Source organism: Janthinobacterium sp. SUN211 (assembly GCF_030587315.1).
Lineage (GTDB): Bacteria > Pseudomonadota > Gammaproteobacteria > Burkholderiales > Burkholderiaceae_D > Janthinobacterium > Janthinobacterium kumbetense.
Window position 1 is genome coordinate 912,412 of sequence record NZ_JAPWIC010000001.1, and the last position, 57,671, is coordinate 970,082.

Annotated in this window: 46 protein-coding genes (2 of these 46 only partly in view); 11 read left to right on the top strand and 35 right to left on the bottom strand. The window is 64.6% G+C overall.

Going from position 1 to position 57,671, the window contains the following annotated elements:
- The 4 genes from O3301_RS04000 to O3301_RS04015 form a co-directional block, all read left to right on the top strand.
- Window positions 1–890: the 3' portion of a FecR domain-containing protein gene (locus O3301_RS04000; protein ID WP_305055607.1), read on the top strand. The gene continues 106 nt to the left of window position 1, outside the view; the window shows 890 of its 996 coding nt (coding positions 107–996); the start codon falls outside the window, past its left edge; its stop codon occupies window positions 888–890.
- 103 nt (window positions 891–993) lie between these two features.
- The gene (locus O3301_RS04005; RefSeq protein WP_305055608.1) at window positions 994–3,471 is read left to right on the top strand and encodes a TonB-dependent siderophore receptor; all 2,478 of its coding nucleotides are present in this window, start codon (window positions 994–996) and stop codon (window positions 3,469–3,471) included.
- The gene (locus tag O3301_RS04010; RefSeq protein ID WP_305055609.1) at window positions 3,471–4,685 is read left to right on the top strand and encodes a PepSY domain-containing protein; all 1,215 of its coding nucleotides are present in this window, start codon (window positions 3,471–3,473) and stop codon (window positions 4,683–4,685) included. The genes O3301_RS04005 and O3301_RS04010 overlap by 1 nt, the downstream gene beginning before the upstream one ends.
- Before the next feature lie 92 nt (window positions 4,686–4,777).
- Window positions 4,778–5,629 carry an aldo/keto reductase gene (locus O3301_RS04015; protein ID WP_305055610.1) on the top strand — a complete coding sequence of 284 codons (852 nt, stop codon included), beginning with the start codon at window positions 4,778–4,780 and terminating at the stop codon, window positions 5,627–5,629.
- A gap of 28 nt (window positions 5,630–5,657) precedes the next feature.
- On the opposite strand, the gene O3301_RS04020 is transcribed toward O3301_RS04015, so the two are convergent.
- Window positions 5,658–6,203 (bottom strand): RNA 2'-phosphotransferase, encoded by a 546-nt coding sequence (locus O3301_RS04020; RefSeq protein ID WP_305055611.1) that lies wholly within the window; start codon window positions 6,201–6,203, stop codon window positions 5,658–5,660.
- Window positions 6,204–6,603: 400 nt separating this feature from the next.
- On the opposite strand from O3301_RS04020, the gene O3301_RS04025 reads away from it, so the two are divergent.
- Complete coding sequence (locus O3301_RS04025; protein ID WP_305055612.1) at window positions 6,604–8,922, top strand: NACHT domain-containing NTPase; 2,319 nt, start codon at window positions 6,604–6,606, stop codon at window positions 8,920–8,922.
- Window positions 8,923–9,018: 96 nt separating this feature from the next.
- Here O3301_RS04025 and O3301_RS04030 read toward each other — a convergent pair whose 3' ends face one another.
- A complete protein-coding gene (locus tag O3301_RS04030) occupies window positions 9,019–11,097 on the bottom strand; it encodes a TonB-dependent receptor (RefSeq protein ID WP_305055613.1) in 2,079 nt (692 codons plus the stop codon).
- Window positions 11,098–11,192: 95 nt separating this feature from the next.
- On the opposite strand from O3301_RS04030, the gene O3301_RS04035 reads away from it, so the two are divergent.
- Complete coding sequence (locus O3301_RS04035; protein ID WP_305055614.1) at window positions 11,193–12,416, top strand: response regulator; 1,224 nt, start codon at window positions 11,193–11,195, stop codon at window positions 12,414–12,416.
- Here the strand turns inward: O3301_RS04035 and O3301_RS04040 are convergent.
- Together O3301_RS04040 and O3301_RS04045 are read right to left on the bottom strand one after the other, a co-directional pair.
- A complete protein-coding gene (locus tag O3301_RS04040) occupies window positions 12,398–12,781 on the bottom strand; it encodes an immunity 22 family protein (RefSeq protein ID WP_305055615.1) in 384 nt (127 codons plus the stop codon). The two genes, O3301_RS04035 and O3301_RS04040, sit on opposite strands and share 19 nt — an antisense overlap.
- A 2-nt stretch (window positions 12,782–12,783) precedes the next feature.
- Window positions 12,784–15,477 (bottom strand): polysaccharide deacetylase family protein, encoded by a 2,694-nt coding sequence (locus tag O3301_RS04045; protein WP_305055616.1) that lies wholly within the window; start codon window positions 15,475–15,477, stop codon window positions 12,784–12,786.
- A 175-nt stretch (window positions 15,478–15,652) separates the two neighbouring features.
- Here O3301_RS04045 and O3301_RS04050 point away from each other — a divergent pair, with 175 nt between their 5' ends.
- Entirely contained in the window at window positions 15,653–15,775 is a 123-nt protein-coding gene (locus O3301_RS04050; RefSeq protein WP_255206395.1) for a hypothetical protein, read from the top strand.
- 19 nt (window positions 15,776–15,794) lie between these two features.
- Here the strand turns inward: O3301_RS04050 and O3301_RS04055 are convergent, their stop codons facing one another.
- The 8 genes from O3301_RS04055 to O3301_RS04090 are packed head-to-tail and all read right to left on the bottom strand — an operon-like array spanning window position 15,795 to window position 23,584.
- The gene (locus O3301_RS04055) at window positions 15,795–16,850 is read right to left on the bottom strand and encodes an ABC transporter substrate-binding protein (protein ID WP_305055617.1); all 1,056 of its coding nucleotides are present in this window, start codon (window positions 16,848–16,850) and stop codon (window positions 15,795–15,797) included.
- A 48-nt stretch (window positions 16,851–16,898) separates the two neighbouring features.
- On the bottom strand, window positions 16,899–17,957 hold the full coding sequence (locus O3301_RS04060) for an ABC transporter substrate-binding protein (RefSeq protein WP_305055618.1): 1,059 nt from the start codon (window positions 17,955–17,957) through the stop codon (window positions 16,899–16,901).
- Window positions 17,958–17,990: 33 nt separating this feature from the next.
- Complete coding sequence (locus O3301_RS04065; protein ID WP_305055619.1) at window positions 17,991–18,872, bottom strand: ABC transporter ATP-binding protein; 882 nt, start codon at window positions 18,870–18,872, stop codon at window positions 17,991–17,993.
- Window positions 18,869–20,134 (bottom strand): MFS transporter, encoded by a 1,266-nt coding sequence (locus O3301_RS04070; RefSeq protein ID WP_305055620.1) that lies wholly within the window; start codon window positions 20,132–20,134, stop codon window positions 18,869–18,871. Before O3301_RS04070 ends, O3301_RS04065 begins: the two co-directional genes overlap by 4 nt.
- Complete coding sequence (locus O3301_RS04075) at window positions 20,127–20,891, bottom strand: ABC transporter permease (RefSeq protein WP_305055621.1); 765 nt, start codon at window positions 20,889–20,891, stop codon at window positions 20,127–20,129. Before O3301_RS04075 ends, O3301_RS04070 begins: the two co-directional genes overlap by 8 nt.
- Window positions 20,888–21,742: an ABC transporter permease gene (locus O3301_RS04080; RefSeq protein ID WP_305055622.1), complete on the bottom strand. Its 855-nt coding sequence runs from the start codon at window positions 21,740–21,742 to the stop codon at window positions 20,888–20,890. Before O3301_RS04080 ends, O3301_RS04075 begins: the two co-directional genes overlap by 4 nt.
- Window positions 21,739–22,812, bottom strand: a complete 1,074-nt coding sequence (locus O3301_RS04085; RefSeq protein WP_305055623.1) for a PhnD/SsuA/transferrin family substrate-binding protein — start codon at window positions 22,810–22,812, stop codon at window positions 21,739–21,741. The genes O3301_RS04080 and O3301_RS04085 overlap by 4 nt, the downstream gene beginning before the upstream one ends.
- Before the next feature lie 22 nt (window positions 22,813–22,834).
- Window positions 22,835–23,584: a class II aldolase/adducin family protein gene (locus tag O3301_RS04090; RefSeq protein WP_099668503.1), complete on the bottom strand. Its 750-nt coding sequence runs from the start codon at window positions 23,582–23,584 to the stop codon at window positions 22,835–22,837.
- A gap of 225 nt (window positions 23,585–23,809) precedes the next feature.
- Here O3301_RS04090 and O3301_RS04095 point away from each other — a divergent pair, with 225 nt between their 5' ends.
- Window positions 23,810–24,862 (top strand): ABC transporter substrate-binding protein, encoded by a 1,053-nt coding sequence (locus O3301_RS04095; RefSeq protein ID WP_305055624.1) that lies wholly within the window; start codon window positions 23,810–23,812, stop codon window positions 24,860–24,862.
- Window positions 24,863–24,925: 63 nt separating this feature from the next.
- On the opposite strand, the gene O3301_RS04100 is transcribed toward O3301_RS04095, so the two are convergent.
- From O3301_RS04100 to O3301_RS04115, 4 genes are all read right to left on the bottom strand, one after another.
- Entirely contained in the window at window positions 24,926–27,298 is a 2,373-nt protein-coding gene (locus O3301_RS04100; protein WP_305055625.1) for a TonB-dependent receptor, read from the bottom strand.
- Window positions 27,299–27,518: 220 nt separating this feature from the next.
- Complete coding sequence (locus O3301_RS04105; RefSeq protein WP_305055626.1) at window positions 27,519–28,673, bottom strand: LLM class flavin-dependent oxidoreductase; 1,155 nt, start codon at window positions 28,671–28,673, stop codon at window positions 27,519–27,521.
- A gap of 34 nt (window positions 28,674–28,707) precedes the next feature.
- The gene (locus O3301_RS04110; RefSeq protein ID WP_305055627.1) at window positions 28,708–29,799 is read right to left on the bottom strand and encodes an LLM class flavin-dependent oxidoreductase; all 1,092 of its coding nucleotides are present in this window, start codon (window positions 29,797–29,799) and stop codon (window positions 28,708–28,710) included.
- Window positions 29,800–30,032: 233 nt separating this feature from the next.
- Window positions 30,033–31,238 carry a sigma-54-dependent Fis family transcriptional regulator gene (locus O3301_RS04115; RefSeq protein WP_305055628.1) on the bottom strand — a complete coding sequence of 402 codons (1,206 nt, stop codon included), beginning with the start codon at window positions 31,236–31,238 and terminating at the stop codon, window positions 30,033–30,035.
- Window positions 31,239–31,395: 157 nt separating this feature from the next.
- On the opposite strand from O3301_RS04115, the gene O3301_RS04120 reads away from it, so the two are divergent.
- On the top strand, window positions 31,396–32,733 hold the full coding sequence (locus tag O3301_RS04120; RefSeq protein ID WP_305055629.1) for an LLM class flavin-dependent oxidoreductase: 1,338 nt from the start codon (window positions 31,396–31,398) through the stop codon (window positions 32,731–32,733).
- 11 nt (window positions 32,734–32,744) lie between these two features.
- Here the strand turns inward: O3301_RS04120 and hmgA are convergent, their stop codons facing one another.
- The 12 genes from hmgA to O3301_RS04180 all read right to left on the bottom strand — a co-directional run bounded on the left by hmgA (window position 32,745) and on the right by O3301_RS04180 (window position 44,938).
- Complete coding sequence (gene hmgA / locus O3301_RS04125) at window positions 32,745–34,049, bottom strand: homogentisate 1,2-dioxygenase (protein ID WP_305055630.1); 1,305 nt, start codon at window positions 34,047–34,049, stop codon at window positions 32,745–32,747.
- A complete protein-coding gene (locus tag O3301_RS04130) occupies window positions 34,046–34,231 on the bottom strand; it encodes a DUF2783 domain-containing protein (RefSeq protein WP_092708909.1) in 186 nt (61 codons plus the stop codon). Before O3301_RS04130 ends, hmgA begins: the two co-directional genes overlap by 4 nt.
- Before the next feature lie 12 nt (window positions 34,232–34,243).
- On the bottom strand, window positions 34,244–35,923 hold the full coding sequence (locus tag O3301_RS04135; protein WP_305055631.1) for an FAD-dependent oxidoreductase: 1,680 nt from the start codon (window positions 35,921–35,923) through the stop codon (window positions 34,244–34,246).
- A gap of 16 nt (window positions 35,924–35,939) precedes the next feature.
- On the bottom strand, window positions 35,940–37,283 hold the full coding sequence (locus O3301_RS04140) for an MFS transporter (RefSeq protein ID WP_305055632.1): 1,344 nt from the start codon (window positions 37,281–37,283) through the stop codon (window positions 35,940–35,942).
- Window positions 37,284–37,458: 175 nt separating this feature from the next.
- Window positions 37,459–38,274 (bottom strand): helix-turn-helix transcriptional regulator, encoded by an 816-nt coding sequence (locus O3301_RS04145; protein WP_077405076.1) that lies wholly within the window; start codon window positions 38,272–38,274, stop codon window positions 37,459–37,461.
- A gap of 10 nt (window positions 38,275–38,284) precedes the next feature.
- Window positions 38,285–38,794, bottom strand: coding sequence for a peptide-methionine (S)-S-oxide reductase MsrA (gene msrA / locus O3301_RS04150; RefSeq protein ID WP_289907166.1), 510 nt, complete (start codon window positions 38,792–38,794; stop codon window positions 38,285–38,287).
- A gap of 66 nt (window positions 38,795–38,860) precedes the next feature.
- Complete coding sequence (locus tag O3301_RS04155; protein ID WP_305055633.1) at window positions 38,861–40,204, bottom strand: MBL fold metallo-hydrolase; 1,344 nt, start codon at window positions 40,202–40,204, stop codon at window positions 38,861–38,863.
- Between the two features lie 66 nt (window positions 40,205–40,270).
- On the bottom strand, window positions 40,271–41,245 hold the full coding sequence (hemB, locus tag O3301_RS04160; RefSeq protein WP_099667779.1) for a porphobilinogen synthase: 975 nt from the start codon (window positions 41,243–41,245) through the stop codon (window positions 40,271–40,273).
- A 112-nt stretch (window positions 41,246–41,357) separates the two neighbouring features.
- Window positions 41,358–42,260, bottom strand: a complete 903-nt coding sequence (locus O3301_RS04165; protein ID WP_305055634.1) for a DUF535 family protein — start codon at window positions 42,258–42,260, stop codon at window positions 41,358–41,360.
- Window positions 42,261–42,426: 166 nt separating this feature from the next.
- Window positions 42,427–43,779: a cell wall metabolism sensor histidine kinase WalK gene (locus tag O3301_RS04170; protein ID WP_305055635.1), complete on the bottom strand. Its 1,353-nt coding sequence runs from the start codon at window positions 43,777–43,779 to the stop codon at window positions 42,427–42,429.
- Entirely contained in the window at window positions 43,772–44,458 is a 687-nt protein-coding gene (locus O3301_RS04175; protein ID WP_034785794.1) for a winged helix-turn-helix domain-containing protein, read from the bottom strand. The genes O3301_RS04170 and O3301_RS04175 overlap by 8 nt, the downstream gene beginning before the upstream one ends.
- 90 nt (window positions 44,459–44,548) lie before the next feature.
- Window positions 44,549–44,938 (bottom strand): hypothetical protein, encoded by a 390-nt coding sequence (locus tag O3301_RS04180; RefSeq protein WP_305055636.1) that lies wholly within the window; start codon window positions 44,936–44,938, stop codon window positions 44,549–44,551.
- A gap of 245 nt (window positions 44,939–45,183) precedes the next feature.
- On the opposite strand from O3301_RS04180, the gene O3301_RS04185 reads away from it, so the two are divergent.
- Window positions 45,184–45,954 carry a YdiY family protein gene (locus tag O3301_RS04185; protein ID WP_289897710.1) on the top strand — a complete coding sequence of 257 codons (771 nt, stop codon included), beginning with the start codon at window positions 45,184–45,186 and terminating at the stop codon, window positions 45,952–45,954.
- A gap of 13 nt (window positions 45,955–45,967) precedes the next feature.
- Window positions 45,968–47,842, top strand: coding sequence for a triacylglycerol lipase (locus O3301_RS04190; RefSeq protein WP_305055637.1), 1,875 nt, complete (start codon window positions 45,968–45,970; stop codon window positions 47,840–47,842).
- Window positions 47,843–47,848: 6 nt separating this feature from the next.
- Here O3301_RS04190 and O3301_RS04195 read toward each other — a convergent pair whose 3' ends face one another.
- The 7 genes from O3301_RS04195 to O3301_RS04225 form a co-directional block, all read right to left on the bottom strand.
- On the bottom strand, window positions 47,849–48,664 hold the full coding sequence (locus tag O3301_RS04195; protein ID WP_305055638.1) for an aminoglycoside phosphotransferase family protein: 816 nt from the start codon (window positions 48,662–48,664) through the stop codon (window positions 47,849–47,851).
- A 61-nt stretch (window positions 48,665–48,725) separates the two neighbouring features.
- Window positions 48,726–49,721 carry an HD domain-containing phosphohydrolase gene (locus tag O3301_RS04200; protein WP_305055639.1) on the bottom strand — a complete coding sequence of 332 codons (996 nt, stop codon included), beginning with the start codon at window positions 49,719–49,721 and terminating at the stop codon, window positions 48,726–48,728.
- A gap of 13 nt (window positions 49,722–49,734) precedes the next feature.
- Window positions 49,735–53,442: a PAS domain S-box protein gene (locus tag O3301_RS04205; RefSeq protein ID WP_305055640.1), complete on the bottom strand. Its 3,708-nt coding sequence runs from the start codon at window positions 53,440–53,442 to the stop codon at window positions 49,735–49,737.
- Between the two features lie 359 nt (window positions 53,443–53,801).
- Window positions 53,802–54,458 carry a hypothetical protein gene (locus tag O3301_RS04210; protein WP_305055641.1) on the bottom strand — a complete coding sequence of 219 codons (657 nt, stop codon included), beginning with the start codon at window positions 54,456–54,458 and terminating at the stop codon, window positions 53,802–53,804.
- Complete coding sequence (locus O3301_RS04215) at window positions 54,455–54,823, bottom strand: hypothetical protein (RefSeq protein ID WP_099667770.1); 369 nt, start codon at window positions 54,821–54,823, stop codon at window positions 54,455–54,457. The genes O3301_RS04210 and O3301_RS04215 overlap by 4 nt, the downstream gene beginning before the upstream one ends.
- A 74-nt stretch (window positions 54,824–54,897) precedes the next feature.
- Window positions 54,898–57,396, bottom strand: a complete 2,499-nt coding sequence (locus O3301_RS04220) for a TonB-dependent receptor (protein WP_305055642.1) — start codon at window positions 57,394–57,396, stop codon at window positions 54,898–54,900.
- 93 nt (window positions 57,397–57,489) lie between these two features.
- On the bottom strand, window positions 57,490–57,671 hold the 3' portion of the coding sequence (locus O3301_RS04225) for a FecR domain-containing protein (RefSeq protein WP_305055643.1). The gene runs 799 nt beyond the window's last position; only the last 182 of its 981 coding nucleotides appear in the window; its start codon lies off the right edge, out of view — the gene reads right to left on this strand; it ends in the stop codon at window positions 57,490–57,492.

Below are 57,671 nucleotides of genomic sequence, written 5' to 3' on the forward strand. Positions count from 1 at the left end.
CGGATGCCGACGCCTGCGCCGCCTGGCGCGCCGCCCATCCCGAGCACGAACGGGCCTGGGCCCGGCTGCAGCGCTTCGCCCGGCAATTCGAGGCCCTGCCCCGCGAAGTGGCGCGCGGCGCGCTGGCGCCGGCCCAGCGCCATGCCGCAGGCCGCCGGCGCGCCTTGCAGCTGATGGGACTGATCGCGGCGGGCGGCGGCACGGCCCTGCTGGCGCACGAATCGGGCCTGTGGCAGCGCGCCGCCAGCGATTACCGCACGGCTGTGGGCGAGACGCGCGCCATCGTGCTGGCCGACGGCACCCAAGTGGTGCTGGACACGGCCAGCGCCATCGATGTGGCATACAGCGCCGGCGAACGGCGCATCGTGCTGCGCGCGGGGGCCATCCTCGTCACCAGCGCGCACGAAACGGCGCCTGTCTACCGCCCGCTGCTGGTGGCGACGCCGCAAGGCACGGCCACGGCGCTGGGCACGCGCTTTGGCGTGCGCCTCGATGCCGACGCCAGCAAGGTGGCCGTGTTCCAGGGCGCCGTCGCCCTGCAGCCGCGGCAGGACGGCGCCGCGCTGGTGCACCTGCAGGCGGGCCAGCAGGCCGGCTATACGCGCCGCGCAGTGCAAGACATCGGCAAGGTGGAAGACAGCGCCGCCGCCTGGGCTGACGGCCGCCTGGTGGCCGAACGCATGCCGCTGGGCGAATTGCTGGCCGAACTGGGACGCTACCGTCACGGCGTGCTGCGCTGCGACGCCTCCATCGCCGGCCTGCGCGTGACGGGCGTGTATTCGCTGCGCGACACGGACCGCTCGCTGGCCAACCTGGCCCTGAGCCTGCCCGTGCAGCTGCGCTACCGCACGCGCTACTGGGTCAGCGTGGGGCCGCGCCAGGCGTCCTGAAAAATATAGGCAAAATAAATGAAAAAACGTTGAGGGTTTTGGCTTTTCGTTCGGAATACGGGAAGAACCGATTTTTTCCTTCCACTTTCCAAGGATCTGCACCATGTCCCCTCGCCCGACCGCACCCAAGCTGCGTCCATTTCCCCTCGCCGTCGCCATCCAGGCCCTGTTCCTGGCTGGCGCCGCCATGGGCGCCGTGGCCGCCACGGCCCCTGCCGCCCACGCGCAAACGCTTGAGAATGCGCAAGCCAAGCGCCCCTACGCAATCCCCGCCGGACCGCTGGAGCGGGCCTTGACCGCGTTTGCCAGCGCGGCCGGCGTGGAACTGTCGGCCGACGCGGCCCTCTTGCAGGGCAAGCGCAGCGGCGGCCTGGCGGGCAGCTATACCGTGCGCCAGGGCTTCGACGAACTGCTGCGCGGCCAGGGCGTGCGCGTCGTGGCGGGCGCCAACGGCGCCTATGCGCTGCGGGCGGACGCCTCCGCAACGCCATTGCCGGCGCCGGCAAACGCACAGGCGGCGCAGGCCAGCGCCACCCTGCCCGCCATCACCATCAATGCCACGGCCGAACGCGAAACGGCGACGGGCCCCGTGCGCGGCTACGTGGCGCGGCGCGCCGCCTCGGCCACCAAGATGGATACGGCCTTGAATGAAAACCCGCAATCCGTGTCCGTCGTCACGGCCGATGAAATCAGCGACCGCAACGCCGAATCGCTCGACGAGACCCTGCGCTACACGGCGGGCGTGACGCCAAACCAGCGCCCGCTGGGCAGCGACGATTCCTCGCTGCTGCGCGGCTTCACCATCGAAACGAACGGCATCCTGCAAGATGGCTTGCGCAATTCGGGCCGCACGTTTGGCGCCTCCATCGAACCGTATGGCCTGGAACGCCTGGAAGTGCTGCGCGGCCCCGCGTCCGTGCTGTACGGGCAGATTCCGCCGGGCGGCATGGTCAACGCCGTCAGCAAGCGTCCCAGCGCGGACGCCGTGCGCGAAGTGGGCATCGAGTACGGCAGCTACCAGCGCCGCCAGCTGAAAGCGGACGTTGGCGGCACGCTCGACGCGCCGGGCGCCTGGACTTGGCGGGTCGTCATGCTGGGCCGCGAAGCGGACACGCGGCTGGATCGCGACCGCGACAACCGCCTGTACTTCGCCCCCTCCCTCACTTGGCAGGCAGGACCGGCCACGCGTTTGACCCTGCTGGCCCGCTACGAGCAGGACAACCAGCAATACGCGTTTCCCAACCAGCTGCTGGCGCCGGGCCCGCGCGGCCAGGTCGACCCCGGTGTCAACCTGATGGGCGACGACAACCGCTTCAAGCGCCGCAACACCATGCTGGGCTACGAGTTCGAGCATGCGTTCAACGATACGTGGTCGCTGCGCCAGAACCTGCGCTACACGCACCTGAAGAACGACCGCACGGACATGTTCCCGCTGGGCTTGAATGACGATGGCACGGTGAAGCGCTATTTCATGCCCGTCGATACGGCGTCGAAAAGCCTGTTCGCCGATACCCAGCTGCAGGCGCGCTTCGCCACGGGCAGCCTGGCGCACCAGGTGCTGCTGGGCGTCGATTACGCGAACATCCGCAACACGGACGAATACCGCCACCAGCAGGGATTTATCGAGCCGATCGACCTGTACCAGCCCGTGTATGGCAAGCAGCCCCTGGTCCCGGCCAAGTCGCCGACCCGCGCGGACGCACCGTCGCGCCAGCTGGGCCTGTATGCGCAGGATCAAATCAAATGGGACCGCTGGGTCGTGACGGCGGGCCTGCGCCGCGACAAGGCGACGCAATCGCGCGACGTCACCGACCTCCATGCCGGCAGCGTGAAAGCGGACTACCACCAGTCGCCGTCGGCCACCACGGGCCGCGTAGGCGCCGTCTACCTGTTCGATGGCGGCTGGGCGCCATATGTCAGCTACGCCACCTCGTTCTCGCCCGAACTGGGCGTCACGGCCAACGGCGACGCCCTGAAGCCGTCGCGCGGCAAGCAATTCGAGGCTGGCGTGCGCTATGAACCCGTGGGCCAGCGCGCCAGCTACACGGCCGCCGTCTTCGACCTGGTGCGCGACAACGTCACCACCTCCGACATCGGCAACCCGGGCAGCCTGCTGCAGACGGGGCAAGTGGGCTCGCGCGGCCTGGAACTGGAAGCGCGCACGGAGTTCGCCAGCCGTCTGAGCCTGATCGCGCAATACACCTACCTCGATACGGAGGTCAGGAAGAGCAATAACGGCGACCTGGGCTTGCAGCAGTCGGGCGCGCCGCGCCACAGCGCCTCGGCCTGGGCGCGCCAGGCGTTCGACCTGGGCACGGCCTTGCCCGCATATGCGGCGCTGGGCATGCGCTTCCTGGGCGCCATGCGCTCCAATTCGGACGGCGACAACCTGAACATCCGCAATGGCGGCCTGACGCAGTGGGATGCGGCGCTGGGCGTGTCGCGCGGGCCGTGGCAGTTTTCCCTCAACGTCAACAATGTGCTCGACAAGCAGACCCTGTATGACTGCGGCTACCTGCCGGGCCTGTGCTACCGCAATGCCGAACGCACGGCCAACGTCAGCGCGATGTACAGGTTCTGATGCCATCGCTGCACATGCGCCTCGCACTGGCGGCGCTGCACCGCTACGCCGGCCTGCTGATGGCCGGCTTCCTCATCGTGGCCGGCGTCACGGGCAGCGCGCTCGCATGGAAGGATGAGCTGGAAGCGGCCATGCTGCCCGCCGTCTTCCGCGCAGCGCCGCCCGCGCCGGGCGCGGCGCCCCTCGACGCCCTGCTGCTGCGCGAGTCCATCGCCGCGCGCTTTCCCCAGGCGAGCGTCACGTACGCGCCCCTGTCGGCGCCGCCCGGCCGCAGCATGGTGTTCTACCTGCGCCCGCCTGGCGACGCGCCGCTGGCCAGCGACGAAGTGTTTGTCGATCCCTACACGGGCGCCGTGCTGGGCCAGCGTCGCTGGGGCGAGATAAGCCAGGGCGCCATCAACCTGCTGCCCTTCATCGAGCGCCTGCATTACGCGCTGGCGCTGGGCGACACGGGCTTGTTCATCTTTGGCCTGGTCGCCATCGTGTGGACGGTCGATTGCTTCATCGGCGCCGCCCTGACCTTCCCCGCACGCCTGAAAAAACGCTCGCCGGGCAGCAAACCGTGGCTGCTGCGCTGGCGTCCGTCCTGGCTGCTGCGCCGCCACGGCGGCAGCTATAAACTGATATTCGACCTGCACCGCGCGGGCGGCCTGTGGCTGTGGGCCATGCTGCTCGTGTTTGCCTGGAGCGGCGTCGCCTTCAACCTGTACGGCGTATATGCGGCCGTGATGCAGCCGCTGTTCCCGCACCAGGGGGCCGAGGAAGCGGTGGCGCGGCACACGCCTTCGCCGGGCCCGCACCTGGACTGGCCGGCCGCGCGCACGCAGGGGCGCCTGTTGATGCACGCGCTGGCGCAGCGGCACGCGTTCGCCATCGTCGAGGAAAACGCGCTGTCCTACGAACGCGCGCTGGGCGTGTACAGCTACAACGTGCGCAGCAGCCGCGACGTGCGCGCCCGCAAGGGATTGACCACCGTCTTCTTCGACGCGGCCAGCGGCCGGCAACTGGCCGCGTGGCTGCCCACGGGCGCGGCCAGCGGCGACACCATCCGCAGCTGGATCAGCGCCCTGCACATGGCCTCGATGTGGGGCTGGCCCTTTAAGATGTTCATCTGCGCCATGGGCGTGCTGGTGGCGGGCTTGAGCGTATCGGGCGTGCTGATCTGGCGCCGCAAGCGCCAGGGGCAAGCCAAAGCCAAAGCCCTAATTCATTAGCACAGCTAATAAAATCATGCCGATTCCAACGGCTTATCAATAGGTGGCAGACGCCGTACAGTAGCTCCTGTTAATGACTGAAGGAGCTTGCGATGGACCGCGTCACCCTGAATAACGGCATCACCATGCCCGTCGCCGGCTACGGCGTCTTCCAGATTCCCGACCCCGCCGAATGCGAGCGCAGCGTCATCGACGCCATCGCCGCCGGCTACCGCTTGATCGACACGGCCGCTTCCTACCTGAACGAAGCGGCCGTCGGCCAGGGCATCGCCCGCAGCGGCGTCGCGCGCGAGGAGCTGTTCGTCACCAGCAAGCTGTGGGTGCAGGACACGGGCTACGAGCGCACGGCACAGGCCATCGAGCAGTCGCTGCAGCGTTTGCAGCTCGATTACCTGGACTTGTTCCTGATCCACCAGCCGTTCGGCGACGTCCACGGTTCCTGGCGCGCCATGCAGGATGCGTATCGCAGCGGCAAGCTGCGCGCCATCGGCGTGAGCAATTTTCATGCGGACCGCTTGATGGACCTCATCGCCTTCAACGACGTCACGCCCGCCGTCAACCAGATCGAGATCAACCCCTTCCACCAGCAGGCGGACGGCGTGGCCTTCATGCTCGAGCACGGCGTGCAGCCGCAGGCGTGGGCGCCATTCGCCGAAGGCCGCAACAACCTGTTCCACAATGAATTGCTGCTGGGCATCGCCGCCAGACACGGCAAGTCCGTCGGCCAGGTCGTCCTGCGCTGGCTGACGCACCGGGGCATCGCCGTGCTGGCCAAGACCGTGCGCCGCGAGCGCATGGCGGAAAACCTGGCAATTGACGATTTCGACCTGGACGAAGCGGACATGGCCGCCATCGCCCCCCTGGAAACGGGCAGCAGCAGCTTCTTTTCGCACCGCGACCCGGCCATCGTCCAGTGGATGGCGGCACGCAAGCTCGCTATCTGATTCCCCGGAGGGGCAGTCCGCGCCCTCGTCAGGGAAAACCGATGAAGGCCTGCGGCACGGCATCCGCCAGCCACACGCCATTGGCCGACACATAAAACACGTGGCCCTGCGCCTGCATGGCGGCTGCGTCCACCGTCAGCACGACGGGCTTGCCGTGGCGCGCACCCACGGCCACGGCCGTTTCGCGGCTGGACGACAGGTGCACGTGGTTGCGCGATCCCGGCAGCAAACCGCCGGCACGAATCGCCTCGACAAAGCGGCTGGCCGTGCCGTGGTACAGCATGGCCGGCGGCGTGGCGGGCGGCAGAGCGATATCGACGGCAGCCAGGGAATGGCCCTGGTTGGCGCGGATGCGCAAGCCGTCGGCACTGATGGCGTAGCGCGTCTTGCTGTCGCGCGCCACCACGTCGTCCAATTGTTCACGGGAAAGGCGGCGGCCATGCCGGGCCGATTGCGCCAGCAACTGGCCGATGTCGGCCCAGCCGTTGGTATCGAGCGCGAGGCCGATTTTTTCGGGGGCGTGGCGCAGGATGAGGGAAAGGAATTTGCTAGTTTGTATTAAATTATCTGTCATGCAATCTTTTTATTGTTGACGCCCATACTGGACACCGTTACAACAGTCTACCTATGTAAGAACCCATACGACAGTGTCTGGCATACGGAACGGGATTGATTTTAGTGTAAAAGCAGAGCTAAGTTATATTACTCAATCAATATCATAATCTAATCATATCTTCTTCTATTTTTTGCTGCATTTCCAATCCCAACTCAACCTCAGACTCATGCAAAAAAGACAAAAACATAACGCGTGAGTGTAACATTTCAAAAACCTACGCTCCACCATTGCCTTTTAAGTAACTTCATGCTAAGGTTTGCACTGAAAATATACCAACATTTGTGAAAATTAATTTTAAATATATTTAATTTATATATAAGTAAAAATATTTTATGTTAATTTCAGCACTGGAGAAAATATGTTATCTGAAGGACAGAAAAATAATGACTTTGAAAATGAAGTACGCCGAATAGCGCGTGCAAAATGGCCGTTTGCACAATATTCAGGATCAATGATACTCGACGGCAGAGAGCGCGATGGTGTATTTGAAACTGAAGAGACTGTTCATTTCATAGAAGCCACAGTTTCTCGCAGTGCAGAAAAAGCAAAAGATGATAGTAAGAAAATTTTTCGAGCAATAGCAGAACACAATAAAAAAGGTGGCTTGAAAAATGGAGGTGGTTGGTTTATAACAAAAGAAGAGCCAACTGCGGATCAAAGAAAAGAAGTACAAGAACATGGAAAAGGTCAAGTTAAAGCAGTCTCATTTTCTCAGTTCCAACAAAGTCTGATTGATGTAAGAGCATACTTAGCATGCAGAAAAAACCATGGATTTGGTAGCGTGCAAGACTTTATATCTGGAGAAAAAACGCCATCTGTTCCATTTATTGAAATTGGCTTAACTCCAAGGGCATCCGAAGATGGAAAAATAAATACCTTATTCGTCAATGATGTCTTAACTGGCGCTATAACAGGAGAGCATTATGCCATTACAGGCCAGTATGGTGCTGGAAAAAGTATGTCATTACGCGAAATTTTTTTTAGACTAGAAGAAAATTACATAAAAAATAGATCTTCAAAATTTCCTGTCTATATAAATCTAAGAGAACATTCCGGCCAAAGAGATCCAATCGAGATATTAGAACGCCATGCAAGAAGCATCGGCTTCGAATCTCCGAGCTCATTAATTAGGGCTTGGCGAGCCGGCTTCGTTGTTTTACTAGTAGATGGCTTTGACGAAGTAACGTCATTAGGTGTTCAAGGATCGTGGAAGAAATTAAAAGATCTAAGGATGAGATCATTAGAAGGAATTAGGAAATTACATAGGGAAAGCATTGGAATAGGAATTATTGCGTGCGGCCGAAGTCATTACTTCGAAAACGATAACGAATTATGTAATGCATTAGGCCTATTTAATGCAAAAGTTTTATCCGTGGATGAATTCACTGATGAACAAATGAAAAATTTCCTATCGCGCTTTCCAAGTTCCAACCAAAACAATGGCTTTCCGGATTGGCTACCTACTCGTCCATTACTTCTTGGCTACCTTGCATCGAAAGGGCTTTTATCTGAACTGGGTGAAAAAACGGCTTTACCCGACGCTGTGGATGGATGGGACTATCTTTTAGAAAAAATATATCAACGCGAAGGTTTAATAGAAACCAACTTGGATGGTGCAACACTAAGAAGAATATTAGAACGTACAGCTACTTTAGCGAGAAGTACAGAAGACGGACTTGGACCAATTACAAGAACAGATCTATTTTCCGTATTTACAGAGGTTTGTGGTTATGAACCCGATGAACAAGGCGTGTTAGCTATTCAAAGACTGCCTGGTTTAGGAATTTATCGAGCAGAAGATGAAAGTCGATGTTTCGTTGATTCAGAATTAGCGGACGTATGTAAAGGACATGAATTATTACGATTCCTTGAAGATCCTTATGATAGTGTAAAAGAATCAGTTTGGGTAGGCGCCATGAATTCTTGTGATCGCCCTGTCGGCGAAATTGCAACGAATCTCGCGGTTAGACGGCTTAAAATGGGTGCCGATGCTCGGGGGATAATTAGACAATCAGCAGCATTTCTAAATAGCCGTGAAGATTTGGCCTGTGTTCGTGGCGACGTAGCTGTTATATTACTTTCTAGCGATATAGAATTAGATATTGATTTTAGTGTTAGCGAAATAAATTTTGCAGGCGTTCTACTGGAGTTTCATAGAAACATGCAAAATCTATCTCGACTTCAACTATCCCATTGCCTTTTTGAAAATATATTAATTGAATCAGATATAGACCCTGAAATTTTACCATATTTTGATTATTGCCTCATAGATCATATAAGCGGAAGAATATCAAGCAAGGACCTTCCAAACAATAAATTTATGCCTTCTTGTGAGTTTGGAGAATTTGATTCAGCACAAACTGGAACAGCAATTCGCGCAGTACAAATAAGTACGGGAGAAAAAGTATTATTAGTAACCCTAAGAAAATTATTTGTTCAAAGCTTATCCGGAAGAGCCGAAAATGCTCTTTATAGAGGTTTGGATGTGGACGAAAGAAGGTGCGTACCTGATATTTTAAAATTATTAAAAAGAAAAGGATTGGCAATTGACCATACAAGAGGAGATGGAGTTATTTGGCTACCAGTAAGAAAAGCGATGCAGAGAGTAAAAAGAATTCTCAGCACGCCTAATGAATCTGGTGAAGATGTGGTTCGTGAAGCACGATCATTATCTTAAAAACGTGGGGGAGATTATTACCAAAAAAATAAATTCCCACTCTTAAATTTCTCTTCTTAATAGTTTTAAAATGGAAAAATATTCACGAAAAACAATTTAATAATTATATGAAAACGTCAAACGAAATGATTTCGGTTCGACCGGATGGAAATGCCGGTCGTTCACCCCGTCCGCCGCCTCGCCAGGCAGGCGCGACGCATAGTAATAATCGATATCGCTGGCGCGCTTGTCAAACAGGTTGAAGACGTCGAGCGACAGCCGCGTCTTGCGGTTGAGCTGATACGCCAGGCGCGCATACGCCAGTGTAGTCGACGCGGAGCGCACGCTATTGTCCTCGATCAAGGGACGGGGGCCGAAATAGCGCAATTGAAAAGCGCCCGACCACGGGCCCTGGTCCGTCACCGTCACGCCGAACGAAGCCACCTTGTCGATGGCACCGGGGATGTGGTTGCCCGCCGGATCGTCTTGCGTATAGCGCGAGCGCGAAGCGGCCAGGTCCAGGTCGAACAGCAGCCACGGCGCGGCGATGTAATGGTTGTTCCATTCGATGCCGTGGCGGCGGCTGGCGCGGCTCGCTTCCGTCTCGCCCGCGTCGCCGACGAACAGCAATTCCGACGCGATATCGAGGCGCCACAGGGCCAGCGAACTTTGCAGGCCCGGCAGCCATTCCGTGCGCGCGCCCAATTCCACGCCTTTCGTCGGCACCAGGGGCGTCACGGGCGTGGCAGCTTGGCCGTCAGGCAGGCGCGTCTGCGTCGTGCCCCGCGCATCGTTGCTATGAAAACCTTTTCCGTAGTTCACGAAAAATTCCGTCTTGCTCCACGGACCAAGAATCAGGGACAGCTTGGGCGACACCACGTGGTCGTTCGCCGTGCCGCTGTTGCCGTCGATACTACTATCGACTTTGAAACGGTAGGCGTCGTAGCGCAAGCCCGCCACCGAACGCAGCCACGGCAGCCATTGCACCGTGTTTTCGCCGTACAGGCCGATGCTGGCCTCGCGCACTCGGTCTTCGCGCACCGTACTCTGCCGTACTCGTTCCACCGTGTTGTACAGGCCCACGGGCGACAAGCGGTCGTAGCGGGCCTGCACGCCGACCTTGTTGCGCATGGGCAGTCCCGCCAGCTCCGTGCTCCAGCTTTCGGCCGCGTTCACGCCCGCCACCGTGCGCCGCTCGCTTTGCTGGAACTGGTCGCCGGCGACCGGATTGGCGAGGAAATAGGTGAAATCGCTGTTCAATTCCAGTTGCGAGCGGATCAGGTAGGCATCCAGTTCGAACAACCGCTTCTCCGTGCGCTTGCGCATGGCGTACGACAGGCTGGTGCGCGACGTGTCGCCGCCGTCACTGGGCGCCAGCGAGCCGAAACGGCCGATCTGGCCCGACGCCACGGCGCGCAGCGGCACCTGATCCGTGGCGTTCCAGCTGTTCTTGTACGCCATGCCCGTCACGCTGAAGCCGTCGTCCGGCGTGCCCTGGCTGTAGCGCAGCACGCCGCTGTATTTGCGCACGTGTTCCGGCACGTCCCAGGGACCGTTGTTGCGGTTTACTTCCAAGCCGTACAGCAAGGTGCCGGGGCCGGCAGCGACCGAATCGGCCACGACGCCGCGCACATAGCCGTGCTGGCCCACGGATACGCTGGCCTGGCCTTGCGGCAATTTGTCGGCCAGGCGGATGCGGGCGCTGCCTGCCGAGGAAAAATCGCCTTCGCCGGCGAAATACGGCCCCTTCTTGTAATCGATGCGCTGCACCAGTTCGGGAATGAGGAAATTGAGGTCGGAATAGCCTTGCCCATGCGCATGCGTGCGCATGTTGACAGGCATGCCGTCGACGTAGGTGGCAAAATCCGTGCCATGGTCGAGGTTAAAGCCGCGCAGGAAATACTGGTTGGCCTTGCCGTCGCCGCTGTGCTGGGTGACGATCAGTCCCGGCACGAATTCCAGCAACTCGCCCGTGCGCAAGGCGGGCCGGTTGACGATCAGTTCATTGGTGATGACGCCCTGGCTGGCCGCGTCCGACGTGCCGACGGCGTTGTCATAGTGGCCCGTCACGCGCACGGTGCGCGACGCGTCGGCCCCTGTGGCCCCGTCGACCAGAACTTGCGCCGCCACTTGGCGCCCCATGCCCAACAATGCCAGTGCACAAGCTGCCACCAGTTTGCGTTTTCTCAATAGCATCGCGTCTCCCCTTTTTATGATGTCAGTACGGGCTCCTGCTGGCTATATATACGCGGCGGATGGGCGCCTGGATTCAGCCTTTTCAAGGAGCGAGCGTGAACCTGAACGACAGCACCGGCAAGGCAAGCAGTCCCCCTTCCGACGTGCGCAAGCGCGACGTGCTGCCGTATATCCTGCTGTTCATCCTGCTGGCGGGGCTGCTGGCCGTGCTGGCGGGCGCGCTGTTGCCGCCCTACTACCATGCCGTGCCGGCCCTGCTGTGGAGCCTGGGATTTTGCGTCAGCGGCATGCTGCTGGGATTCCTGTTCGGCATACCGCGCACCCTGCCCTCGGGCACCGTCAACATGGCGCCGCACGACGAGCGCAGCAATGGCAAGGACCGCGCCACGGACGAGCCGCCGGCCGCCGGGGCCGATGCTGCGACGGGCAATGCCAGCAATACCCTGTTCCTGGGCACGCCCACGCCCATGGAAATCAATTCGAATCTGGTGGAAGTGTCGGACTGGCTGACGAAAATCATCGTCGGCGTGGGCTTGATCGAGCTCAAAAGCCTGCCCGGCAGCGCGCGCAACATGGCCGCCTTCATCGCACCGAGCCTGGACACGGACACGCCCACAGCCATGGCCGTCGTGGGCGGCATCATGCTGTTCTTTTCCGTGCATGGTTTTCTGATCGGCTACCTGCTCACGCGTATTTACCTCTCCATCATGATCAAGCGGGCCGACAGCATGGTCAAGAACGAATCCGTGCGCCTGCAAAGCGGCAAGGAAATCGAAGTGGCGGAACTGAGCCGTTTGCAGCAGAAATCGCTGGAGGACATGCAGGAAGCCGTGACGCAGCTGTTGCTGGCCCATCCGCCGTGCGAGGGCGCGGCCGTCACGGCCCTGGCCGGCATGCCGGCGGAGAAAAAACCCGCCAGCCTGGTGCTGTGGCTGGACGACCATCCGCGCAACAATACCTTGCTGGTGGAACAGCTGGAACGGGAAAACATCAAGGTGGACCAGGCGGTCTCGACGCGGCAGGCGCTGGCCATGCTGCAACAGAAGCCCTATGCGCTGCTCATCACGGACATGGCGCGGGTGGAAAACCGCCGGCGCATCAAGGATGCGGGCATACGCACGGTGCGCGAAGTGCAGCAAGCCCAGCCCGGACTGCCCATCATCGTGTATTGCAGCAAAGATACGATCGCCAGCTACGGCACGGAAGCGGAGGCGGCCGGCGCACGCTTCATCACCACCTCGGGCACCAGCCTGCTGGCCAGCGTCAACAAGCTATTGCATGAGGAACGGGGGGATGGCGCTCAGTCTTCCACGCAGTAGCGGTAACTGCCCACGTAGTGCAGCGAGCTGCGCTGCGGGTGCGCCAGTTGATTCGGCGCAAACACGCACACGCTGGCATCGGCCAGCACGCCCTGCGCCTGCGCATCCGCGCATGCCTGCGCCAGCCAGCTGTCGCCATACGACGCGCCCTCAAGCAGCTGCGCCAGCGGCACGGCCGACGCCAGCATGGCGCTCTCGAAACAGGCCGGCTCATAGGACGTGAGGCCCGTTTCCAGGAAGAATGGCGACGGCACGGCATCGCCGTCTTCCGTGTACGTAGGCGCCAGGAAGGCCTGCAGCGCTTCCCAGCCGGGAAAGCGCCCGTTGCAGACAAATACGTGAACGATGGGCGCGCTGTCGGACACGCTTACAGCTTCTCCATCTTTTGCCGCACGGCCGGCGCCGTCGAAGCCGTCGGCGCCAGTTCCAGATAGGTTTTATAGGCCGCTTTCGCCTTGGCGGCATCGCCGGCCTTGGCATACGCGTCGCCCAGGTTCAGGTAGGCAATGGCGCGCGACGGGTCCATCTTGACCGTGTTTTCAAACCAGCGGGCCGCTTCGCGGTATTTTTCCTGCTTGTAGAAGACAAAGCCCAGGTTGTTCGCCGCCAGCGCAAAGTCGGGGCGCAATTTCAGCGCTTCCGTAAATTGCGCTTCCGCCGCCGCATACTGTTTCTCCTTGTACAGCTGCAAGCCCCGGTCGTTGGCCCGCTGCGCCAGCTGGCGCGTGGACGTCGGCACGGCGCCCGGCGTGACGATCTTCTGTTCGCCGCCCTGCAAATCCTTCACCGTCACGCTGGCCGCTGCCGGTTTGGCGTCCAGCTTGCTGTTCAGGGCGATGGCTTCCGTCGACAGCTGCGTCGTGTTCGGGCTGAGGAATTCCGTCTCGCCCGGCAATTCAAAGACGAAATCGCCCCCTTCCGAGCCGGGCAGGCTGCCGAACGCGGGCGTCTGGTTCGACACGCTGGACACGGCCGGCGCCACATAGGCGGCCAGTTCCGTGGCCGTGATGAGGCCGTCGCCGTTCAAGTCGCCCTTGCCCGCCAGGCCTTGCAGCAAGGTCCACGTGAACACGGAGTGGCCGTTCGGTCCGCCGTCGGCCACCAGCTGGTCGCCGCCGCCCGCCGTCAGCATTTGCCTGCCGATGCGCTTGGCGTTGTCGCGCAGGAAGGAACTGGAACCCGCGCCGCGCGTCAGGCCCAGGCCGCTGTAGCAGGCATCCATGACGAAGAACGCATGCTTAGCCGTCAGCGATTCCGCGATATTCTGGATTTCCGTCATCGGAATCGCATCCGTGGCGAACTGCGCCGGGTCGGAATCGACGGGCACGATGTAGCCGAGGTCGCGTCCGGAACTGAGCTTGCGCGTGGCGCCGTGGCCGGCGAAGAAGACGAAGATGCGGTCATTCTTTTGCACGCCGCCATGCGCCAGCTTGTCGTGGAAGGCGGCCAGGATGTTGTTGCGCGTCGCTTCGCCGTTTTTCAGGGTCACGACACGTTCGGGCGCAAAGGCGAATTTCTCGATCAGCGTCTCGCGGATGCCTTGCGCATCGCGCACCGCATATTGCAATTTCGGCCATTTCGCGTAATCGTCGATGCCGATCACCACGGCCCAGGAATTGGCGTAACCGGTGGTGACGGGCACCTTTTCCGGCGCCGGGGCCGTGCTTTTGGCGACCTGGAAGCTCGTGCCATCCCATCCCGCGAATTGATAGCCTTCGGCGATCAGCTTGTCGAGCACGGCCGGCAAGGCTTTCACCGTGCGTTCGTGGATGTCGTGGAACAGGACGATGCCCCGCCCCGCCTTGTCGACGGACGCCAGCACGCGATTGGTGATCGAGCTGGGCACGGGGTCGGCCCAGTCCAGCGAATCGATATTCCACATCACGGATTTCAAGTGCGCATCGGCCAGCGCGGCCATGCCTTCGCTGTTGCGCGCGCCATACGGAAAGCGGAACAGCGCGGCCCGCTCGGGGCTGATGGCCTTCAACAGCGTATCGGTGCCGAGGATTTCGCCCTTCAGCTTGTCGCCCGTCTGTTTCGACAATTGTGCGTGGCTGAAACTGTGGTTGCCCACGGCATAGCCTTCTTTCATCAGCTTGCGGCTCACTTCCGCGCCCGCGCCCAGCTTGGCGTGGCCTTCCGCGTCCAGGCTGCCCAGGTTGCGGCCCACGTTGAAGAACACGGCCGGCACGCCATACTGTTTCAGGATGGCGCTGATTTCTTCCGTGTAGCGGCGGTGCGGACCGTCGTCGAAGGTCAGCACGATGGTTTTCTTCGGCAAGCCGAGGCCGAAGATTTCCGCTTCGTCCTTCTTGGGTGCCGGCTTGGCTTCGGGCACGGAGCCAGCCGGCGGTGTTGCATAGGGCACGACGATGCCGTTTTCCTTGAGAATCTGTTCGCGGCTGTAGAGTTTTTTCAGCTGCGCCACGTAATCGTCCCACCGTTCACGCTTGAGTTCGATGGCGCGCTGGCCCAGGTTGCCGAAGATTTGCCGGATTTCCTTCTCGTAGTTGCGCTCGATCTCGCCCAGCGCGTCGAGGTCTTCGGAAATGCGCTTGTGCAGCTTGATCGCGGGCAGGGACGAATCCTTGGCCACGTCGGCCAGCATGCTTTGCAGCAGTTCGCGGAACGCCAGGCGGTCCGCGTCGTACAGGCCGGGATCGGATTCGATATAGGTCAATAAACTGTCGAGCGCCTCGAAGCGGCCCGGATTGGTGGGCGCCGTCAATTGATCCAGCACAAGATCGAGCCTGGCGATGCGCTCCTGGTTTTCATGGAACAGCGCCTGCCCCACTTTGCGGGCTTCGTCGCGCGCCCCTTCGGGCAGAGTTTGCTCGTCGGCCAGCAACACGATAATCTTGCGGAAATTACCCAGCAATTCGCGGAATTGGGCGGCCACCGCGGCCGTGTCGACGGTCGATTGGGGAGCGGCGGCCGGATTGCCCGCGGCGGGAGCGCCCGGCGTGGCGGTGGCGGCGGGACGGGTGTACGTATAAATGCCGGCCCCAGCGGCGAGTGCCACGACAACGGTGGCGGCGATCTTGATCGGCTTGGAAGTCACAGGCTTGTCATTCCCTTCACATACTATGCATAGCATTCAGATGGCGCGGATGCGCAAGATGCATAATTGTAAAGCACGCTTGGCACAAGCTCAGCCCGCACACATGAATTTCGGCAATAATATGGCTGCAAATATGACAACCAAGCTCCATCGAGCATAAAAAACAGGAAAGACGATGCACAAGAAACTCTGCGCAGCCGCGCTGATGCTGGGCGTGGCCCTGATGTTGCTGCAACTGCGAGCACATGCGGGCGACGACGTGATCAACGTGGCGGGACGCGTGTGCCTGCCCCATTGAGCCGCGTCCCGCGCTGACGCTACACCTTGGCCGGTTCCCAGTAATTGGCCAGCCCCAGCTTTTTCAAGCCGGCCGCGACGAAACGCGGCTCCAGCAATTCTTCCGCCGTCAACGGTTGCCGGATCAGCTTTTGTTCCTGCGCAAACGCCAGCACCCGGCGGTAATGGCGGTACACGGCGTCATCGTACAGGGGCGACCAGCGCTCCTTCCACTGCAAGCCCGGATCGTCGTAGCTGCGCCGCACCACGCTGTCGGGCGTGCCGTTGCGCGTGCCATCCTTGATGATCGCTTCGCGGTTGCCGTCGAGCGCCGCCCAGTGCTGGGCCCGCAGCCAGGCCGTGGCCACCAGTTCCGCGATGTCGGGATGGGCTTGCGTAAAATCACGCCGCGCCCACAGTTCCGCCCGCATTTTACGCTCGGGTAAGCCCTTGCTGGACCAGATGATGCGGCCGATGCCCTTGTCTTCCAGCGGATAGCCATTGATCATGAACAAGGCGTCGACGGCGCCCGTGGCCAGCGCGGCCGTGCCCGGTTTGAGGTCCATATTAATCAGGCGAAAATCCGTGGGCGACATGCGCTGGTCGGCGATCAGCTGGCGCAAGCCCAGTTCCCACGGCCGGCCCCGGTGCACGCTGATGCGCTTGCCTTTCAGCTCGGCCAGCGACGTGGCGCGCGAACCGGTGGGCACCAGCAGGAACTGGTCCGTACCCCTCCCCGCCGGCACGATCACCTGCGTGCGCACGCCGCCCGCGTTGAGTATGACGGACGGCAAGTCGCCATACGCGGCCATGTCGATGCGTCCGCTGGCGAACGCTTCATTCATCGTCGCGCCCGTGTCGCCCGTGACGGGCAGCCATTCCAGCCGCACGCCCCGATGCTTCAGTTCGCGCGCCAGCCAGCCTTCCTGCTGCACCCGGTAAGCGATGCCGCCCAGTTCCGCCTTGCCGTTTTCCGCAAAGCCCGTCGAGGCGATGCGCAGGGCCGCCGGCGGCGCCCCCGCCCCTTTCGCTGCCGACACTGCCTGTCCCGCCAGGGGCAGCAGCGCCAGCCCGCCCATCACCGTGCGTCGCCGCATCGCATTCTCCTCATCATCAAGCATGGCCACTGTTGACGTACTTCCCGCTCAAGCCGCCCGGCGCGCGTGCGCCAGCGCCGCTTCGAAAGGACGGGGGTCGATCCACGCGCGCACGTCGACCTTGCTGGGCAGAAAGTTCCAGCGGAACAGGAAATCGCTGAAATCCTGCAAGCCCGCGATCGACGTTTCCGCCAGGTCCGTGTCCAGGCGCAAATGCGCATCCTTGCCATAGGCCACTTGCACCCAGTGCTCGCTGGCATTCGATTCGCGTGCCAGGAAGCGCCGCGTCTCGTCCGCATGGCCGCGCGCCCACGCTTCGGCCCGCAGCACCTGGTCGACCAGGGTGACGGCGGAAGCAAAATGGTTGTCCAGCAAGTGCGCATCCACGCTCAGGGTGCGCGGCGTGCCGTTGTTGGCGCGGATCAAGGGTTCCGGGTGGATGCCCGTGTCGATCACCGTGTGCAAGCCGAACTGCTGCGCCAGCTGGGCGGCCGACGCGCCTTTCAGGAAGATGGCGTCCACCTCGCCCCGCAAGAGGCCCAGCAATTCCGGGCTTTGCCCGCCGCGCCGGGCGCCGCTGAACAGATTCGTCGCAGCACCCTTTTCCGGTGGCGCCTCGCTCTGGCCCGTGTTGACCACATAATCGACCAGTTCCACGTCCGCCACGGCCAGCCCTTCCAGGCTCAGCGCATTTTCCAGCCCCCGCAAGGCTTGCGCGCGCGCAAAGTCGATCTGCGCCTTGCTCCACAATGGCAAGCCGAAGCGCCGGCCCTTCAAGTCGCGCACCGTCTGGATGCCGCTGCCGGGCAGGGTCAGTATCAGCTGCGTCTCGTCCGACCACGACAGGCCGATCACGCGGGTGTCGCGCCCCGCCGCGCGCGCCCACAGGGCGGGGATATTGCCGCCGTGACGCACGGAGTTCTGCAGGGTATGGTCGAAATGCGATTCGCGCACGGCTTCCTGGTCCGATTCGCGCAGCGAGCGCAAGCTGGTGCCGTCGGCGCGCAAGGCTTCTTCCAGCCAGCCTTGCTGCAGGGCTATCCCCAGGCCCGTCGGGACGGGGCAGCGCGTGTACCACAGGGTGTCGAGTGCGTTGCTATTGCTCATCTTGTATCTCCAGGTTGATGGATATCAAAAAAACTACAGCGCCATCCTGCGCGCCCATTCATTGCCATCCCATGAGCTGCTGGGGTGTTCTTCCCGCGCCACGGGCGCATGCGATTCGTCGAGGTCGCTGAAATCCGCATGCAAGCCATCGCGGATGGCGACAAAGCCGGCCGAACCACGCTGGCGCGGGTGGGCCAGCGGCACGTCCTGCACGCGGCGCACCTTGCCGGGACGCGCATCGAGCACGACGATACGGTCGGCCAGGTAGACGGCTTCATCGATGTCATGCGTGACCATCACCATGGTGATGCCCTCGTCCTGCCACAAGCGGCGCAGCTCCTGCTGCAGGCGCAAGCGGGTCAGCGCGTCGAGCGCGCCCAGCGGTTCGTCCAGCAGCAGCACGTCGGGCCGCCCGACGAGGGCGCGGGCAATGGCCGCCCGCTGCGACATGCCGCCAGATAACTGATGCGGATAGGCATCCGCATAGCCATCGAGGCCCACGCGCGTGATTTCCGCCGCCACGCGGGCTTCGCGCTCGGCCAGCGGCACCTTGGTATTGCTGAAAGCCACGGCCACGTTTTGCTGCACCGTCAGCCAAGGGAACAGGCGGTGATCCTGGAACACGAGGCCCCGGTGCAGATCCGTGCCACGGATGGGCACGCCATCGTGCAGCAGCAAGCCCGTGTAATCCGTGTCCAGGCCCGCCAAGAGGCGCAGCAGGGTTGATTTACCGCAACCGGACGCGCCCACGATGGCGACGAATTCGCCCGGCGCGATGGTCAGCGAAATATCGTCGAGCACGGGCAGCGGCGCGCCTTTCAGGGAAAACGACTTGCTCACGTGCTGCACTTGCAAGCCGCCGCTCAAGTGCTGCTGTTGCGGCGACAAGGTCGATGGGGAAACAAAATCATTCATGGCGCACTCTCTGCGGTGGGGGCGAGGGAAGAAACGGCGGCGGGCGGCGCCCGGCGCAGCCAGCGGCTACCGTGGAAAACCAGCCAGGCGGCCAGCCAGGGAAATAGCCAGATCAGGAACACATTGCGCAAGCCCGTCAAGTCGGCCAGGCGGCCCGCCGCCAGCGCGCCGGCCGTGCCGCCCACCATGCCGAACAGGGTCAATTGGGCGGAAACACGGGCCTTGTCGACGGGGGCGCGGGCGATATTGTCTGTATTGACGAGGTTATTCACGCCCAGGCCCAGTCCCAGCAGCACGGAGGCACCCAGGTAGGCGATGCTGGAAGGCCACAGGCCCAGGATCAGCAAGGCCGCCATGATGGCCAGGTGGGCGCCGCCATACAGCTGTTCGCGATAGCGGCTGGCCAGCACGAAACGGCCCAGTAACAGCAGCACGAGTACACAGCTGAGCCCCTGCACGGCCATCAGCCAGACGGAGTGGTGAGGAGGCCAGTGCAGCACGCGGATGGCCAGCAAGATGGAAAACACGCCCACGCTGGACGCCGTGAAGCTGGCGAGGATTTCAAACAGATAAGTCACGCGCACGATGGGCAGGCGCAGCAGTTCGCGCAGACTGGCCGCGCCCGGCAGCGTGGAGTGCCCCGTCTGCTTGCGCGGCGCCGTATTGTCAGGCAACACTTGCCAGCCCAGCACGGCCAGGATGGCGAACATCAGGGCCGAGATCAAAAATCCCGCCTTCAGTCCCAGCTGCGCGATCAGGTAATTGCCGCACAGGGGGCCTAGGAACTGCATGCCGAGTATCAACGTCCCCTTGTACCAGCCCGCCTTGCCCTGCCCCAGTTCCGGCAAGCGCACGAGAAACACGGTACTCATGGCCACGATGCGCAGGGAAATGCACAGGCCGACGAGAAACATCAGCAGGGCCACCCATTGCCAGCCGGGCAGCCACGGCAGCACGCAAAAGGCCAGCGCCAGGCTCAGGCTGACACCAGCGTACAGATGCTTCGGATTGCCGCGCGACAAGATGTAGCCGGCCGGAATGGTGCCCAGCGCCATGGCCAGGGTTTCCGCGCTGCTGATCGCGGCCAGCTGGAAGTTGCTCACGTGCAAATGCAGCCCCAGCAAGGTGGCCAGCACCTTGTTCATGCCGATGGTCACGCCCGACAGCAGGGTCAAGCCGATAAAGCGCAGCAAGAAGGCGCGCAGCTCGCCTTCGCGGGCGCTGACGGCCGCGTCCGGTTGGAATGGCAGGGATTCACTCACTGCTGCGCCCCTTCACCAGCAGGCGCGCGAGACGCGCGAACGCCACGTTCATCGCTTGCGCCAGCAAGGCGATCACGAGCACGGCCAGCAAGACGACATCCATGCGGCCCGACACTTCGCCATTGAGCAGCAATGAACCCATGCCGGGACCGGCCGAAAACAGCAGTTCGCCGCCCAGGCAAGCGAGCCAGGCGAACGCCAGCGCATGCGTGACACCGGTGACGATGGCCGGCATGGCGCCCGGCAACAAGATCTGGCGCAAGGTCTGCCAGCGCGTCAGGGTCAGCACCTGTCCCACTTCGCGCAAGCGCCCTTCCACCTGGCGCATGCCCGCATAGGTGTTGAGCACGGTAGGATAGAAGGCGGCGATGGCGATCACCAGCAGCTTGGCGCCGTCGCCATTGCCCACCCACAAGCCCAGCAAGGGAATCAGGCCCAGCAACGGTACTTGCCGGATGCTGTGGAACAGGGGGCCGATCAACCGGTCCGCCAGCGGCGACTGCGCCATCAGCGCGCCCGTGACGATGCCGGCGCTGCCGCCCAGCAGCAAGCCGGCCAGGGTACGGCCCAGGCTGGCGCGCAGGTGCACCCACAGCTCGCCCGTGACGAGCAAGTCGCGCAAGCTGTGCGCCAGGTCGCCCAGGGAGACAAAGATATACGCGGCGGCCGCGCCCTGGCCGGACGCCCATTGCCAGGCGCCCAGCAAGGCCAGCGGCAACAGCGCGCCCTTGATGATCTGGATCAAACGTTGTTTCATGCGGCGCCTCCCTTACCATCGCTACTACGCTTCCAGCGCATCAGCCGTGCTTCCAGCGCGTGGCAGGCCCGGTCCAGGCCAAAGCCGATCACGCCCGTCAGCACCACGCCCACCATCACCACGTCGAGGCGGAACATTTGCCGGCCCATTTCCATCATCTGGCCCAAGCCGCTGTCCGCGGCCAGCAATTCCGCACCCACCAGCACCATCCACGAGCGCGACAGGGCGATGCGCATGCCCGTCAGCGCGGCCGGCACGATGGCGGGCAGGACGATCAGGCGGATGCGCTGCCAGCGCGAGAAGCAATACACTTGCGCCACCTCAAAGTAGCGCTGCGACAGGTTGCGAATGGCGTCATGCACGGCCAGCGCAACGATGAAGAAACTGGCCTTGGCAACGATAAACACCTTGAAACTCTCGCCTATGCCGAACAGCAAGATGAACAAGGGGATCAAGGCGACGGTCGGCAACTGGCGCAAGACATTGAAGGTGGGGTCGACATAGGCGCGCAAGCCAGGGGACAGCCCCAGCACGACGCCAAAGGCCAGGCCGCCGCCGGCGCCCAGGCCGAAGCCAGCCAGCAGGCGGAACAGGCTGATGCCCAGGTGCTGGCCCAGTTCGCCGCTTTCGGCCAGGTCGCGCGCCGTCAGAAGAACTTGCCATGGCGACATCAAGATGTGCGCTGGCATCCACTCGAAGGTGGTGGCGGCCGTCCACAGCAGCAGCAAGGCCAGCGGCGACGCCCACACGGACCAGGGTGAACGGATAAAGCGCTGCAGCAAGGGGACTGGGGCTGCGCGCGCTGGCGCGGGGGTGCGCGGCAAGGCGATGGCGCGGGCGATGGAAGTCATGGCGCCCAGTACGTTTGCAGTTTCAGCTGCGCCAGCGCCGCGTTGACGAACTGGGGCGCGAACAGGCTGTCGACTTGCAGGGGCCGCCCGATCAAGCCCGCGCTCTTCGCATATGCCGCCTCGCCCACGTAATGCTGGCGCAGGCTGGCCGTAAACAAGGGCGACCAGCGCGCCTGCCATGGCGTGTGGTCGCCCGCCAGTTCGCGCCGCACCACGCTTTCCACCTGGCCCGCGGCCGCCTCGGTGCGCACGTATTCCTCTTCGCCACCGGCGCCGGCGGCCCGGTGGTGTTCGCGCACATAGGCCGTCACCACCAGCTGGGCCAGCTGCGGCCAGCGTTGCAGGAAGCCGCTGTCGGCCCACAGCTCGGCGCGCATCTTCCAATCCTGCGGCGGCGCCTTGCTGGACCAGATGATCTTGCCCACCTTTTTATCTTCCAACAGGAAGGCGTCGCTGAGGGTAAAGAAGGCGTCCGCGCCGCCCGTCGCCACGGCCGCCGCGCCCGCCTGCGGATTGAGGTTGAGAATCTTGACATCGCGCAAGGTCATGCCATTTGCTTCCAGCAGGCGGGCAAATGGGTATTCCCACGGCCGCCCCCGGTGCAGGGCGATCTTCTTGCCCTTCAAATCCTTGATCGAACGGGCCGTGGAACCTTTCGGCACCACCAGATAGGTATTGTTGGCGCTGCCGCCGGGCAAGATCAGCCGCGTCTGCAAGCCCGAGGCATTGGCGATAATCGACGGCAAGTCGCCATACTGGGCCAGGTCGATCGAATGGTTGGCAAACGCTTCGTTGACTTGCGTGGCCACGGAATTGGTAGTGACGGGCACCCATTCCAGCTTCACGCCCAGCTTGCCCAGTTCGGCCGACAGCCAGCCCGTCGACGCCACCTGAGCGGCGGAACCGGCAAACACGGTCTTGCCGGACGGCGCCGTGCGGGCCACGACGGCGATGCGCACGGCGGCCGGCAGCGGATCGGCGGCCGCCGCCATCGCTGGCGCCAGCAGGCTGGCCGCCACGGCGGTGGCGACTGCCTTGCGCCAGCTCAAACGTAAGAATTTCAATGACATTGCGGGCCTGTTCGTGAAAGGGTTACACCAGGTCGGTGGCGGGCAGCAGCGACAAGGCGCGCGCCGTGTCGATCAGCTTGCTCATCTTCCATTGCTGCAGCAGCACGCCGGGGCCGAAGTCGCGCGAACCGCCGATGGCTTCGGCCGCGATCTGGATCTTCGCGCCCTCTTCCAGCAGCAGGATGAATTCGGCCAGCTTCAGCAAGCCCTGCTTGCCCCACACGGTGGCGCCGCCATTCGCTTCCAGGATGGCCGTCGCATGCGTGTTGCGGGCGATTTCGCCGAGGATGAAATCGACTTCCGGCTGGCGGCGGTCGATATAGATGGGAATTTCGCGCACCAGCTGGTAGCGCTGCACGGGCACGTAGCGGATCGGCAGGGTGCGGTGCGTCTGCGCCCACGCACCCAGCGACGGCGAGTGCACGTGCGAGATCGACGTGACCTCCGGCCGCTCGCGGAACAGTTTTAAGTAGCGCGCGCCGCCGTTGTTCGCGTCGCCCGCGAGCACCGTGCCGTCGAGCGCCAGCACGGCCGCCTTCAGGGCCTGGCCGCGGCGGAACGGGCCCGGATCGTTGACCACCACCACCTTGTCGCCGCCCGGCGTGCGCTCGACGAAGCCCACCGTGCCATTGGCCGTCAGGCTGCCCGTCTCGCGCAAGCCGTCGAAGGCGATCTGCGCATCGCGGCGCACCTGCTCCACGAAGGCCAGTTCGGCCGCCGTCAACTCCTGCACCTGTACTTGTTGTGCTTCCGCTTGTGCCACGTCCGTCATGTCATGCTCCATTCGTTGGGGTTGGAATACGGGTCAGTCCTGCCTCTACTTTCGCAAGACGCGTGCCAGCGCCAGCGCCGGGAAAATGGTGCATGGCTGCTGCTTGCGCAACAGCGGCTGCTGGCGCGGCAGCAGCACCGTCCGCACGCGCTGTCGGCCAGCCAGCAAGCGGCGCGGGCACGTTTCCTGCACGGTTACAGGCTTCCACCACCACGAAGGAATTCCATGACTACCGTAACTGTCCCCGCCGTCGATACCGTCTGGTTCACCCGCTGCCCCGTGCCCACGGCCACGGGCCTGGCCTACAAACTGGGCTGGCTGGACGAGGAATTCGCCCGCGACGGCATCGCGTTAAAGACCCTGCAGGAAGTGGGCGGCGAACTGGCGCGCCACCACTATGACCACGGCCTGTCCACGCTCGTGCGCGAAGGCGGCAACCTGCTGGCCCTGCCCGCGCGCGCGCAAGGGGCGCCCACGCGGCTGATCGGCCTGACCTGGATCGACGAGTGGCAAGCCATCCTCGTGCGCCCCGGTTCCGGCATCGCGACGCCCGCGCAGCTGCAGGGCAAGCGTCTGGCGCTGCCCGTCTTCCGCGCCGAGGACTTGCGCGACAACCGGCGCGGACGCAGCATCGCGCGCGGCATGAGCCTGGCCGGCTACAAGGGCGTGCTGGCCTCGGCCGGCCTCACGCTCGACGACGTGCATCTGGTGGAAGTGGGAGTCGACGCGCCGGCGCAGGCCAATCTGGGCGCGGGCCTGTGGCAAGGCATCGCGCCGCTGCTGCGCGGCGAAGTCGATGCCGTCTACGTAAAGGGCGCGGCAGCGGCCGAGGCGGCCCGCGTGGCGGGGCTGGAAGTAGGCATAGACATCGACGCCCTGCCCTACCGGCGCTTCCGCGTGAATAACGGCACGCCGCGGCCGATCACCGTACATGAGACCATGCTGGAACAGCATTTCGAGCTGGTCGTGCGCTTCCTGACGCAAACCCTGCGCGCCGCGCACTGGGCCCGCAGCCACAAGGAAGACGTGCTGGCCATCCTGCAGGGCGAGACGCGGGCCGGCGCCGACGCCGTGGCCGAAGCCTACCGCGACGGTTTTCACCTGACCCTGGCGCCCGACCTGTCCGACGACAAGGTGGCGCTGTTCCGCCAGCAGAAGGATTTCCAGCTGCAGCACGGTTTCCTCGACCGCGACGTCGATATCGAGCGCTGGATCGACCGCCGGCCTTTGGAAGAGGCGCAGCGGCGCCTCGACGCGTTGCTGCAAGCGGCGGCATAAAGGCTATAGTACAAACGACAAGGCCGGCGCAATCGCCGGCCTTTTTACATCAGGCGGTCACGCTCAGAACTGCAGCGTGTACGACGCCCCCACCGTGCGGCCCTGGCCGATGATGACGGTGTCGCCATTCACGGCGCCCGGCACGAAGCTGGTGAGCGTGTGGTTGCGATAGACCTTGTCGGCCAGGTTGTTCGCATATGCCGTGATGCGCTGCTTGCCGCCCGGGAGCACGTACGACAGGCGCGCATTGGCCAGCGCGAAGCCGCCCTGGTTCAGCAAGTCGCGCGCGGCATTTTGCGGGTCGACATAATAGTACTGCTTCGACGTGTAGCGCACGTCGCCGCTGAACACCAGCTGCGCGCCATTGCCCAGCGGGTAGCGGTAATCGGCCGCCAGCAGGGCCGTCACGTGGGGCGAGCGCACGAATTCATTGCCGGAGCGGTCGCCGCCATTGTTCTGGATGGCGAAATCGTCGAATTCCGTGCGCAGCAGGCCAATATGGGCATTGAGGTGCAAGTTGTCCGTCGGCTGCGCCTCGAGCTCGAATTCCGCACCGTTCACGTGGGCCTTGCGCACGTTTTGCAGGTAATTGACGCTTTGCGTGGGGTCGCCGTTGTACACGCCCGTGATATTCACCTGCACGTTCTTGTAGTCATAGTGGAAAACGTTGGCGTTGAAATTCAGGCGTCCGTCCAGCCATTCGGACTTGATGCCCGCCTCGAACGAGTTCAGGGTTTCCGGCTTCACCGTGTTCAGGGCGCGCACGTCCGTGGCGCTCGTGTTGTAGCCGCCCGACTTGATGCCGTGCGCGTACTTCAGGTAGCCGCGCAGGGTGCGGCTGAAGCGGTATTCGGGCGTCACGTCATACGTCAGCGCATTCCACGTGGTCGACGGATTCGACGTGAAATTGTTGTTGGCCACCGAGGCGGCCGCGTAATTGCCGCCCTTGACCGTGTTCCACCAGTTCGACGCATCGCCAAACGTCACCGTGTTCGATGCGGCCTGCACGCGCTGCAAATCGAGGTCCTTGGTTTCCGTCGTCCAGCGCAGGCCGAAGGTGGACAGGAACTGCTCGCTGAAGTTGACGGTCGTGCTGCCGAAGATGGCCGCGCTGCGCGCCTTGTGCCGGTAGACGGTGCGGTTGTAGCCGATGGGCTGGGTGCTGCCCGCCAGCGCCGGCACGGTGCCGTTGGGCAGGCGCGCGCCGGCCGAATCGGAATCGATCTTTTCATTGAAGTAGAACAGGCCCGCCACCCAGCTCACGGCGCCATTCTGCGGCGACGTCAGTCGCAGCTCCTGCGACACCTGCCGGCTGCTGGCCTTCGAGCGGCTGCGCCCCACTTCCAGCGGCGTGTTGTCGCTGTCGCCCGTCGCCTCGTTGCGGAAGTTTTCATAGCCGGTGATCGACGTCAGCGTCAACTCGCCCAGCGCATATTCCAGGTTCAGCTGCGCACCGCCCTGTTTCACGTCGCTGTCGGCCGGCGCATTCGTGCTCACGTCATCGGGATTCGTGCTGGGGACGTAGCCATTGCGGTACACGCCGTTCGCGCCATAGCTGGCCACGGTGGTGGTGGCGCCCTTGGTCGTGTAGTCGCGGTAATGCAGGTTCAGATTGGCCGTCAGGTCGCGTCCGATCAGGGCCTTGAGCTGGCCGCGGATGGCGCTATCCTTGAGCTTTCCATCGCGCTCGCCCGTAAACTGGTTGTGGAAGCGGCCCTTGTCCTGCTGTTCCGTGTGGAAGGACAAGCGCCCCGCCAGCACCTCGTCGACCAGCGCGCCGCCGATGGCCCCTTCGGCCAGCTTGGTGTCGTAGCTGCTGTAATCGACCTTGGCGTAGCCGCTGGACTTGAACGACGGTTTGCGCGAAATCACGTTGATGGCGCCGCCCGTCGTGTTCTTGCCCCACAGGGTGCCTTGCGGGCCGCGCAGCACTTCCACCCGGTCCAGGTCGAACAGGGGAAAGCCCGTGGCGCTGGAATTGCTGATGTAGACGTCGTCGAGGTAAAAGCCGACGGGATTCGGAAAATCGATCTGCTGCTGGCCCGCACCGACGCCGCGTATCCACCAGCGCGGACGGCCATGCTGCTGCGTGCCGGCCGAGGCGTTCGGCACGTAATTGAGGATTTCGCTGGCCGAGCGGCCGATGCCCGTGTCAAGCAGCTCCTTGCCGCCCAGGACCGTGATCGCGCTGGGCACCTTCTGCGCGGATTCTTCGCGTTTTTGCGCCGTCACCGTCACCGATTGCAGCGCGGCGCCCTCGCCGGCGCCGTTCGCGTCGGCCGCGGCGATGACCTCTGCACCGGGCGCTTCGGCATGGGCCATGCCATGGACGAGCATCAGGCCGCCGATGGCGAAGGCCGAGCGCAGCGCGCGGCGCACTGGCGTCAAGTGAAAGGGGAAAGAGGAAAAGGCGGCGGGGGCAGTCGAACGGCGCATGGGTGATTATCCTTGAGTAAAGTCAAAACGCGAGATGGTGATGACCTGTATTGCAAGGGGCATGCCCGCTGCCGCAGCGCAGCAAAATCGTCGTTAAGTGATTGATTTAAAAGGAAGACTATCGGAGTGATAGTGCTGTTGATTTGGCAGCAGCGGCGCCGCCGCGTGCTGCCTGCGCGACAGCGGGCGGTGGTGCTGCTGTCGCGGCAACAGGGGATACTCAGGCGGCGCGCAGCAGTGCCGCCGTGTGGCCACGCACGAGGGGCAGCACTTCCTCGCCCACGCGGTACGCTTCTTCCAGGTGCGGCGTGCTGGCCAGGATGAAGGCGTCGGCGCCCAGCTGCACCAGTTCGTCGAGGCGTTCGGCCACTTGCTGGTAGCTGCCGACGATACCCTGCGTCTGGCCGCCGCGCAGCAGGTTGAAGCCGGACCAGATATTCGGCGCCGTGATCAAGTCCCTGTAACTGCTCAGGGTCGTCGGGCGGTTGCCCCGCTGGCGCGCCGCGCCCACGGAATCGCCGCCATCGGCACCGAGGAACTGGCGCAGGGTGGCCGCATCGACGGCCTCGAAACCCTTGCGCACTTCGTCCCACGCTTCTTCTTCCGTGGCGCGGGCGACGATGTCGACGCGCACGGCGCACTTGATCTTGCGGCCCAGCAGCGCCGTCTTTTCATGCACGCGGGCGAATTTCTCGCGCAGCTGCTCGAACGGTTCCAGCCACGTCAGGTAGTAATCGGCATGCTTGGACGCGGAACCGAGGGCCGCGTCGGACGAGCCGGAAAAGTAAATCTCGGGGAAATCCTGCTCCGACAGCGGCGTGGCCAGGCCCGCATCCTCCACCTGGTAGAACTTGCCCTGGTAGGAAAACGGCCCGCCGCGCCACACGCCGCGCACCACGTCGAGAAATTCCGTCGTGCGCGTGTAGCGGTCGTCGTGGCCGGCCGAATCGCCCCACCACAGCTGCGCCGGCCCGCCGCCGCCCGTGATCACGTTGTACAGCGCGCGCCCGCCCGTGGCCCGCTGCAGGCTGGCCGTCATGCGCGCGGCCACCACGGGGTTCAGGAAGCCGGGCTGGAACGGGATCATGAAGCGGAAAGTGCTCGTTTCGCACGCCAGCAGCGCGGAAATGGCCCACGGTTCGTCCGTCATGGGGAAGGATGGAATCAGACCGCCCTGGAAGCCGGACAATTCGGCCGCGCGGGCGATTTCCGCCAGGTAGTCGATGTAAGTAAAACCGTCGGCGCCGCCGCCACCGAGGCCGGCCTGGCGCAGGTTGTCATTGCCGGGAAACCAGTCGCCGCGAAACGGCGTGCGGGCGCGGTGCGAACTCGGTTCGCCATGCGTGGGGATGCGCCAGAAAAAATCGATAGCCATGTAGGTACTCCTTGAATAGGTTGGATACGGGGACTCAAGCCGTTTGCAGCTGCGCGCGCAACGCCGCACGCACGCGGGGCAGCACGTGTTCGCCGATGCGGTAGGCTTCCTCGAAATGGGGAATGGCCGCCAGCACGAAGCTGGACACACCGGCTTGCGCGTAGGCTTCGAGCGCCGCGGCGACCTGTGCATGGCTGCCGACCAGGGCGCCGCGGGCGCCCGTTTGCGCCTGCGCAAAGCCGGGCCAGAACAAAGCTGCACTGCCCGCCGTGCCATCAGCCGACGGAGCATAGTCAGGCAGGCCAGCCCCGCTGCGGTAGCGGCGCGCATCGCGCAAGGCTTCGTCGAACGTTTCGCGGGCCAGCACGTCGATGCGCAAGCCCGCCGCCACGGCACGGCCCAGCTGGCACGCCTGCGCATGCAGGCTGGCGATGGCGGGCTGCAAATCCTTCACGGGCGCCGCGTCGAACACGTGCACGTCGGCCTGGCGCGCCGACAGGGCCAGCGCCTCCGGCGACTCGCCCGTCAAATAGATGCCGTTGACGGGATGGTGCGCCAGCGGCCCCTTGAAGCCGCCGTCCTGTACTTCGAAGAACTTGCCCTTGAAGCTGAACGGCGATGTATTCTGCACACCGCGCGCCACCGTGATGAATTCATCGATGCGGGGCAGGATGTCGGCGTCCGGCGCCGCATCGCCCTGGCAACGGCGCGCTGCCGCGTCGCCGCCAGGGCCGATCTGCCAGGCGAAGCGTCCCCCCGTGAAGCGCTGGAAGCTGACGGCGTTCTTCGCCGCATACACGGCCGAACCCCAGGCGGCGTCGAATTCGGCGATCAGTTTCAGGTGGCGCGTGCTGCGGGCCAGATAGCCGGCGACGATCCAGCTTTCATCGCCCTGCGTATCGTGGCGCACCTGGATGCCGTCGAAGCCGGAAAGATCGGCCGCGCGGGCGATCTGGTGCAGATAATCGAAATAATTGAAGGACGGACGCGCGCCGCGCGGGTCGCTCACGCCCGCCTGCAGGGGGCTGGGCGCGCCAGCGTTTCGCTCGCCACGGCGCGTGATGCCGGGCGCCGCGTAACGGCCGTCGCCGCTGGTGGGCAATTGCCAGATGAATTCTATGGTCATGCGTGGACTCCTGTCGTGGGTCGAAGAAAAGGCCGTATGCGCATCGCGCAGCGGCCTGCCCTACCCTCCTCGCAGAAAACATGCCATGCCCAGGATGCCCGCCGCGGCCCGCCGCTGTTGATTTGGCAGCAATCCGCTGCCCCCATGGCAGCAATGTGCTGCGCGCGCAGCAGCCATGAAAAAAGCCGGAGCCGCATCGCTGCGGGTCCGGCTCCGGGAGGTCGCTCGTATGCCTAATCGATGGCGCCCGCCTTTTTCAGGAAAGTGCGCAGGATGTTGCGGCTCAAATTCAAGTGCCTGGCCGTGCGCACCTGGTTGCGCTCATTGCGCTCCCAGGCGGCGCGCACCAGTTCCTGCTGCATCGCCTCGAATTCCACGGCTTCGCCCGAGGCGAGCAAGGCTTGCCAGGCGCGGGCAAAGCGCTCGGCCGCCAATAAATCGTCCTGGCCGGACGCGCCGTGGGCCGCATAGGCGATATCGGCGCCGCCCGCCCAGGCGTCTGGGACAGCCACGGAAACAGATGCGGGGACAGGTGCGGCAGCGGGCGCCCTGTGCCAGCCCGACAGGCTCAAATCCTCGGCCCGCACGACGCCGCTGCGGCAGACGAGCAGCGCGCGATGGATGACGTTTTCCAGTTCGCGGATATTGCCCGGCCATGGATAGGCCAGCAAGGCCTCTTGCGCGTCCAGGCCCAGTTCCACCTCGCCCAGGTGCAGGCGCTGCGCATAGATGGCCATGAAGTGGCGCGTCAGCGGCATGATGTCGCCCGGGCGCTCGCGCAGGGGACGCAGCGGCAGGCCGATCACCTGCAGCCGGTAATACAGGTCTTCGCGGAAGCGCCCTGCCCGCACGGCTTCGGCCAGGTCCACGTTGGTGGCGGCGATCAGGCGCACGTCGATGGGGATGGCGCGCCGCGCGCCCAGGCGCACCACTTCGCGTTCCTGCAGCACGCGCAGCAGCTTGACCTGCATCGCCAGCGGCAAGTCGCCGATTTCATCGAGGAACAGGGTGCCGCCGCTGGCCGTCTCGAACCAGCCAGGCTTGCCCTGCTGCGCGCCAGTAAACGCGCCTTTTTCATAGCCAAACAGCTCGCTCTCGACGAGGGTTTCGGAAAACGCGCCGCAATTGATCGCCACGAAGGTCTGTTCGGCGCGACCGCTCAAACCGTGCACGTGGCGCGCAATCAGTTCTTTTCCCGTCCCCGTTTCGCCCGTGATCAGCACCGTCGCCTCGCTGGGGGCAATGCGTTCGATCAGCTCGTGCAACTGGCGCGAACGGGGGTCGGCAAAGACAAAGGCCGTGGCGCGTACCAGCAAGCTCATTTGCTGCGGGTCGCGGAAGGCGACCAGCGCCTCGCTGTCGCCGTCGTCGCCCGCGCCGCGGGCCAGGTGGGCGCTGCGCGCGAAATCGCTGCTGAAATTGTGGGCTAAGAGTTCCATGGGCCGACTATACCGCGCTCCATCTCCAGGCGTGAACGAATGGTGCCGCGCTAGCTTATCCGGAATTTGCATATCCGGCCGCATGCCCAGCGCTGGCCCGAACCTTGCGTAATTATTGAGACGCGCCATGTCGCCAATCCACCACGGAGTTCCTCCCATGCCAGCACGCCAGCTTGTCCTGAATGTCTTTTTACAACGCCACGGCCACCATCCCGCCGCCTGGCGCCATCCATCGGCCAGCGCCAGCGGACGGCCCGACCTGGCCTGGTGGCTAAATGCCGCCAGGCTGGCCGAAGCGGCCAAGTTCGACAGTTTTTTTATCGCCGACTTCATCGGCCGCGCCGGCGACGTCACGCCAGACACGGGCCGCGCCGCCATCGGCCTGCCCTTCGAGCCATTTACCCTGCTGTCGGCCATTGCCGCCGTCACCCGCCATATCGGCCTGATCGCGACCGTCAACACCAATTACGAGCACCCGTACCACGTGGCGCGCAAATTCAGTTCGCTCGACCACCTGAGCGGCGGGCGCGCGGGCTGGAACATCGTCTCCTCGTTTGGCGAACACACGGCGCGCAACTTCGGCATCGATGCGCCGCGCAGCCACGCCGAGCGCTATGCGCGCGCCGATGAATTCGTGTCCCTGTCCAAGATGCTGTGGGATAGCTGGGATGACGAGGCCTTCGACCGGCCCGACCGCGCCGGCGGCCAGTTCTACCAGCCGGCGGCGGGCCATGCGCTCGATTTCCAGGGCCAGTACTTTGCCTCGCAAGGCTTGCTGGACTTGCCCCGCCCCGTGCAGGGCCACCCGGTGCTGGTCCAGGCAGGCAATTCCGAGACGGGCCGCGAATTTGCCGCGCGCCTTAGCGAGATGGTGTACTGCTCTGCCACCTCGCTGCCCGTGGCGCAGGCGTACTACGCGGACGTGAAGGGCCGCATGGCCAAGTATGGCCGCGCCGAGGATCAATTGAAAGTGACGCCGGGGCTGTCGGTGGTTGTGGCCGAATCGGACCAGCAGGCGCAGGACCAGTTCGGCGAGTTGCAGGCACTGGTCGACTTCAGCCACCTGGAATTTGGCGGTTTTGATTTATCCGGCTATCCGCTCGACGGCCCCCTGCCCGAGCTGCCCTACCAGGCGCCAGAAAACGGCAAGGGGCGCTTCCTGCAGCAGCTGGAGCTGGCCCGCCGCGAGCACCTGACCTTGCGCCAGCTGGTGCTGCGCTTCAGGGTCGCACGCGGCCACCTGCAAGCCATCGGCTCCGTCAAGACGGTGGCGAACCTGATGGAACAGTGGTTCGTGGAACGGGGCGCGGATGGCTTCAATGTCGTGCCGCCCCTGCTGCCGCAAGGCTTCGAGGATTTCACCCGGCTGGTGGTGCCGGAACTGCAGCGGCGCGGCCTGTTCCGCACCGACTATGCGGCCAGCACCCTGCGCGGACATTTGGGACTGGCGCGGCCCGCCAACCCGCAGACGGTAGCGCGGGCGCGGGCCGCCTGAGCAGCGCGAGACTACGCCTGCTCCGGATCGAAATGCTTGCGCAAGCCTTGCCAGCACGCGAAATAGTCGTTTTGCAGCAGACCGCCGTCCAGCGCGAATGGCGTGGGCTTGAGGATGGTGCGCGTCTCGAACATGAAGGCCATGGTGTCGCCCACCTTCACGGGCGCGGACGTGTCGCTGTGCGACGCCTTGTCAAAGGTCTGCGCATCGGGGCCGTGGCCGGACATGCAGTTGTGCAGGCTGGCGCCGCCCGGCACGAAACCGGCCGCCTTGGCGTCGTACACGCCGTGGATCAGTCCCATGAATTCGCTGGCCACGTTGCGGTGGAACCACGGCGGGCGGAAGGTATGCTCGGCCGCCAGCCAGCGGGGCGGGAAGATGGCGAAGTCGATGGCGCCGAACAGGGGATTTTCGCTGGGCGCCTGCAGCACGAGGAAGATCGACGGGTCCGGGTGGTCGTAGCTGATCGAGCCGATGGTGTTGAAGCGGCGCAGGTCATATTTGTACGGCGCGTAATTGCCATGCCAGGCCACCACGTCCAGCGGCGAATGGTCCAGGGTCGTGCGCCACAGGTGGCCGCCGAACTTGGCCAGCAGTTCGCATGCGCCGTCGATGTCTTCATACGCCGCGTGCGGCGTGAGGAAATCGCGGCTGTTGGCCAGGCCGTTCGAGCCGATGGGGCCCATGTCGGGCAGGCGGAAGGCCGTGCCGAAGTTTTCGCACACATAACCGCGCGCCGCGCCATCGGGCAAGGTCACGCGGAAACGCACGCCGCGGGGGATGACGGCGATTTCCTGCGGTTCCAGCTCGATCAGGCCCAGTTCCGTGGCAATGGCCAGCCGGCCTTGCTGCGGCACGACCAGCAATTCGCCATCGGCCGAGTAGAAGAAGCGCTGCATGGAGCGGTTGGCCGCATACACGTGGATGGCGCAGCCGCTCATGGTTTCGGCGCTGCCGTTGCCGGCCATGGTCTGCCAGCCGTCGATGAAGTCCACCGCCGTGGCGCCGTCGGGCAGCGGCAGCGGATCCCAGCGCAGCTGGTTCGGCGGCGTGGGCGGCATGGCGTGGAAGTCGCTGACGATGCGGGTGTTTTCCAGCAAGGTAAATGGCGGATGCTGGCTGGCGGGGCGGATGCGGTACAGCCACGAGCGCCGGTTCTGCGCGCGCGGCGCCGTGAAGGCCGTGCCCGACAATTGTTCCGCGTACAGGCCCAGGGGCGCCTGCTGCGGCGAATTCTGCCCCTGCGGCAAGGCGCCGGGCACGGCTTCCGTGGCAAATTCGTTGCCGAAGCCGCTTTGGTAGCCGGCGCCTATCATGCCGGCTCCGCCAAGCCGTCGGCCGCGTCGCGCAGCAAGCCCTGCACCACGTCGGCCTTGCCGATAGCGCCCATAGCCAGCAAGGCGAAACGGGCGAGGAACAGGGGCGAACGCTGTTCGCCCAGGCCGCCCATGGTGTGGCACAGCTCCGTGTACAAATTATCCAGTTCGATATCGGTCATATTGTCTCCTTGTTACTTCGATTGGGCGATGCCGGCCGCCGTCAGCGCTGCCGCCACCTGCCCCGCCTGCACTTGCCGCCAGCGTCCCAGCACGTGGCCGTCCGGGCGCACGAGGTAAAACGTGCCAGGCTGCGCGTCGAACAGCGAGAATACCTGCGCCGTGTGGTCCCAGGCGCACTCCTGCGCCCCGCTACGGGAAATCGCCACGCTCGTCAGCGGCAAGGTGTCGCCCAGCGCCTGCAATTCAGCGGGAATGGCCCCATCCTCGCTGAAGTACAGTCCCGTGAAATGGCCATCTGCGCGCTTGAGCAGATCGGTAATATACCCCGCTTTTTGCCCGCCGTCGTACGCCAGCGCCAGCGGGCATTCCGGCAAGACCGTGCCCGGCGCGGGGCCGGCGGCAAACGTGTCGGGGTCCGGCGCATTCAGGGCCGACTGCGCATACGCGATGGCGCTCGTCTGGCGCGGGTTGATCAGGGAGCGCACGTGCGCGTGCCTGCCCGCCAGGCCCAGCACGGCCGTGCGCATCAGCTCGAAGGCAAACGTGGGCGGCGCCATGAATTCCGTGCTTTTGGTGCCGTGGCGCAAGTTTTCACGGGCGGCGAACACGCGCTCGTCCGAATAGCTGTCCAGCAAGGCATGCGGCGCCTGGCCCTTGACCACGTAGGCCAGCTTCCAGGCCAGGTTGTCCGCATCGTCGATGCCGGAATTGGCTCCGCGCACGCCGAAGATGGGCACGAGGTGGGCCGCATCGCCCGCGAACAGCACGGGGCCATGCCGGTATTTTTCCAGGGTCAGCGCGTTGGCCTTGTAGATGGTGATCCACACGGGATGCCACGGCGCCGTTTCGCCCATCATGGCCAGCAGGCTGTCCACGCGGGGCGCCACGTTTTCCAGCAGCACGGCCGCCTGCGCATCCTCGTCGTCGCGCAACTGGTAGTCGATGCGCCAGATATCGTCGGGCTGCTTGTGCACCAGCACGGTCGAACCGGGATTCGACGGCGGGTCGAAATACGCGAGGCGCTCCGTCGGGCGCTCGCTCTTCAGGTGGATATCGACGATCACATAGCGCCCTTCATAGCTGGTGCCCTGCAATTTGAGGCCCAGCGCCTCGCGCACCACGCTGCGCCCGCCGTCGGCCGCCACTAGCCAGTCCGCCTCGATTTTATAGGTTTCATCGGGCGTGGCCACGGTGACGCTGGCGCTGCCGGCGCGCTTGTCCACGCCAGTCACCCGCGTTTGCCAGCGGATATCGATCAATTCCGGCTGGCGTTCGGCCGCATCGAGCAGGAATTGCTCGATATGGTATTGCGCCAGGTTAACCATCGGCGGCAACTTCTGGTTCGCGTCTTGCGGCATCGTAAAGTGCAGCACTTCCTCGTCGCGGTAAAAACTGCGTCCGCCCGCCCACGGCAAGCCCTTGCTGATAAAACCGTCGAGCCCGCCCAGGCGTTCGATGATTTCCAGGCTGCGCCGCGAGATGCAGATGGCGCGGCTTCCCGTGCACACGCCGTCGTCCGCCTCGATCAGCACCGAGCGCACGCCGTGGCGGGCCAGGCCCAGGGCCGTGGCCAAGCCCACGGGGCCGCCGCCGACGATCAGGACCGGGACATGCTGCGTGGCGGCGCCGGCCGGTTTGCCGGGCGGATACACCTTCGGCACATGGGGATAAGGGTGAAACGTGTCGCTCATGATGGGTCCTCTTCGATCAAGTATGGTCTTTGCCGCCGCGTGCGATGGGCAGGGTCAGCACGATGGCCGCGCCCGCCACCAGCAGGACGCTGGCGTACAGCAAGCCGGTGGCAAAGCTGTGCGTGATATCCTTCAGCCAGCCTACGACGACGGGATTCAGGGCCGAGCCGATATTGCCCGTGGCATTGATGACGGCGATGCCGATGGCGCGCGCGCCCAGGCTCAGGGCCCGGTCCGGCGTCGTCCAGAAGACGGACATGGCCGTATAAGCGCCCGTCGACGCCATGCACACGCCCAGCAGCTGCAGCACGGGGTTGGCCGAGTACGCCGTGCACAGCCAGCCGGCGGCCGACAGCAGCATGGGCCAGACGATGTGCCAGCGGCGCTCCTGCAAGCGGTCCGAGCGGCGGCCCCAGGCGATCATGCCGATCACGGTGCACACTTGCGGGATGGCCGCCAGCAAGCCTACTTGCGTGTTGCTGGCATTGCTATTGAAACTTTTCACGATCAATGGCGTCCACACGGCCACCATCGCCAGGGTGTTGACCAGGCAGAAATAGGCGATGCCGAATTTCAGCACGGTGGGCGACAGCATTTCCGCCAGCACCGAGGTTTTTTGCTGCGACGCAACAGGCTTCTGCTCGGCCGCCAGCATGCGCGCCAGCACTTGCTGCTCCAGCTTGCCCAGCCAGTTCGCCTTGGCGGGCGAGTCGTCCAGGTAGCCGTACACGGCCAGGCCCAGCAGCACGGACGGCATGCCTTCGAGCAAGAACAGCCATTGCCAGCCCTTCAAGCCCCAGTGACCATCGAGCCCCAGGATCAGGCCCGACAGGGCAGAGCCGATGGCGGCCGTGACGGGCATGGCGATCATGAACAGGGCGTTCGCCCGCGCCCGATAGGCGCTGGGAAACCAGTAGGTCAGATACAGCAGCATGCCGGGCAGGAAGCCCGCCTCCGTCACGCCAACGAGGAAGCGCAGCGCATACAGGCTGGCCGGGCCGCTGGCGAACAGGGTCGCCGTCGAGGCCAGGCCCCAGGCGATCATCATGGAGCCTATCCATTGACGGGCGCCGATGCGGGCCAGCACGATGTTGCTGGGAATGCTGCAAGCGATGTAGGCGATGTAGAACAGGGTGGTGGCAAAACCGAACTGGGTGCCGGACAGGCCCAGGTCTTGCATCATGGTCAAGCCGGCGAAGCCGATGTTGATACGGTCCAGAAAGGAAAACACGAACAGCAGGAATAAGAATCCCAGCAAATGGCGCGACACCTTGCGCATCACTTGCTGTTCCAGTTGATTGGTGGCCGCGTCGAGGACGGGCACGGGGGTGGCGGGGGTGGCCGCGGGGGCGATGGTCATGCTGGTCTCCATAAGGTGTCGCTCTCCCCTTGCTATTGTTATTGGGTGAGAGCGGCCGGGTGATCCCGGCTTGCAACACAGTATGCAGACGCGCGCCGCAAACCTTGTCCCCATTTGGGGGACGTTTCGCGGCTAAAACAGTCAGAAAGGCGAAGCCATCCCTACGCCAAAAGGACTAAGGGGCTGGCGCCATGCACAGCGCAAACAGTTGCCGCTGGCTGGAAATGCCCAGGCGTTTATAGGCGCGCTTCTGGTAGGTGATGACGCTCGATGGCTGCACACCCATGGTTTCGGCGATTTCCACGGCCGTGAGACCTTCGAGCACGCAGCGCAGCACGTCCAGTTCGCGCTTGCTCAGGGCGGGGCAATGCTGGCGCAGCCTTGCCAGCATCAGCGGCGCGACGCCTTGCGTGGCCTGCCCCTTCAAGCTGTAGTGATGCTTGACGGCATGGGCAAACAGCGGTGACAGGGTTTCGATGCCCGCCACTTCGCCGGGCTGGAACTGGCCCTGGCTGCTGTCGCGGTAGAAATTGACGGACAACCAGATATCGCCGGCCGGCTGCACCAGCAGGGACAGGCGGTCCGACACATTCGGTTTCTGGTAGCAGACAGCGCGGTAGCCGGGATGGTCGATCTCGTCACTGGCCTGCTGGTGCAGCACGATGGCGGGATCGATCTTCCGCCCCGGCGCCGGGGCGATCACGCGCTGGTTGCCATCGAGCGCATAGTAATGGCGGGCGTAGCTGTCGGCGATATCCTGCAAAAAGCGCCCGCCGCGCCGGTCGGCCACGGCAACGGTGCGGGGGCGGTTGCCGAATTCATAGGCAAAGATCGTGCACTGGGCAATGGGCGCGACCGTGCTGACCGTCTTCAGGATCGCCCCGGCGACGGCGTTCACGTCGGCATGGCCGATGGCCGCCATCAGCTCCAAGGTACGCCCGAAGTCCAGCTGCCCTTCCGCCGGCGGCCGCTCGACGCGCCAGTAACGCATGCCCGGCTCCTTACTGCCCGCGTTGCGGCAAGACCCAGTCCGGCCGGATGTAATGGCAAGTGTAGCCGTGCGGCAAGCGCTGCAGATAATCCTGGTGTTCCGGTTCCGCTTCCCAGAACGGGCCGGCCGGCGCCACTTCCGTCACCACCTTGCCGGGCCACAGGCCGGAAGCATCGACGTCGCGGATCGTGTCCTCGGCCACCCGTTTTTGCTCATCACTGGTATAAAAGATGGCCGAGCGGTAGCTGGTGCCGCGGTCGTTGCCCTGGCGGTTTTCCGTGCTGGGGTCGTGGATCTGGAAGAAAAATTCCAGGATCTTGCGGTAGCTGATGGTGTTCGGGTCGAAGATGATCTCGATCGCTTCCGCATGCGTGCCATGGTTGCGGTAGGTGGCGTTGGCCACGTCGCCGCCGCTGTAACCCACGCGCGTGGCGATCACGCCCGGATAGCGGCGCAGCAAGTCCTGCACGCCCCAGAAGCAGCCGCCGGCCAGGATCGCGGTTTCCTTGTTTTGTGTCATGTTGATCATTCCTTGATCTGAGATACTGGGATTAATCGTTTATCTTACCCTGTCGCGCGATTTTCTTCAGCGGGCCAGCAAGCGCTTGAGCTGCGCCGCCTGATAGGCGCCGATGGCGTCGTTGAACAGGCAACGGATCAAAGGATCGTCGACGATGTCGGCTTCCATCAGTTCTTCCCGCGTGGCTTCGTCGAAAGGACCATCGTTGATGCGCATGTACATCGACGTCAGCGATTCACCGAGCACCAGCGCCGCGTGGCATTTCACCAGCGGCACTTGCGTCGTCCAGCCCGGCGCCTCGCCCGTGTCCGGCACGAGGTCGATCAAGTCGCCATGCGTGCGGTAATGCAGGATGGTGGCCGCGCCGTCATGGCCGTACAGCGCCAGGCGCCACACGCGCGGGGCCTGGAAATAACTGTCCTCGGGCAGCTCCATGTCGCGGTAGCGTTCGAGCAAGCCGCGATGGCAGAAGTCCAGCACCAGCGCCGTGTCGGCATCGTTCAAGGGCGCGAAACGCCGGGCGATGTCCGCCGTGGCGGGCGCAAGCGCCTCCGGGCGGTAGTCGAAATCCACGTCCTGCGGCCCCACGGGAATGACCCAGGGCAGCGGCGCGGCCGGCGCCATGCCGTGCGCATCGAGCAGCACGGCCGTCGATGGATCGAGGCGGAAGATGTGCGTCTCGGGCAGCGCGGCGCCCATTTCATCGGCAAAGCGGCGGTAGGTAATCGGGAACATCGCATGGTTGTACCAGGACCAGTCTTCCTGCACGAACTGGCAAGAGCTGGGCACGAGGTAACGGGGCGCCAGCGCGCGCAGCTGCGGCACCCAGTCGTCGGGAAGTTCGACCGGGCCCCGCGCCGCCTGCGACGGCGCGATGACGGCGATCTCGCGCATGGTCTGGAATGGCCACAGCACCATGTCCCAGGGCGCGAAGGCGGCCAGCTGCGCCAATGTCTCGGGGCCGATCCAGGAATCGACGACGTTGAGCACATTCAAGCCCGCTGCGCGCACCTGGAACAGCGAGTCGACGTCGTCGTCCAGCGCGCGGCGCGGGATCACCTCGATGCTGCCCACTTGCACGGGCACGTCCACGTGCAGCTTCTCCACCTGCGTGAAACCGAGCGCGCGCAGCATCGCAAACAGTTCGTCGAAGACGCAGTACAGGTAGATGGGCGTGGCGCGGTCGAGCACATCGAGGCTGTCGAGCGAGCAGTGGTCGTCGTGGAAGTGCGAGATGAAGACGGCATCCCAGCGCAGCCGGCGCACGGCGTCCAGGTCGAAGCGCACGGGCGGAAACGCGTGGCAGTTGCGGCTGAACGGGTTTTCGACGATGGGATCGAAGGCGATGGCCGTGCCTTCGCATTCGAAGACATAGCCGGCGTGCAGGATGCGGGAGATTTTCAGGGGCATAAGCAAATTCAGGTTGGGCAGCGCGCCATGATAGCTGAAAAGGCGGCCGCCCTGCCCCGTGTTTACTTAGTACGGATTATTCAGCACATCCATCGCGAAGTAAGTAAAAATCATGTCCGCGCCAGCGCGCTTGATGGCGCCCAGGGTTTCCTGCACCACGCGGCGCTCGTCGATGGCGCCCGCCTGGGCGGCGAACTTGATCATCGCGTATTCGCCGCTGACCTGGTAGGCGCCGATCGGCAAACGCGTCACTTCGCGCAGGTCGCGGATGATGTCCAGGTAGGCGCCGGCCGGTTTCACCATCAGCGCGTCGGCGCCTTCGGCTTCGTCGATCAGCGATTCGCGCACCGCTTCGCGGCGGTTCATCGGGTCCATCTGGTAGGTCTTGCGGTCGCCCTTCAGGGTGCTGCCGGCCGCGTCGCGGAACGGGCCGTACAGGCCGGAGGCGAACTTGGTGGAATACGCCATCACGGGCGTGTCGTGGAAACCGGCCGCGTCGAGCGCGCCGCGGATGGCCGCCACCTGGCCATCCATGGCAGCCGACGGGGCGATGATGTCGGCGCCCGCCTGGGCGGCGATGACGGCCTGCTTGCCCAGGTTGAGCACCGTGCTGTCATTGTCGACCGTGTCGCCATGCAGGATGCCGCAATGGCCGTGGTCCGTGTATTCGCAGAAGCAGGTGTCGGACATGACCACCATTTCCGGCACGGCGTCCTTGATGATGCGCGACATGCGCGCTACCAGGCCGTCCGGGTTCAGGGTGTCCGTGCCGTGGCTGTCCTTGTGGTGCGAAATGCCGAAGGTCATGACGGAGCGCAGGCCGGCGCGCGCATAGCGCTCGACTTCCTGCGCCAGCTTCGCTTCAGGAATGCGGCGCACGCCGGGCATGGACTTGATGTCGATGAATTCGCTGCTGCCTTCGTCGACGAAGATCGGCAGGACCAGGTCGCGCGGATTGATCTCGGTTTCGCGGAACAGCTCGCGCAGTTGCGGGGTCGCGCGCAGGCGGCGCATGCGCGAAGTGGGGAATTGTGCTGGCATGGGATGACTGGCTTCAGGTTAACAACGCCAGCAAGTATACGCCGATCGCGCCGATTGCGCCGGGCTGCCCGGCAAAAAAGCCGCGCAGGTCAAGAAACCCCGCCCTGCGCCGTCATTGCGCGTGCAGCAGGGCCGCCACTTGCCAGCGCATGTCGGCCGCCAGCTGCACCAGCATGGCGCCGCGGCGGCGCGCATCGGCGCGCTTTTTCGACGGCACCAGCTCCAGCTCCGGCATCCGGCAAGGGCCGCAAGGCAGGCGGTAATTGCCGTCGCCGGTGGGCAGCGCATGCAGCTCCCGCCACGCCAGGTCGTAATCGCAGGAGATATGGCGGCGCCGGCGCCAGTTCAGCGCGATGCGGTTGGCGTTGCTGACCAGGTCCAGGTGGCCGCAGCCGAAAAAGTCGCCCAGGTCGCGCAAGGCGGCCACCATCAGGTTTTTTGGCCGGCAGCCGTGCAGCGCCCGCGTGGCCTCCTTCACCGCCTGCGCGCCGGCGGGCGAGCGCAAGCCCTGCAAGGCGCCCAGCTGGATGACGGCGCCGCCAGGCTGGGGCCGGAACAGGAAACTGGCCAGGTACAGCGGCACGCCGTCGCGCGTCAGGCGCAGGCACAGCTCCCCTTCGCGGTGGCTGTCATGGATGGCCGTCAGCTGCAAGCGGTAGCTGGCGCCATCCTTGCCTTCGATGCTGGCCAGCACCAGCGCGCGCCGCGCCGCGTATTCCACCAGCGGCCGCGCGCCAGCCTGCCACAGGAAACGGTAATGCCCGCACAGCAGATCCACCCTCGCCGCGCAGCCCAGCTGGCGGCTGGCGTAGGGACGATAGATCTTGTAGCGCAGGCTGGGATGGACTTGCGCCAGCGCCGCCAGGCCCGGCATCGTGGCGATGACCGCTTGCCAGCGCGCGCGCTGCAGGGGAAAGACGAGCGCGCCCAGCGCCGCCTTGATCCGGTGGCCATGCTGGCGCAGTGGCGCTTGTTGCGGCGCGGCGTTGTCGCCGGTGGCGGTAAATGTATGCATCAAACGGCTCTACTGAACGGGACGCGGCGACGGCCGCAGGCAGCCCTGCGCGGGCCGCTGCGCGCACGCAGCCGCTCTACGCGGGGTAAAGCGGATGATAGGGGGAGGTGAAAATGAAGGGGGTTACAAGTTGGTAATGTGCGGATATGCCACGGGCACTGGCAAGCTAGCGCAGCAGCCGCAAGCGCAGGCGCAGGCCCGGCGCCGCATCCTCGATATCCAGGCTGCCGCCATGCAGGGCCGCGATGGCCGCCACGATGGACAGGCCCAGGCCATTGCCGGGCAAGTGGCGGCTCTTGTCGAGCCGGTAGAAGCGCTGCGTCAGCTTCGGCAATTCTTCCGTCGGCACGCCTGGGCCGTTGTCGCGCACGGCCAGCCAGCTGCCCTGTTCATCGCTGCCGGCCGACACCTCCACCGTGGCGCCCGGGCCCGCGTACTTGATGGCGTTGTCGACCAGGCTGGCCAGGGCGCTGCCCAGCAGGTTGCGGTCGCCGCGCGCCGGCACGCCTTCGCCATACATCTGCACCAGCAGCACGCCCTGCTCGTCGGCCGTCGCTTCGTACATTTCCACGATATCGGCGCCGATCTGCTGCAAGTCGATGTCGTCGAAATTCTCCGGGCGCATGCCCGATTCGGCCGCCGCGATCTGCAGCAGCTTGTCGAACACGCGCGTCAGGTCGTCGATGTCGTCGATGGCCGCCTGCGCCGCGCTCTCGTGGCCGGCCACGTCCTGCTGCTGGCGCAAGGCGCCATCGAGCTTGTTGCGGATGCGCGCCAGCGGCGTGCGCAAGTCGTGCGCGATGGCGTTCGACACGTGGCGCACGCCTTCCATCAAATGTTCGATGCGGTCGAGCATGCGGTTGATGTCGCGGCTCAGCAAGCCGAATTCATCCTCGCTGGAGACGGGAATGCGCCGGCTCAGGTCGCCCGCCTCGATTTCCCCTGCCGTGCGGCGGATCTGGCCGATGCGCGCCTCGAGCTGGCGGCGGAACAGCCACGCGCCTGCCACCACCAGCAGGATGGCCACCCCGCCGCCATAGGCCAGCGAGCGCAGCACCAGGGTGCGGATCGACTTGCCCTCTTCCATGTCGCGCCCGACGAACAGGCGCGCGCCGCCCGCCAGGTCGCGGATCAGCATGCGCGCGGGCACCCGGCGTCCTTCGCGCGTGACGTCGCGGTGCAGCAAACGGCCCACGGGGCTGCCCATGTCGGGCCAGGACGACAGATTGCCCGCCACGCGGCGGCCGTCGGCGCCCACCAGCAGGAAGATTTCCGTGTCGCTGTCGGTGCGGTCGGTCAGCAAATGGGCGATTTCCGCCGTCGTGCGGCTGGCGTCGTCCTGCTGGTACAGGGCGGCGAGGCGCTCCGAGAGCAGGGTCAGCTTGCGGTCCACGCTGCGATCGAGCACGCCGATGGTGCCGAAATAGAACACGGCGCAGACGATGCTGATCGAGACGACCACCAGCACGCCATAGCCGAGCGCCAGGCGGGCCGCGATCGAGCGGTGCCAGTTACGCACTGTCGATCACGCCCAGGGTGTAGCCGACGCCGCGCACCGTGTGGATCAGCGGCGGCGAAAATTCCTTGTCCACCTTGGTGCGCAAGCGGCTCACCTGCACGTCGATGACGTTGGTCTGCGGGTCGAAATGGTAGTCCCACACGGCTTCGAGCAGCATGGCGCGCGTGACGGACTGGCCCTGGTGGCGCATCAGATATTCGAGCAAACGGAATTCGCGCGGCTGCAGGGCGATTTGCCGGTTGGCGCGCGTCACGCGCATGGTGCGCATGTCGAGCACCAGGTCGGCCACCTGCAGCTGCGTCGATTCGGGCACGGGCGCGGCGCGCCGCAGCAGCGCCTCGATGCGCGCCAGCAGTTCGGCGATGGCGAACGGTTTTGACAAATAATCGTCGCCGCCGCTGCGCAAGCCGCGCACGCGCTCGTCGACGCTGGACAGGGCCGACAGCACCAGCACGGGCGTGTTGCGGCCCATGCCGCGCAGGCGCGCGACGATGGCCAGGCCGTCGATCTCGCCGGGCAGCAGGCGGTCGAGCACCAGCGCATCCCAGTCTTCGCCGCAGGCCAGGCGCATGCCGTCGATGCCATTGTCGCAGGCGGTGACGTCGTGGCCAGCCTCGCGCAGGCCGGCACAGATATAGCGGGAAGTTTCAGCTTCGTCTTCGATGACCAGGCAGCGCACGGGAATTCCTTGTAAAGAGCGGGACAGCAAACATGCGCAGCATACGCCAGGCGCGCGCCACTTGCCAGCCCCGCCGCGCGGCGTTCCCGGCTAGTTACATTTTCCGCGCAGCTTGGCGATCGCCACGAAGGGCAAGGCATACACGCCGCCGATGGCGAGCGGGCCGATGCCGGTGGGCTGGCGCTTCAAGCCATCGGCGTGCAGGCAGTCTGGCACCTTCGCTTCGGCAAAGGCGGCGGCAAACTGCTCATGTTTTCGGTCGGCGCGTATCGTCACCTGCTGCATGGCCGGCTGCGGCAGAGAGTCGCGCACCTGCGCCTCTTCCTCCAGCACGGCGCGCACGGCATCGCGTATCATCGTTTGCGTCAGTTGCGGTGCCGGCCCAGGACCCTGTACCGGCAACGCTTCGGGCGCCTGCGCGCCCGCTGGCGCCGCACCGCACAGCCATATCAGAGTAACAAGCTTGCGTGCCATTTTCATCGTCATCATCCATGCATGCCAGGTTTGCAATATTTCTCATAATATAGCAGCATTCATGCGCGCCGCCGCGTGCGGCGAACGATGGCAGGGTCGGGTACAATACAGCCTCGACAATTTTTGGCCGCGCCCGCGCGCGCATGTGCGCAGGTTTATCGGCGCCTCCCGGCTTGCCGCGGCCTGCATAGCCACCACTGCCATTAACGAACAGCAGGCACGCCCGGCGCGCGCCACAGACAAATACAGCCATGAAACCGACCCACTCTCTCGCACTGGCGCTGGCCATCACCTGCGGCAGCGCCGCCGCCGCCGACACCAAGCAAAGCATGCTGTTCGATGAAATCCCCATCGGCAGCTGGAGCACTTCCGCCGAACTGGGCGCCATCACCACCTCGGGCAACACGGTCGGCACTTCCGTCACGGGCAAGATCGACGCGCGCCAGGAGCTCGATGACTGGAGCAACCAGTACATCTTCAGCGGCTACTTCAAGGAAGACGAAACGACGAACGACGACGGCGAGAAAGTGCGCGAACGCTCGGCGGAACGCTTTTCCGCCTCCGCCAAGGCCGCCTACAAGCTGATGGCCGACCATGAAAAACTGTTCGTGCTGGCCTCGCACGTGAACGACAAGTTCGGCGCCTACACCAAGTACTCGACCCTGGCCGTCGGTCATGGCTCGCGCTGGTACCAGTCGAGCGACAAAAGCGTCGACGTGGAAATCGGTCCCGGCTATTTCAGCGGCACCAACGACGCGGGCGAATCGGAGCACGGCCTGACGGTGCGCGGCGCGGCCGCCATGAAGTGGAAGATCAGCCAGTCGGCCATGTTTACGCAAACGATCAGCGTGGAACGGGGCACCTCGAACACCCACTCGATCGCCGAGACGGCGCTCAGCACGAAAATCAACGGCACCATGCAGATGAAGGCCGCCTTCAGCGCCCGCAACGACACGCGCGTACCGGACGACAAGAAGAACACGGATACGCAAACGTCGCTGACCCTGGTCTACTCGTTCTAGGCGCGGACCGGCCATGCTGATGCGGCGTCTGCGCGTATGCGCCCTCCTGTGCGCCGCGGCGCTCCTGAGCGGCTGCGCCGCCGTCACCGTCAGCGCGATCTCGCCGGCCGACTACCTGCAGCAGCGGCGCGGCGACATCCTCACCACGGGGAAATTGAGCGCCGCGGCCAGCGAGGTGCTGCGCATCATCGGCAGCGACATCGCCGCCTGCGAAGCCAATACGGGCAGCTGCCGCGCCGACCTGGCCCGCTCCGAGCTGCTCAGCGACGAGCAGCGCCTGGCCACCCTGTCCGAATTGTGGCTGGAAAGCGCGCTGGCGGAAGAAAAACAGGGCGGCCACGCCAGCGCCGAACTGCTGGCCGCCTGGCTGGAATCGGCCCGCTACGCCTATGCCTACCTGTTCTACACGACGCGCACGCCGGGCCAGCGCGCCTTCGAAGAACGTCAGACGCAGATCCGCGACTACTACAACTACGCCGTGCAAAAGGCCGTCGGCAACCTGTTCCGCCACCGCGGCGAATACCGCCCGGACGGCCATGTGATCCGCGTCGCCGGCTGGCAGATCGACAGCGAATTGTCGGCCCTGCGCCTGCCCGAGGACGGCACCTTGCCCGAAGAACTGCTGCCGGCCACCTCGCTGTCGTTTTCCGGCCTGCGCAATGTGTACCGGCGCGACGGCTTCGGCGCCGACCTGGTGGCCGTCATGCCCAAGCCCCAGGCGTCGAAAGGCGACTATGTGCCCTACCAGGAAACCCGCTTCCCCGTCGTCACGGCGCTGATCCGCTTCGACGGCAACAGTCTGCAGGAAGTGCTGGCGACGCAGCAGCTGCTGGTAATGCTGGTCGACCCGACGCGCAGCGAATCGACGCGCATGGCGGGCCAGGAATTGCCGGTTGCCGCCAATTTCACGGCCGGCTATGGCTTGTGGCTGGCCCGTTCCGGCTTCGGCGTGCAGGCGCTGCGCACCCTGTTCGGCCGCGCCGACGGCATTTCGCGCCCGCAGGTGCACCTGATGCAGCCCTACGACCCGAACAAGCGCACCATCGTCATGCTGCATGGCCTGGCCAGCAGCCCGGAAGCGTGGATCAACGTGGCGAATGAGCTGATGGGCGACGAGCAGCTGCGCCGCCGCTACCAGATCTGGCAAGTGTACTACCCGAGCAATGCGCCGCTGGCGGCCAACAACGCCGCCATCCGCCAGGCGCTTGCCGCCACCCTGGCACAGTTCGACCCGGCTGGCAAGGCGGACGCCGCCAACGACATGGTCTTGATCGGCCACAGCATGGGCGGCGTGCTGGCGCGCCTGATGGTGTCCGACGCCAGCAACACCCTGCTCGACGCCATCACGGAAGAATACAATTTGAAGGGCAAGAAGGCGGAAAAAGTGCGCGCGGGCCTGGCGCCCTACCTGAATTTCACGGCCATGCCGCAAGTGAACCGCGCCATCTTCATCGCCGCGCCGCACCGCGGCACCTCGTTCGCCAACCACAAGGTGGCGCGCTGGATCGCCAACCTCGTCACCTTGCCGATCACCATGCTCGACCAGTTGTCCGACGCGGCCGGCAGCCTGGCGCAGCTCGACACGGGCAGCAGCGAACCGCTGCGCATCCCCAACAGCATAGATAACCTCAGCGACAAGGACCCGTTCGTGCGCCTGGTGGCCGACCTGCCCATCAACCCGAAAGTGCGCTACTACTCCATCATGGGCAACGACACGCCGGACCTGCCGCTGGCCGAATCGAGCGACGGCGTGGTGCCCTACGCCAGCGCCCACCTCGACGGCGCGCAGTCGGAAAAAGTCATCCCGTCCTGGCACAGCGTGCAGGAAAGCCCGCAGGCGATCCTGGAGATACGGCGGATTTTGCGGCTGCCGGACAGCTTGCCGTAGGCCCCGTTACGCCCGCAAGGCCGCCAGCGCGCTAACGGCCACGGCCAGCGCCGTCTCCGGCGGCGTGCCGTCTTCCAGGTGCCAGGCCGCCGACAGGCCGGCCCACGCGGCGCCCCACGCCAGCAGCCGTGCCGGATCGAGGCACGCCGCATCGGCGATCAGCGCCACCTGCCGCTCCAGCCGGCCCGGCGAAGTGGCCAGCACGGCGTCCGGGTTGCACAGAATATTGGCGAAATCGAAACCCCGCTCACCCACATAACCTTTCGGATCGATGGCCAGCCAGCCGCGTGCGCCGCCATCGAGCACGTTCGCGTGATGCAGGTCGCCATGCAGCACGACGCTGTCCTGCGGCGCCGCCAGCAAGTCCCGCGCCACGGCATGGCATGCCGAAAACACGCCGCCGTGCACTGCGGCAGTGGCCAATGCGGCAAAGCAGACAGACAAGGAAGGCAAAAACGGAGCGGATGGCCGTGACGCATGCAGCCGCGAGGCCACGGAGCACAGGATACCGGTGGCGGCCGCATCGCCCGCCTCCCCCGTGCGCGCCAGTGCGGCCAGCGAACTGGAACCCATCGCCCGCTCAAGCAGCAGGACATCATCATCCGTGGAGGCTGCCAGCACGCGCACGGCACCGTCGCCATCCCACCAGCGCAGCACGGCGCCAGCGCGCCGCTCGTCGTCGCCAGTCGACAGTTTCAGCATGGCCGGCTGGCCTCCGCGCAACACGGGCAGCAGGCATGCGGCGTGCGTGTGCACGGGCAGGCCATCGGCGCTCAGTGACCATTGCCGGAGATAGTCGGCGAGGCGGTTTGGGTAATCCATGGACAATCCTGTGATGACGGTCAGGACGCCACTATAAGGGACAGGCCGGCGAATAGCCCACTCACGCCGGCTCGCGCCACTTGTCCTTGATTTCCAGCATGGCCGGCAGCTGCTCGATGAACAGCGCCAGCAGTTGCGGGTCGAAGTGCGTGCCGCTGTCGCGCTGCATGGTGGCGATGGCTTCGTCGACCGTCCAGGCGCGCTTGTACGGGCGTTCGCTGGTGAGGGCGTCGAAGACGTCGGCGATGGCGACGATGCGGCCTTCGTGGGGAATTTCCTCGCCTTTCAAGCCTTGCGGATAGCCGCTGCCATCCCATTTTTCGTGGTGCGTCAGGGCGATGGTGCGCGCCATTTTCAAGAGGCCGCCCGCGTGCTCGCCGATGATGGCCGCGCCGATTTCCGCGTGGCTGCGCATGACTTTCCATTCTTCCGCATCGAGCTTGCCCGGTTTTTGCAGGATGGCGTCGGGGATGCCGATCTTGCCCACGTCGTGCATGGGCGCCGCGTTGAGCAAGTCTTCCGCCCTGCCCGCGCTGTAACCGGCCGCCAGCGCCAACTGGCGCGCGTAATAGCTCATGCGGATGACGTGCATGCCCGTCTCGTTGTCCTTGTACTCGGCCGCCTGGCCCAGGGTCTGGATCACCTGCAGGCGCGAGCGGCGCAATTCCTCGGCGTCCACCAGCGACAGATGCGTGCGCACGCGGGCGCGCACGATGGGCGGGCTGACGGGCTTCGTGATGTAGTCGACGGCGCCCGCGTCGAAGCCGTCCGCCTCGTCCTTCACGTCGCACAGGGCCGTCACAAAAATGACGGGGATGGACGCGGTGGCCGGCATGGCCTTCAGCTGGCGGCACACTTCATAGCCCGTCATAGCTGGCATCATGATGTCGAGCAGGATCAGTTCGACGGGGTTGTTCTGCGCCAGTTCCAGCGCCTTTTCGCCATCCTTCGCATACAGCAGCCGGTAATCGTCCTGCAAAATCTGGCGCAGCACCTGCAGATTCGTCGCTTCATCGTCGACCAGCAGCAGGATCGGTTTGTCTTCGTGTAAGGTCATCGTTAGCCCAATATCAGGAAAGGTCGGCAGGCGTTGGCGCTTCCAGCCACGCCAGCAGCTGGCGCAGCACGCCCGCGGCACGCGCAAATTCAAAGTCGTCGATGGCGCTGGCCAGCGCCTGCAGGCGCGGCTGCTGGCCGTGCGGCGCCAGCATGGCGGCGATCTGCGCCATCAAGGCGTCGTCCAGCTGCCCGCCTTCCAGGCTGGCGATAGCTTGCCGCAGCAAGGCGCCAGCGGCGGCTGCATCGAGGGGCGCGCTGGCGGCCGGCGCCTGCATGGCCACGGCCGGCATGCCCGCCTCTTCCAGCTCGCCGGCCAGCGCCATGAAGGCGGCCGCCAGCTGCACCAGCAATTCGGTCACCGGCAACTGGCGCGCAATCGCTTGTTCGATGCGCCCCAGCAGACTTTCGACCTGCACCAGGCACAGGTTGCCCGCCGCACCCTTGATACGGTGCAGCAGGTGGCCGGCCACGCTGCTGCCGCCCCGTTCCAGTTCCGCCGCCAGCATGGCGGCGCAGTCGCCATTGGCCTGCACGAAGCGCGCGATGGCCCGCTGCAGGGCTTCGCGTCCGCCCCACAGGGCGATGCCGCGCTGCCAGTCCACCTGGCCGGCAGCGGCGCGCGCCGCCGCACCGGCCGCCGGCGGCGGCATGGCCACGGCGATATCGAGCAGGCGGGCGATTTCCGCCGTCAGCTTGTGCATTTCCAGCGGCTTCGAAGCGAAACCATTCATGCCGGCCATCTGCGCGGCGCGCCGGTCCTGTTCCAGCACGCTGGCCGTCAGGGCGATGATGGGCGTCGCCTTCAAGCCCTGCTCGCGCTCGTGCACGCGGATCAGGCGCGTCGCTTCCAGGCCATCCATGCGCGGCATCTGCACGTCCATCAGGACGATGTCGAAGCTGCCCTTGCCGAATTCGCGCACGGCGCTCTCGCCATCGCTGGCGGCGATCACCTGGTGGCCGGCCGCGCCCAGGCTGATCAGGAGCAGCTCCACGTTCTGCGGCACGTCGTCGGCCGCCAGGATGCGCAGCGGCGGCAAGGCCACCACGGGCTGCTCACTGCGGCGCGCCACGGCCTTGCCCGGCGCCAGCGGCAACAGCACGTGGAACACGCTGCCCACGCCCAGAGTGCTTTCCACCGTGATGGTGCCTTTCATCAGCTCGACGAGCTGCAGCGAAATCGTCGTGCCCAGGCCCGTGCCGCCAAAGCGCCGGCTCATCGAGGAATCGGCTTGCGTGAACGGCGCGAAGATCTTGTCCAGGCGGTCGGCGGGAATGCCGATGCCCGTGTCGTGCACGGCGATATGCACCTGCTCGCCCTGCATGCCGACGGCCACGCGCACATGGCCCACTTCCGTGAACTTGACGGCGTTGCCGATCAAATTCGTCAGCACCTGCTGCACCCGGCGCGCGTCGCCCAGGAAGAATTGGCCCATGCCCGGATCGATGTCGACATGCAGCACCAGGTCGCGCGCATGGGCCGTGATGCGCAGCGACGCGGCCACGTGGTCGACTAGGTCCGGCAGCGAAAAGTCCACCAGTTCCAGCTCGGTGGCGCCTTTTTCCAGCTTGGCCGTGTCGAGGATGTCGTTGAGCAGTTCGAGCAGGGAACGGGCCGACTGGCGCACCGTGCCCAGGTGGCGGCGCTGCAGGCTGTCCAGGGCGGTCCCCAGCAGCACTTCCGTAAAGCCGATGATGGCGTTCATCGGCGTGCGGATTTCATGGCTCATGTTGGCCAGGAAGCTGGTCTTCGATTCGGCGGCCAGCTCGGCGCGGTCTTTGGCCGCGCGCAGGTTTTCCTGCATGGCGCGCCGTTCGCTCACGTCGGTGGCCAGCTTGACCACCTTGAACGGCTTGCCGTCCGTATTGAAGATCGGGTTGTACGAAGCCTGTATCCACACTTCCCGGCCATCCTTGCCGATGCGCTTGTACTCGCCCGTATTGAATTCACCCTGCGCCAGGTGCTGCCAGAAGGCGATGTAATCGGGCGAGGTCACATAGCCCGGCTCGCAGAAGATGCTGTGGTGCAAGCCCAGCACGTCGTCGGACCGGTAGCCGACCAGGTCGAGGAAGTTCTCGTTGGCCGCCAGGATGCGCCCCTGCAGGTCGAATTCCGCGACGGCCGTCGCGCGCGAGATGGCCGTCACCTTGCCTTCGTACTCGGCGTTGCGCAATTCGCTTTCCGTGATGTCGAGGATGACGCCGTCGATCCAGCGCACCACGCCGTCGTTGTCGAGCACGGGGCCGCTGCTTTCGCGCACCCAGCGCTCGCGCCCGTCGCGGTGGATCAGGCGGTAGACGTTCTCGAAGTCGCGCTTTTCGCCGGCCGCCTGCACGCAGGTGTCGTTGACGCGCTGGCGGTCGTCCGGGTGCACGAGCTCGAACAGCCTGACGCGGCCCTCGACGAAATCCTGCGGCATCCAGCCCGTCAGGTTGAAGACGGCGTCGCTGATGAAGATCATCTTCCATTCGGGCGCGAAGCTGCAGTGGAAGGACACGCCGGGGATATTGCGGATCAGGGTGCGGTACTGGCGCTCGCTGTCCTTGAGCGCCTGCTCCATGCTGCGCGACGAGCGCATGTCCGTGACAAACGCCACGAACAGGGGCTGGCCCGGCGTGTCGATCTTGCCGATCGCCACGCGCATGGGCAGCACGGCGCCATCCTTGTGGCAGCCATCGAGTTCGCGTCCGCTGTCGAGGATGCGCGAGGCGCCCGTTTCCAGGTAATCGCGCAGATAGCCCTCGTATTCGGCCGCGTCGGACGGCTGCAGCAGCACGCTGGCGTCGCGCCCCACGATCTCCGCTTCGCGCCAGCCGAACAGGCTTTCCGCGGCGGGATTGAAGGAGCGCACCTTGCCCTGGCCATCGATGGTGATCAAGCCGTCGGCCGCCGTATCGACGATGGCGCGCAGGCGCGATTCGCTGGCGCTCGCATGGCGCAGCAGTTGGCGGTAGCGCAGCAAGCCGTTCGCGGCGGCGACAAACACCGTCAGGGTGACGGTGATCAGGGCCACGGCCAGGGCCACGAACGAGGCTTGCACCGTGATCGTGTTGTCGCCTGCCGTGGGGGTGCCGGAAAAGCGCGCCGCCAGCATGCCTGTGTAATGCATGCCGGAAATGGCCAAGCCCATGACGGCACTGCTGACCAGCAAGGACGCCAGGGGACTCATGCGCAAACGCATGGCGCTCAGGCCGAAGCGTATCCACAGCGCCAGCATGGCCATGACGACGGCCACCACCAGCGACAAGGCAAACAGCCAGGGCTGGTAATGCAGGGTCAGCGACGTCTGCATGGCGGCCATGCCGCTGTAATGCATGGAACCGATGCCCACGCCGACGAGCACGCCGCCCACCACCAGCTGGCGCCAGTTGATGCTCGGGCGCGCCAACATGTGCAGCGCCACCCACGAAGCGGCCACGCCGGGCAGCATGGAAAGCAGGGTCAGGCTGGGGTCGAAGGAAACGCGCGTGCAGATGTCGAAAGCCAGCATGCCGATGAAGTGCATCGACCAGATGCCGCCGCCGAGCGCGATGGCGCCCGTGATGATGGCCGTCTGGCGCTGGAAGCCGCGCTCGCTGCTGCGCGCCATGCCGGCGATCTGCAAGGCCATGAACGAGGCAAAGATGGCGATGCCGATGGAAAACAGCACCAGCCAGGCGTTGTGCGTGCCGTAGATGTACTGCATGGTATCGGTCGATACGGCAAAGATGGAACTAAACATACTGTCGTGGCATAAGGTGAGTGAAACGTGACGTCGCAAAACATGACGGCGCACCGCGCGCGCCGGCGCCACGCTTTTTACTAAAGCGGCAACACAGCGGAAATGACAACGGTAGCAGTCGACCAGGGCAAGGCTCGGTCATCACGCCCGCGCCTGCCGCGCGGGGGAAAGGTGCTTTTTACAGAGTGAAAAAGCGGAATGCGTACGAACTCTGGCGCGGATGGCTGGCCGCCAGCGTGACGATGATTTTTTAAAGAGCCATAAGTATAGTTGCTTTGCGAACATATTCATAGGACTTCAGCAATACTATAGCAAGAAAGACAATATTCTGAGGTCGTGATGCGACAGCACTCGTCCGTTCAGGCTGGCGGCCACAGCGCGCGTATGGCGGAAGAGGCCTGATAGGTCGCACCGGCGCGCTCGGTCACAGGGATACCGGCCAGTGTACAGCGGCGGCCCAGCTCGTCCTTGATCTGCCGCAACGACCAGCGCTGCGGCACGGGCAGATCCATGCCCACCACGCGGATCAGCGGGCAATCGTCGAGGGTCGTGTGCAGCAGCAGCTCCACGCGCGCCATCGGCGGGCCGCCGCGGTAGACATCCACCGCGCCCGCGTAGGTGACCACCTCCAGCGCGCGCATCTGCTGCGGCGTCAGTTGCAGCACCTTGTCATGGCCGGGCAAGCCCCGCGCCAGCCGGCTCAGCAACACGCCCGCATCATTGATCTCGACATGAAAAGACAGATCGGGGCCCGGCAGAAAAAGCACGCCGACGATCCAGGCGGTCAGCGCCGGCAGGCCCAGCAGCACCGCCTCGCCCGCATACGGCACGTCGCGCCAGACGGCTTGCACGATGAAGGCAAGGATCAGGACGCAGCCCCCCAGCAGCACGCTGCGCCACAGCACGGGGCGCATATTGGCCATCATCGCCGCATGGCAGCTGGCATCGTCGGCCGGCGCAAAGCGTATCCATTCGGCGCGCGCCGGCTTGCAAGGCCGGGCGGGAATACCGCTCAAGCGTTCTGCGCCAGCATGCCGCGGAACCACGCCAGTTGCTCGCGCGTCAGGTAATTGGCGCCATCGCCATGCAGCAGGACGATCTCGATCTCGGGAGGAATCGAGGCGAGCAGCTGCGCGCCCGTAACGGGAATCTTGGGGAAATTGATGCCGGCCAGGAAGGCGGGATCTTCCGCCACCGTCACGCATCGGCGCTCGGGATTGGGCGACGGCACGAGGAACAGGTCGATCTGCTCGCTTTGCCCGCCGATGACGACGTGCAATTGCGCGGCCAGCAGCTCGGGCAGGATCAGCTCGATGTTATTCTCGGCGCGCGATTGCTGGAAAGCGCTTTTCAGGGGCGTGAGGAGAGGAATGGCGGTCATGGCAAAGTGGAAAGATAAAGACGGCGGCAGTGTAGCAGAGGCGCCCGGACGGGCGCGCTCCGCTGGAACAGCCGCTACATCTTGTAGTTCAGCGAGACAAGTACGCTGCGCGGCGCGCCGTAGCGCGCCAGCCCGCCGGACCAGGAATAGCCGAGCGCCTGGTAGTAGCGGCGGTCGAGCACGTTGTCGATGTTCGCGCGCAGCTGCAGTTGCTCGCTGATGCGATAGCCGGCCGTCAGCCCGACGATGGCGTAACCGCCCTGCTGCGTCAGGTAAGCCTTGTCGCGGCGGTCGATCTTGTCCTGCGCATACACGGAGGCGCCCAGGTTCCAGCGCGCCAGGCTGCCGCTCAGCTGCACGTTTGTGTACAGCTTGAACAATTGCTTCGGCTCGTCCGTGGCAATGCGCTGGCCGATATTCGCGGCCACGCTGTCCTTCGTGTACTTGGCCAGCACATGGGTGTAGCCACCCGAAATCTGCCAGCCCGGCAATGGCGAGCCCGACAATTGCAAGTCGACGCCTTCGCTCTGCACCTGCCCGGCCGCGCGGGCGCAATAGATGGGGCCGCCCGTGGGGCAATTGACTTCATCGGTCATGGCGCGGTTGTTTTGCTTGATGCGGAACAAGGCGCCGCTGGCGTTGAGCCTGCCGCCAAAATATTCTCCCTTGACGCCCACTTCCAGGTTGGTGCCGCTCAACGGCGGCAAGCCATTGCCTTTGACATCGAGCACGCTTTGCGGCTGGAATATCTGCGTGCCGCTCGCATACACGGAGTGATGCGGGTCCAGGTCGTAGACGAGGCCCGCGTACGGGGTGAATTTCGCGTTTTCCGTCAGGTCGCGGCGCCACGTCGGATTGGCGGCATACCAGCCCGTGACATCCTGCGCATACCAGCCGAAGCGCCCGCCCAGCACCAGGCGCAGCGGATCGGCCAGGCTGAAGTTGCCGGCCGCATACAGCCCCTTCTCGTCCGTCTTGCGGCCCCAGTTGTAGGGCTCGAACGGCGCGCCGTTCATGCGGTAGGCGCGGGGATTCCAGTGGCGGATATCGAACACGCGCGTTTGCGCGCCTTCCCAGCTCTGACCCGCGTCCGAATCGTCGTGGCGGTAGCTGGCGCCGACGATGACGTCATGCTGGCGGCCGAACCAGGTGACAGGGCCGCTCAGGCGCCAGTCCGCCACCACTTGCTGCGTGTTGTACTTCCAGCCTGTTTCCGACTGTTTCAGCAAAAACGTTTCGCCAGCGACGCGGCCGTTGGTGGTATTGCGCGTGCTCGACGAGGCGTCGATATGCGTGATGGCGAAGCGGCTGCGCCAGCCCTTCTCCAGCTTCGTTTCCAGGTCGGCGAAGACGACGTTGTTGTCGCGCTTCTGGAAGGAATCGGCATTGTTCAGGAAAGTCGAGCGGGGCAAGTCCATGTGGCGGCCGTCGGGCAAGGTCGGCAAGCCGACGAACACGCCGTCGGTGCGGCTGTGCTGGCGCGAAAAGCCGATGCCGGCCGTGGTCGACGGCGTCAGGTCCGCCTCGACGATCGCATACACGGTGCTGTTCTTGTTGTTGACCACGTCGACGAAGCTGTCGCTGTCGCGCAGACTGGCCGCCACGCGCCCGCGCACGCTGCCCGATGCGTTCAGGGCATTGCTGGTGTCCACCGTCAATTGCCGGTCCTTCCAGCTGCCCAGGTGAATGGATGCGTCCAGCAAGGGCGTGGCCGTCGGGCGCTTGCGTATCATGTTGATGCTGCCCGACGGCGCGCCCGCCCCTTCCATCAGGCCGGTGGCGCCGCGCACCACTTCCACGCGGTCGTACATCAGCATGTCGGCGGAGACGTTGCGCTCATTGAAACCCGTGACGTCCAGCGGCAAGCCATCGACATTGATGTGGCTCAAGGCGAAGCCGCGCGCGAAATACGTGGTTTCCTGGTCGGACACGCCCTGCGTCTTGCCATACAGGCCGGGCGTGGCGCGCGCCACGTCCTGCAGGGTGGTCAGATCGAAATCTTCCATTTGCTGGCGCGAAATGACGCTGACCGTTTGCGGCGTGTGGCGCTGCGACAGGTTCAAGCCCGTGGCCGTCGACAGATTGCGCGAGGTATACAAGCCCGTGCCTTCCGTGGCGCGGTCCGCCTCCGCGCTGACGACCACGGCGGGCATGCTGGCCAGGCCGCCATCGGCCGTATTGGTATTGATCTTGCGCAACAGATAATTGCCGTTGCCACCGTCCGTCACTTCGAGGCCGCTGCCTTGCAGCAATTGTTGCAGGCCGGCGGCAACGCCATGGCGGCCCTGCAAGCCCGGCGTCGCCAGGCCGTCGAGCGCCACGCCCTGGGTGGACAGGTTCACGCCGGCGGCGATGGCGAACGATGCCAATGCGCTGCGCAGGCTGCCGGCGGGAATGCTGTAATCGCGCACGCTTGCGGACGGGCCGGCTTCAGCGGCCAGCGCTGTCTGCGGCAAGCCGGCGCCAGCCGCGCCCACGGCCAGCAGCAAGACCAGCGCGGCGCGCACGGCGCCCGTGGTGGGATGGAGCGCGAGCGGCGTCCACGGGGAAAAGATGCGGTGCTGCACAGCCATGTAAAACCCTTTCGATGGTTCGGATTGTTCGTTCTCTACCTTGTATGACGAAGCAATCTCAAAAAAGGGACAGGCAAGCGGCAAATAATTTCTTCAGGCTGCCTCGACACTGATCCAGTAGCGCGTGCGCCGCGCCAGCCGGATCGGCAGGGAACGTTGCAGCAAGAGCAGGATGTTGTCCGGGTCGTTCAACTGGAAAATGCCGTCCACGGGCAAGGCCGCCAGCGCCGGATCGCAGCGCAGCACGCCATAGCGATAGCGCGCCACCTGTTCCA

Excerpts from the sequence above, each read along its gene's own strand:
- O3301_RS04005 (WP_305055608.1), top strand. The coding sequence starts at position 994 with ATGTCCCCTCGCCCGACCGCACCCAAGCTGCGTCCATTTCCCCTCGCC.
- O3301_RS04010 (WP_305055609.1), top strand. The coding sequence starts at position 3,471 with ATGCCATCGCTGCACATGCGCCTCGCACTGGCGGCGCTGCACCGCTAC.
- O3301_RS04015 (WP_305055610.1), top strand. The coding sequence starts at position 4,778 with ATGGACCGCGTCACCCTGAATAACGGCATCACCATGCCCGTCGCCGGC.
- O3301_RS04020 (WP_305055611.1), bottom strand. The coding sequence starts at position 6,203 with ATGACAGATAATTTAATACAAACTAGCAAATTCCTTTCCCTCATCCTG.
- O3301_RS04025 (WP_305055612.1), top strand. The coding sequence starts at position 6,604 with ATGTTATCTGAAGGACAGAAAAATAATGACTTTGAAAATGAAGTACGC.
- O3301_RS04030 (WP_305055613.1), bottom strand. The coding sequence starts at position 11,097 with ATGCTATTGAGAAAACGCAAACTGGTGGCAGCTTGTGCACTGGCATTG.
- O3301_RS04050 (WP_255206395.1), top strand. The coding sequence starts at position 15,653 with ATGCACAAGAAACTCTGCGCAGCCGCGCTGATGCTGGGCGTGGCCCTG.
- O3301_RS04055 (WP_305055617.1), bottom strand. The coding sequence starts at position 16,850 with ATGCGGCGACGCACGGTGATGGGCGGGCTGGCGCTGCTGCCCCTGGCG.
- O3301_RS04060 (WP_305055618.1), bottom strand. The coding sequence starts at position 17,957 with ATGAGCAATAGCAACGCACTCGACACCCTGTGGTACACGCGCTGCCCC.
- O3301_RS04065 (WP_305055619.1), bottom strand. The coding sequence starts at position 18,872 with ATGAATGATTTTGTTTCCCCATCGACCTTGTCGCCGCAACAGCAGCAC.
- O3301_RS04075 (WP_305055621.1), bottom strand. The coding sequence starts at position 20,891 with ATGAAACAACGTTTGATCCAGATCATCAAGGGCGCGCTGTTGCCGCTG.
- O3301_RS04080 (WP_305055622.1), bottom strand. The coding sequence starts at position 21,742 with ATGACTTCCATCGCCCGCGCCATCGCCTTGCCGCGCACCCCCGCGCCA.
- O3301_RS04085 (WP_305055623.1), bottom strand. The coding sequence starts at position 22,812 with ATGTCATTGAAATTCTTACGTTTGAGCTGGCGCAAGGCAGTCGCCACC.
- O3301_RS04090 (WP_099668503.1), bottom strand. The coding sequence starts at position 23,584 with ATGACGGACGTGGCACAAGCGGAAGCACAACAAGTACAGGTGCAGGAG.
- O3301_RS04095 (WP_305055624.1), top strand. The coding sequence starts at position 23,810 with ATGACTACCGTAACTGTCCCCGCCGTCGATACCGTCTGGTTCACCCGC.
- O3301_RS04100 (WP_305055625.1), bottom strand. The coding sequence starts at position 27,298 with ATGCGCCGTTCGACTGCCCCCGCCGCCTTTTCCTCTTTCCCCTTTCAC.
- O3301_RS04105 (WP_305055626.1), bottom strand. The coding sequence starts at position 28,673 with ATGGCTATCGATTTTTTCTGGCGCATCCCCACGCATGGCGAACCGAGT.
- O3301_RS04110 (WP_305055627.1), bottom strand. The coding sequence starts at position 29,799 with ATGACCATAGAATTCATCTGGCAATTGCCCACCAGCGGCGACGGCCGT.
- O3301_RS04115 (WP_305055628.1), bottom strand. The coding sequence starts at position 31,238 with ATGGAACTCTTAGCCCACAATTTCAGCAGCGATTTCGCGCGCAGCGCC.
- O3301_RS04120 (WP_305055629.1), top strand. The coding sequence starts at position 31,396 with ATGCCAGCACGCCAGCTTGTCCTGAATGTCTTTTTACAACGCCACGGC.
- hmgA (WP_305055630.1), bottom strand. The coding sequence starts at position 34,049 with ATGATAGGCGCCGGCTACCAAAGCGGCTTCGGCAACGAATTTGCCACG.
- O3301_RS04130 (WP_092708909.1), bottom strand. The coding sequence starts at position 34,231 with ATGACCGATATCGAACTGGATAATTTGTACACGGAGCTGTGCCACACC.
- O3301_RS04135 (WP_305055631.1), bottom strand. The coding sequence starts at position 35,923 with ATGAGCGACACGTTTCACCCTTATCCCCATGTGCCGAAGGTGTATCCG.
- O3301_RS04140 (WP_305055632.1), bottom strand. The coding sequence starts at position 37,283 with ATGACCATCGCCCCCGCGGCCACCCCCGCCACCCCCGTGCCCGTCCTC.
- O3301_RS04145 (WP_077405076.1), bottom strand. The coding sequence starts at position 38,274 with ATGCGTTACTGGCGCGTCGAGCGGCCGCCGGCGGAAGGGCAGCTGGAC.
- msrA (WP_289907166.1), bottom strand. The coding sequence starts at position 38,794 with ATGACACAAAACAAGGAAACCGCGATCCTGGCCGGCGGCTGCTTCTGG.
- O3301_RS04155 (WP_305055633.1), bottom strand. The coding sequence starts at position 40,204 with ATGCCCCTGAAAATCTCCCGCATCCTGCACGCCGGCTATGTCTTCGAA.
- hemB (WP_099667779.1), bottom strand. The coding sequence starts at position 41,245 with ATGCCAGCACAATTCCCCACTTCGCGCATGCGCCGCCTGCGCGCGACC.
- O3301_RS04165 (WP_305055634.1), bottom strand. The coding sequence starts at position 42,260 with ATGCATACATTTACCGCCACCGGCGACAACGCCGCGCCGCAACAAGCG.
- O3301_RS04180 (WP_305055636.1), bottom strand. The coding sequence starts at position 44,938 with ATGAAAATGGCACGCAAGCTTGTTACTCTGATATGGCTGTGCGGTGCG.
- O3301_RS04185 (WP_289897710.1), top strand. The coding sequence starts at position 45,184 with ATGAAACCGACCCACTCTCTCGCACTGGCGCTGGCCATCACCTGCGGC.
- O3301_RS04190 (WP_305055637.1), top strand. The coding sequence starts at position 45,968 with ATGCTGATGCGGCGTCTGCGCGTATGCGCCCTCCTGTGCGCCGCGGCG.
- O3301_RS04195 (WP_305055638.1), bottom strand. The coding sequence starts at position 48,664 with ATGGATTACCCAAACCGCCTCGCCGACTATCTCCGGCAATGGTCACTG.
- O3301_RS04200 (WP_305055639.1), bottom strand. The coding sequence starts at position 49,721 with ATGACCTTACACGAAGACAAACCGATCCTGCTGCTGGTCGACGATGAA.
- O3301_RS04205 (WP_305055640.1), bottom strand. The coding sequence starts at position 53,442 with ATGTTTAGTTCCATCTTTGCCGTATCGACCGATACCATGCAGTACATC.
- O3301_RS04215 (WP_099667770.1), bottom strand. The coding sequence starts at position 54,823 with ATGACCGCCATTCCTCTCCTCACGCCCCTGAAAAGCGCTTTCCAGCAA.
- O3301_RS04220 (WP_305055642.1), bottom strand. The coding sequence starts at position 57,396 with ATGGCTGTGCAGCACCGCATCTTTTCCCCGTGGACGCCGCTCGCGCTC.